Source organism: Azohydromonas caseinilytica, from assembly GCF_012927045.1.
In the GTDB taxonomy this organism is placed as follows: Bacteria; Pseudomonadota; Gammaproteobacteria; order Burkholderiales; family Burkholderiaceae_C; genus Azohydromonas; species Azohydromonas caseinilytica.
This window is the reverse complement of record NZ_JABBFW010000015.1, coordinates 1-57,069: the sequence shown is the minus strand read 5'-3', so window position 1 is coordinate 57,069 and position 57,069 is coordinate 1. Positions and strand designations below refer to the sequence as shown.

Annotated in this window: 44 protein-coding genes, 2 tRNA genes, 1 rRNA gene, 1 pseudogene and 1 riboswitch (1 of these 49 only partly in view); of the genes and pseudogenes, 24 read left to right on the top strand and 24 right to left on the bottom strand. The window is 71.2% G+C overall.

Going from position 1 to position 57,069, the window contains the following annotated elements; genetic code table 11:
- The 3 genes in view from HHL10_RS19290 to HHL10_RS19280 are tightly spaced (each overlapping or abutting the next) and all read right to left on the bottom strand, a layout consistent with a single transcriptional unit that may run on beyond the window.
- A protein-coding gene (locus HHL10_RS19290) for a wax ester/triacylglycerol synthase family O-acyltransferase (RefSeq protein ID WP_169162028.1) crosses the window boundary here: on the bottom strand, positions 1-66 show its beginning. 1,299 nt of this gene lie to the left of the window's left edge; only the first 66 of its 1,365 coding nucleotides appear in the window; its start codon is at positions 64-66; the stop codon falls past the left edge of the window.
- Positions 63-1,256 (bottom strand): patatin-like phospholipase family protein, encoded by a 1,194-nt coding sequence (locus HHL10_RS19285; RefSeq protein ID WP_169162027.1) that lies wholly within the window; start codon positions 1,254-1,256, stop codon positions 63-65. The genes HHL10_RS19290 and HHL10_RS19285 overlap by 4 nt, the downstream gene beginning before the upstream one ends.
- Complete coding sequence (locus tag HHL10_RS19280; RefSeq protein ID WP_235971648.1) at positions 1,231-1,629, bottom strand: phasin family protein; 399 nt, start codon at positions 1,627-1,629, stop codon at positions 1,231-1,233. Before HHL10_RS19280 ends, HHL10_RS19285 begins: the two co-directional genes overlap by 26 nt.
- A 125-nt stretch (positions 1,630-1,754) precedes the next feature.
- Here HHL10_RS19280 and HHL10_RS19275 point away from each other — a divergent pair, with 125 nt between their 5' ends.
- Positions 1,755-3,746, top strand: a complete 1,992-nt coding sequence (locus tag HHL10_RS19275; RefSeq protein ID WP_169162025.1) for an SDR family oxidoreductase — start codon at positions 1,755-1,757, stop codon at positions 3,744-3,746.
- 171 nt (positions 3,747-3,917) lie between these two features.
- Here the strand turns inward: HHL10_RS19275 and glgP are convergent, their stop codons facing one another.
- The 3 genes from glgP to HHL10_RS31040 form a co-directional block, all read right to left on the bottom strand.
- On the bottom strand, positions 3,918-5,642 hold the full coding sequence (gene glgP, locus HHL10_RS19270; protein ID WP_205833125.1) for an alpha-glucan family phosphorylase: 1,725 nt from the start codon (positions 5,640-5,642) through the stop codon (positions 3,918-3,920).
- Between the two features lie 180 nt (positions 5,643-5,822).
- A complete protein-coding gene (locus tag HHL10_RS19265; protein WP_169162024.1) occupies positions 5,823-6,302 on the bottom strand; it encodes a YybH family protein in 480 nt (159 codons plus the stop codon).
- Positions 6,303-6,468: 166 nt separating this feature from the next.
- The gene (locus HHL10_RS31040) at positions 6,469-6,891 is read right to left on the bottom strand and encodes a universal stress protein (RefSeq protein WP_169162023.1); all 423 of its coding nucleotides are present in this window, start codon (positions 6,889-6,891) and stop codon (positions 6,469-6,471) included.
- A gap of 217 nt (positions 6,892-7,108) precedes the next feature.
- Between HHL10_RS31040 and HHL10_RS19255 the strand changes: the two genes are divergently transcribed.
- The 3 genes from HHL10_RS19255 to HHL10_RS19245 all read left to right on the top strand — a co-directional run bounded on the left by HHL10_RS19255 (position 7,109) and on the right by HHL10_RS19245 (position 11,998).
- A complete protein-coding gene (locus HHL10_RS19255; RefSeq protein ID WP_310734633.1) occupies positions 7,109-9,685 on the top strand; it encodes a cation-translocating P-type ATPase in 2,577 nt (858 codons plus the stop codon).
- Between the two features lie 329 nt (positions 9,686-10,014).
- Entirely contained in the window at positions 10,015-11,394 is a 1,380-nt protein-coding gene (locus tag HHL10_RS19250; RefSeq protein ID WP_169162021.1) for an MFS transporter, read from the top strand.
- Between the two features lie 181 nt (positions 11,395-11,575).
- On the top strand, positions 11,576-11,998 hold the full coding sequence (locus HHL10_RS19245; RefSeq protein ID WP_169162020.1) for a universal stress protein: 423 nt from the start codon (positions 11,576-11,578) through the stop codon (positions 11,996-11,998).
- A gap of 98 nt (positions 11,999-12,096) precedes the next feature.
- On the opposite strand, the gene HHL10_RS19240 is transcribed toward HHL10_RS19245, so the two are convergent.
- From HHL10_RS19240 to HHL10_RS19220, 5 genes are all read right to left on the bottom strand, one after another.
- The gene (locus HHL10_RS19240) at positions 12,097-14,907 is read right to left on the bottom strand and encodes a cation-transporting P-type ATPase (RefSeq protein WP_169162019.1); all 2,811 of its coding nucleotides are present in this window, start codon (positions 14,905-14,907) and stop codon (positions 12,097-12,099) included.
- 194 nt (positions 14,908-15,101) lie between these two features.
- Entirely contained in the window at positions 15,102-15,797 is a 696-nt protein-coding gene (gene ribA / locus HHL10_RS19235; RefSeq protein ID WP_169162018.1) for a GTP cyclohydrolase II, read from the bottom strand.
- Positions 15,798-15,869: 72 nt separating this feature from the next.
- The gene (locus HHL10_RS19230; protein ID WP_169162017.1) at positions 15,870-16,367 is read right to left on the bottom strand and encodes a 6,7-dimethyl-8-ribityllumazine synthase; all 498 of its coding nucleotides are present in this window, start codon (positions 16,365-16,367) and stop codon (positions 15,870-15,872) included.
- An 87-nt stretch (positions 16,368-16,454) separates the two neighbouring features.
- A riboswitch (FMN riboswitch) is annotated at positions 16,455-16,608 on the bottom strand.
- 142 nt (positions 16,609-16,750) lie between these two features.
- On the bottom strand, positions 16,751-18,436 hold the full coding sequence (locus HHL10_RS19225; RefSeq protein ID WP_169162016.1) for a DnaB-like helicase C-terminal domain-containing protein: 1,686 nt from the start codon (positions 18,434-18,436) through the stop codon (positions 16,751-16,753).
- A gap of 92 nt (positions 18,437-18,528) precedes the next feature.
- The gene (locus tag HHL10_RS19220; protein ID WP_169162015.1) at positions 18,529-19,311 is read right to left on the bottom strand and encodes a DUF3750 domain-containing protein; all 783 of its coding nucleotides are present in this window, start codon (positions 19,309-19,311) and stop codon (positions 18,529-18,531) included.
- Positions 19,312-19,529: 218 nt separating this feature from the next.
- On the opposite strand from HHL10_RS19220, the gene HHL10_RS31035 reads away from it, so the two are divergent.
- From HHL10_RS31035 to HHL10_RS19200, 5 genes are all read left to right on the top strand, one after another.
- On the top strand, positions 19,530-19,658 hold the full coding sequence (locus HHL10_RS31035; protein WP_259373266.1) for a hypothetical protein: 129 nt from the start codon (positions 19,530-19,532) through the stop codon (positions 19,656-19,658).
- Between the two features lie 9 nt (positions 19,659-19,667).
- Positions 19,668-20,537 carry a c-type cytochrome gene (locus HHL10_RS19215; RefSeq protein ID WP_169162014.1) on the top strand — a complete coding sequence of 290 codons (870 nt, stop codon included), beginning with the start codon at positions 19,668-19,670 and terminating at the stop codon, positions 20,535-20,537.
- Positions 20,538-20,552: 15 nt separating this feature from the next.
- Positions 20,553-21,947, top strand: coding sequence for a cbb3-type cytochrome c oxidase subunit I (locus tag HHL10_RS19210; protein ID WP_169162013.1), 1,395 nt, complete (start codon positions 20,553-20,555; stop codon positions 21,945-21,947).
- A complete protein-coding gene (locus tag HHL10_RS19205; RefSeq protein WP_169162012.1) occupies positions 21,947-22,726 on the top strand; it encodes a CbbQ/NirQ/NorQ/GpvN family protein in 780 nt (259 codons plus the stop codon). The genes HHL10_RS19210 and HHL10_RS19205 overlap by 1 nt, the downstream gene beginning before the upstream one ends.
- A gap of 340 nt (positions 22,727-23,066) precedes the next feature.
- Positions 23,067-25,040, top strand: a complete 1,974-nt coding sequence (locus HHL10_RS19200) for a hypothetical protein (protein WP_169162011.1) — start codon at positions 23,067-23,069, stop codon at positions 25,038-25,040.
- A 68-nt stretch (positions 25,041-25,108) separates the two neighbouring features.
- Here the strand turns inward: HHL10_RS19200 and HHL10_RS19195 are convergent, their stop codons facing one another.
- The 3 genes from HHL10_RS19195 to HHL10_RS19185 all read right to left on the bottom strand — a co-directional run bounded on the left by HHL10_RS19195 (position 25,109) and on the right by HHL10_RS19185 (position 28,571).
- Positions 25,109-25,588 (bottom strand): hypothetical protein, encoded by a 480-nt coding sequence (locus HHL10_RS19195; RefSeq protein ID WP_169162010.1) that lies wholly within the window; start codon positions 25,586-25,588, stop codon positions 25,109-25,111.
- Between the two features lie 192 nt (positions 25,589-25,780).
- A complete protein-coding gene (locus HHL10_RS19190) occupies positions 25,781-26,584 on the bottom strand; it encodes a glucose 1-dehydrogenase (RefSeq protein ID WP_169162009.1) in 804 nt (267 codons plus the stop codon).
- A 145-nt stretch (positions 26,585-26,729) separates the two neighbouring features.
- Positions 26,730-28,571 (bottom strand): glycoside hydrolase family 15 protein, encoded by a 1,842-nt coding sequence (locus HHL10_RS19185; RefSeq protein ID WP_169162008.1) that lies wholly within the window; start codon positions 28,569-28,571, stop codon positions 26,730-26,732.
- Positions 28,572-28,652: 81 nt separating this feature from the next.
- On the opposite strand from HHL10_RS19185, the gene HHL10_RS19180 reads away from it, so the two are divergent.
- The 7 genes and pseudogenes from HHL10_RS19180 to HHL10_RS19160 all read left to right on the top strand — a co-directional run bounded on the left by HHL10_RS19180 (position 28,653) and on the right by HHL10_RS19160 (position 33,495).
- On the top strand, positions 28,653-29,630 hold the full coding sequence (locus HHL10_RS19180) for an alpha/beta fold hydrolase (protein WP_235971646.1): 978 nt from the start codon (positions 28,653-28,655) through the stop codon (positions 29,628-29,630).
- A 35-nt stretch (positions 29,631-29,665) separates the two neighbouring features.
- Positions 29,666-30,826, top strand: coding sequence for a metallophosphoesterase (locus tag HHL10_RS19175; RefSeq protein ID WP_169162007.1), 1,161 nt, complete (start codon positions 29,666-29,668; stop codon positions 30,824-30,826).
- Positions 30,823-31,248 carry a hypothetical protein gene (locus HHL10_RS30630; protein ID WP_235971644.1) on the top strand — a complete coding sequence of 142 codons (426 nt, stop codon included), beginning with the start codon at positions 30,823-30,825 and terminating at the stop codon, positions 31,246-31,248. The genes HHL10_RS19175 and HHL10_RS30630 overlap by 4 nt, the downstream gene beginning before the upstream one ends.
- Positions 31,167-31,439 (top strand): annotated as a pseudogene (locus HHL10_RS31225) (family 43 glycosylhydrolase); the annotation flags it as partial. The gene HHL10_RS30630 and the pseudogene HHL10_RS31225, both read left to right, overlap by 82 nt.
- Positions 31,440-31,445: 6 nt before the next feature.
- Positions 31,446-32,195, top strand: coding sequence for a family 43 glycosylhydrolase (locus tag HHL10_RS19170; protein WP_310734631.1), 750 nt, complete (start codon positions 31,446-31,448; stop codon positions 32,193-32,195).
- 34 nt (positions 32,196-32,229) lie between these two features.
- Positions 32,230-32,793, top strand: coding sequence for a hypothetical protein (locus HHL10_RS19165; RefSeq protein ID WP_169162006.1), 564 nt, complete (start codon positions 32,230-32,232; stop codon positions 32,791-32,793).
- An 87-nt stretch (positions 32,794-32,880) separates the two neighbouring features.
- Entirely contained in the window at positions 32,881-33,495 is a 615-nt protein-coding gene (locus HHL10_RS19160) for a DsbA family oxidoreductase (protein WP_169162005.1), read from the top strand.
- A 269-nt stretch (positions 33,496-33,764) separates the two neighbouring features.
- On the opposite strand, the gene HHL10_RS19155 is transcribed toward HHL10_RS19160, so the two are convergent.
- Both HHL10_RS19155 and HHL10_RS19150 read right to left on the bottom strand, forming a co-directional pair.
- Positions 33,765-36,491 (bottom strand): PAS domain S-box protein, encoded by a 2,727-nt coding sequence (locus HHL10_RS19155; RefSeq protein WP_169162004.1) that lies wholly within the window; start codon positions 36,489-36,491, stop codon positions 33,765-33,767.
- Positions 36,492-36,693: 202 nt separating this feature from the next.
- Positions 36,694-38,229 carry a sigma 54-interacting transcriptional regulator gene (locus HHL10_RS19150; protein ID WP_169162003.1) on the bottom strand — a complete coding sequence of 512 codons (1,536 nt, stop codon included), beginning with the start codon at positions 38,227-38,229 and terminating at the stop codon, positions 36,694-36,696.
- A gap of 264 nt (positions 38,230-38,493) precedes the next feature.
- Here HHL10_RS19150 and HHL10_RS19145 point away from each other — a divergent pair, with 264 nt between their 5' ends.
- The 3 genes from HHL10_RS19145 (at position 38,494) to alr (ending at position 42,762) form a co-directional block, all read left to right on the top strand.
- Positions 38,494-39,825, top strand: a complete 1,332-nt coding sequence (locus tag HHL10_RS19145) for a D-amino acid dehydrogenase (protein ID WP_169162002.1) — start codon at positions 38,494-38,496, stop codon at positions 39,823-39,825.
- A 331-nt stretch (positions 39,826-40,156) separates the two neighbouring features.
- Entirely contained in the window at positions 40,157-41,545 is a 1,389-nt protein-coding gene (locus HHL10_RS19140) for an alanine/glycine:cation symporter family protein (protein ID WP_169162001.1), read from the top strand.
- Between the two features lie 8 nt (positions 41,546-41,553).
- Positions 41,554-42,762, top strand: a complete 1,209-nt coding sequence (alr, locus tag HHL10_RS19135; RefSeq protein WP_205833123.1) for an alanine racemase — start codon at positions 41,554-41,556, stop codon at positions 42,760-42,762.
- A 76-nt stretch (positions 42,763-42,838) separates the two neighbouring features.
- Here the strand turns inward: alr and HHL10_RS19130 are convergent.
- A tRNA-Val gene (locus tag HHL10_RS19130) sits at positions 42,839-42,913 on the bottom strand.
- Positions 42,914-42,952: 39 nt separating this feature from the next.
- Positions 42,953-43,037 (bottom strand) — tRNA-Leu (locus HHL10_RS19125).
- A 433-nt stretch (positions 43,038-43,470) separates the two neighbouring features.
- Here HHL10_RS19125 and HHL10_RS19120 point away from each other — a divergent pair.
- From HHL10_RS19120 to HHL10_RS19105, 4 genes are all read left to right on the top strand, one after another.
- Positions 43,471-44,427 (top strand): DedA family protein/thiosulfate sulfurtransferase GlpE, encoded by a 957-nt coding sequence (locus HHL10_RS19120; protein WP_169162000.1) that lies wholly within the window; start codon positions 43,471-43,473, stop codon positions 44,425-44,427.
- A gap of 254 nt (positions 44,428-44,681) precedes the next feature.
- On the top strand, positions 44,682-45,899 hold the full coding sequence (locus HHL10_RS19115) for a hypothetical protein (RefSeq protein ID WP_169161999.1): 1,218 nt from the start codon (positions 44,682-44,684) through the stop codon (positions 45,897-45,899).
- Positions 45,900-46,045: 146 nt separating this feature from the next.
- Positions 46,046-46,816, top strand: a complete 771-nt coding sequence (locus tag HHL10_RS19110) for a gamma-glutamyl-gamma-aminobutyrate hydrolase family protein (RefSeq protein WP_169161998.1) — start codon at positions 46,046-46,048, stop codon at positions 46,814-46,816.
- The gene (locus tag HHL10_RS19105; protein WP_169161997.1) at positions 46,813-47,631 is read left to right on the top strand and encodes a gamma-glutamyl-gamma-aminobutyrate hydrolase family protein; all 819 of its coding nucleotides are present in this window, start codon (positions 46,813-46,815) and stop codon (positions 47,629-47,631) included. Before HHL10_RS19110 ends, HHL10_RS19105 begins: the two co-directional genes overlap by 4 nt.
- A 191-nt stretch (positions 47,632-47,822) precedes the next feature.
- Here HHL10_RS19105 and HHL10_RS19100 read toward each other — a convergent pair whose 3' ends face one another.
- From HHL10_RS19100 to HHL10_RS19085, 4 genes are all read right to left on the bottom strand, one after another.
- A complete protein-coding gene (locus HHL10_RS19100) occupies positions 47,823-48,917 on the bottom strand; it encodes a hypothetical protein (RefSeq protein ID WP_169161996.1) in 1,095 nt (364 codons plus the stop codon).
- Between the two features lie 518 nt (positions 48,918-49,435).
- Positions 49,436-50,476 (bottom strand): hypothetical protein, encoded by a 1,041-nt coding sequence (locus HHL10_RS19095; protein ID WP_169161995.1) that lies wholly within the window; start codon positions 50,474-50,476, stop codon positions 49,436-49,438.
- Between the two features lie 382 nt (positions 50,477-50,858).
- Complete coding sequence (locus tag HHL10_RS19090; protein ID WP_169161994.1) at positions 50,859-51,815, bottom strand: hypothetical protein; 957 nt, start codon at positions 51,813-51,815, stop codon at positions 50,859-50,861.
- 184 nt (positions 51,816-51,999) lie between these two features.
- On the bottom strand, positions 52,000-52,467 hold the full coding sequence (locus tag HHL10_RS19085) for an Lrp/AsnC family transcriptional regulator (RefSeq protein WP_169161993.1): 468 nt from the start codon (positions 52,465-52,467) through the stop codon (positions 52,000-52,002).
- A 118-nt stretch (positions 52,468-52,585) separates the two neighbouring features.
- Between HHL10_RS19085 and mdeB the strand changes: the two genes are divergently transcribed.
- On the top strand, positions 52,586-55,294 hold the full coding sequence (gene mdeB, locus HHL10_RS19080) for an alpha-ketoglutarate dehydrogenase (protein ID WP_169161992.1): 2,709 nt from the start codon (positions 52,586-52,588) through the stop codon (positions 55,292-55,294).
- A gap of 3 nt (positions 55,295-55,297) precedes the next feature.
- On the opposite strand, the gene HHL10_RS19075 is transcribed toward mdeB, so the two are convergent.
- Both HHL10_RS19075 and rrf read right to left on the bottom strand, forming a co-directional pair.
- Complete coding sequence (locus HHL10_RS19075; RefSeq protein ID WP_169161991.1) at positions 55,298-56,659, bottom strand: glycosyltransferase family 87 protein; 1,362 nt, start codon at positions 56,657-56,659, stop codon at positions 55,298-55,300.
- 292 nt (positions 56,660-56,951) lie between these two features.
- Positions 56,952-57,064 (bottom strand): 5S ribosomal RNA (gene rrf / locus HHL10_RS19070).
- Positions 57,065-57,069 lie beyond the last annotated feature (5 nt).

Genomic DNA, 57,069 nt, shown 5'->3' with positions numbered 1-57,069 from the left:
CCGTTCCATGCGCAGCCAGGCCGTGTCCACGCCGGACATCCGGGCACGGCGGGTGGCGGCGTTCATCGCGGTCCGATCCAGCGCTCCAGCCGGTCGAGCGTGCCGCCAAGCCGCTGCGCCACGTCCATGCCGGCGGGCCCGTTCGGCGCCGCGGCGGCCGGCCGCCTCGTGGCACGGATGGAGATGCCGTAGGGCGCGAGCCAGGGCGTGAGCTCGCGACGCCGCGCCGCCAGGTCGCGCAGCGTCCAGCGGTAGGTCTGCTCGAACACCCGGCGGCGCGTCGCCTCGTTGAAGACGTTGGTGAACAGCAGGTGCGGGTCGTCGCGCGGCGGCTCGAACAGCAGCACGCGCGCGCCCCGGTAGGTGCCGGGGTAGCCCGCCATGCCCACCTGCATGCGCGAGTGGATCAGCGTGCGGAAGGCCTGCGACAGCACGGTGGGCAGCCCGCCATTGACCAGCCGGCCGCGCCAGGGATGGCCGCGGCGCGCGGCCAGCTGCGCATCGAAGGGCACGATGGGGTTGATGCAGAACAGCAGCCGCGCGCCCTCGCGCAGCGCCACCGAGGCATGCATGGTCTTGCGCAGCACGCCATCGACATGGTCGCGCCCGTTGATGCGCACCGGCGGGTACAGCCCGGGCAGCGCCGAGCTGGCCTGCACGGCCCGCGAGATCGGCACATCGTCATGGCCGGGCGAGCCGAACACCACGGCCTCGCCGCTGTCGAGGTCGGTGGCCACCAGGCGCAGTTTCGTGCGCAACCGGCGGAAGTCGTTGCTGCGGCCCTCGGCGGCGAAGGCCTGCTCCAGGAAGCGGGCCAGCTTGTCGCCGCTGAACAATCCGCTCGGCAGCAGCCGCCCCAGGCCCGCCAGCAGCTCCAGGCGGCTGGCCCAGGGCCCGTGCAGGCAGCGCTGCACCGCCTCCAGCAGCACGCCCGGGAGCATGGCGGCACGCTGCGCCAGCTCGTCCACGGCCGGCGACAGGAAGACGTTGGGGTCGATGGGGTGCTCGGCCGAATCGGCCTCGACCAAGATCCGGCGCAACTGCTGCGGCGTGATGCCGTTGGCCAGCAGCGACGCGACGAAGGCGCCCGCGCTGACGCCCACGTACACGTCCAGCGCGGCGAAGTCGATGCCCGCGAGCCCGTCCTGCAACGCGCACAGCGCGGCGACCTCGTGGACCGCGCCGACCGGCCCGCCGCCGGCCAGCGCCAGCCCGATGCGTGCCGGCGGCTTACGGACGGATCTTGCGCTTGACACGCTTGACACCGCCGCTCGCGCGGCTGCGCCGGGTCAATGCCGACACATGCCGGTCCAGCTCGGCGACGCGGCGGGAGAGCTCGCCGACCTCCTGGGCGCTGGGCACGCCGACCGATTGAAGCGCCCGGGCCACGCGCTTTTCCAGCCCCCGCTGCAGGCCGCCGAGGCCGCCGCCGAGCCGCGCGCGGACCTGCTCGGCACCGCCGCCGGTCAACGCGCTGGTGCAGGCCTTGCCCTCCTCGACCAGCAGCTCGAAGAGCCTGCTGCCCTCCTTGCGCGCGGTGTAGAGCGCCCCCACGCCCGCCAGCCAGATTTCCTGGCCGGAATGGCCGATGGCCTGCACCAGCCTTGCTCCGGATTGCTTCGCTGCCATGACGATGCGGCCTCCTGTGGTGATGCCCGGGACGCAAGCGGGACACGACGATGCCACGCCCGCAGGCCGCAAACTTGACGTGGCGCAAGTCCGCGACGGCGCGGCGGAAGAGCATGTCCGGCACCATGGCACACGCATCGTTCGTCACCGGTGCCACCGGCTTCATCGGCAAGCGGCTTGTCGAGCGGCTGCTCGCGCGCGACGAAGGCCCGGTCTACTTCCTGGTCCACCCGCGCAGCCTGGCCAGGCTCGACGCGCTGTATGCGCGCTGGGGCGTGGACCGCTCGCGCGCGGTGCCCGTGCCCGGGGACCTGACGCAGCCGGGCCTGGGCCTGAGCGTCGAGGACGCGGCGATGCTGCGCGGCCGCGTGCGCCATTTCTTCCACCTGGCCGCGCTGTACGACCTGGGCGCCAGCGCCGAGGCCCTGGTGGCGGCCAACGTGCAGGGCACGCGGCATGCGGTGGCCCTGGCGCAGGCGATCGGGGCCGGCGGCTTCCACCACATGAGCTCCATCGCCGCGGCCGGCCTGTACCGCGGCACGTTCAGCGAGGACATGTTCGAGGAGGCTGAGCAGCTCGATCACCCCTACTTCGGCACCAAGCACGAGGCCGAGCGCATCGTGCGCACCGAATGCCCGCTGCCCTGGCGCATCTATCGCCCGGGCATCGTGGTGGGCCAGTCCGACACCGGCGAGATGGACAAGATCGACGGCCCCTACTACTTCTTCAAGGCCATCCAGCGGCTGCGCCGGCTGCTGCCGCCGTGGTTTCCGGCCATCGGGCTCGAAGGCGGGCGCCTGAACCTCGTCCCCGTCGATTTCGTGGTGAACGCGCTCGACGAGCTGGCGCACCGCGAGGGCCTGGACGGGCGCTGCTTCCACCTCACCGACCCGGAGCCCCGGCGCGTCGGCGAGATCCTGGACATCTTCGCGCGCGCCGGGCATGCGCCCAAGTTCGTGCTGCGCATCAATCCGCGCCTGCGCGAGCTGGTGCCGCAGAGCGTGCGCCAGGGGCTGGCGCTGCTCACGCCGGTGCACCGCCTGCAGGCGGCGCTGCTGCGCGACCTGGGGCTGCCGGCCGAGGCCATGCGCTTCGTGAGCTATCCCACGCGCTTCAGCAACCGCGAGACGCGCAAGCTGCTCGATGCCGCCGGCATCCGCGTGCCGCCGCTGGAGGGCTACGCCTGGAAGCTCTGGGACTACTGGGAGCGCCACCTGGACCCGGAGCTGCGCCTGGACCAGGGCCTGGCCAGCGCGCTGGGCGGCAAGGTGGTGCTGATCACGGGCGCGGCCGACGGCATCGGCAAGGCCACGGCCCGCAAGGCCGCCGCGGCCGGCGCCACGGTGCTGGTGGTGGACCGCGACCAGGACAGGCTCGACCGCATGCAGGCCGAGCTCGCCGCGCAGGGCTGGCGGCTGTGGTTCCACCGCGCCGACCTCACCGACGCGGCGCAGGTGGAGCGCCTGGCGGCGGCGGTGCTGGAAGCCTTCGGCGCGCCGGACGTGCTGGTCAACAACGCCGGGCACTCGATCCGGCGCGCCATCGAGCACTCGTACGACCGCTTCCACGACTTCGAGCGCGTGATGGCCCTCAACTACTTCGGGGCGCTGCGGCTGACGCTGGCGCTGCTGCCCGCGATGCAGCAGCGCCGCAGCGGCCATGTGATCAACATCTCGTCGCTGGGCGTGCTCACCAACGCGCCGCGCTTCTCGGCCTATGTCGCGTCCAAGGCGGCGATGGATGCCTTCGCGCGCTGCGCGGCGGCGGAGTTCGCCGACAGCGGCATCGAGTTCAGCACGGTGTACATGCCGCTGGTGCGCACGGCCATGAGCGCGCCCACCGAGGTCTACCGCTCCGTGCCCATGCTCTCGCCCGACGATGCCGCCGCGCTCGTGGCGCAGGCCATGGTCCAGCGCCCCGCGCACCTGGCCACGCCGCTGGGCGTCTTCGCCCAGGTGCTGCAGCTGCTGTCACCCCACCTGGCCCACGCGGTGATGAACATCTCCTACCGCATGTTCCCGGAGTCGCGGCGCGCCCTCGGCGAGTCCGGCACCCCGGCCGATGCCACGCCGGAGCAGCTGGCGCTGGCCCGGCTCATGAAGGGGATTCATCTCTAGCGCGGGGCCAGACCGCAACCGCGATTCCAGGAGAGTCACATGCGCCGGCCGCCCACGCGCGCGAGGGCGAAGCCATGGCGCCGGGCCGCATCTGCGTGGCTCCGCCCGACCGCCACCTGCTGTTGCGCCAGGACGGCTGGTTGCACCTGTCGCAGGGGTCGCCGCACCCCGTCAGCGCAGATAGGCCTCGGCGGCGTAGCGCCGCATCATGCGCTGGCTGTTGAAGTGGGAGCCGATGTGGGCCGCGGCCTGGCGCATCAGGCGGCGCCAGGCCTCGGGGTCGCCGTGGTAGAGCGGCAGCACGGTGTTTTCGAGCTTGTCGTAGAGATGGCGCGCGACCACGGCATCCGGTTCGTCGTGCCGGTCCTCGCCGATGGCCCAGCCGGTCACGCCCTCGATGCAGGCCTCCACCCACCAGCCATCGAGCACGCTGAGGTTGAGCACGCCGTTGAGCGCCGCCTTCATGCCGCTGGTGCCTGAAGCCTCCAGCGGCGGCCGCGGCGTGTTGAGCCAGATGTCCGATCCGGCCACCATGGCCTGGGCCAGCTCCATGTCGTAGTCAGGCAGGAACACGCAGGCCACGCGGCCGGCGAGCGCGCGGGCGACTTCATGCAGCTGCCGTATGGCCTGCTTGCCCAGCCCGTCGCGGGGATGGGCCTTGCCCGCCATGACGACCTGGAAAGGATGTTTCGCGGCGATGGCCGCGAGCCGGTCGAGGTCCTGGAACAGCAGCAGCGGGCGCTTGTAGCCGGTCATGCGCCGCGCGCAGCCGATGAGCGGCAGCGCGGGGTCCAGCGCCACGCCGGTGCGCTCGGCGATGCGGCGCAGCAGATCGGCCTTGGCGAGCTGGTGGCAGCGCCAGATCTCGTCCTCCGGGATCAGCAGCGCGCGCACGAGCAGCTCGGGCTCGTGCTGCCAGTGCGGCACATGCTGCTGGTACAGGTGCGCGAAGACCGGGTGCGTCCACGTGCCCACATGCACGCCGTTGGTGATGGCGCGGATGACATAGCCGGGAAAGAGATGCTGCGTCGTTTCGGCATGGCGCAGCGCCACGCCGTTGACGTAGCCCGACAGCCGCATGGCCAGCTGGGTCAGGTTGAAGGCGTCCATCCCGGCCAGGTGCCGCAGCTCGCCCAGCGGCACCGGGCTGTCCAGCAGCCGGGACACCAGCTCGTACGGGAAGCGGTCGTGCCCCGCCTCCACCGGCGTGTGCGTGGTGAACACGCACTGCCCGCGCACCTGCCCGATGTCGTACACCGGCCCCACCCCGCTGGCCTGGTCGCGAGGCCCGGCGCCGCGCCGCAACAGCTCCAGCGTCAGCAGCGCGGCATGGCCTTCGTTGAGGTGGTAGGTGTCGAGCTCGAAGCCCAGCGCGCGCAGCAGCCGCACGCCGCCCAGGCCCAGGACGATCTCCTGCTTGAGCCGGTAGGCGTCGTCGCCGCCATAGAGCCAGTGCGTCAGCTCGCGGTCGGCGGGGTCGTTCTCCAGCAGGTCGGTGTCGAGCAGGATGATCGGGACCTCGCCGCCCTCGGGCCCCTTGAGCACATGCAGCCAGGGCCTGATCCACACGTTGCGCTCGCCGATGCGCACGCCGGTCATCGCGTCCAGCGGCGTGCACAGTCCCTCGGGCCGCCACCAGTCCGGCTCCTCCAGCTGCTGCCCGTCCGCGGTGATGCGCTGCTTGAAGTAGCCCGCACGGCTGACCAGCGTCACGAACACCATGGGCAGCTGCAGCTCGGCGCAGGAGCGCGCCGTGTCGCCCGCCAGCACGCCCAGGCCGCCGGCGTAGGTGTGCATCTCCGGGCGGACTGCCATCTCCATGGAGAAGTAGGCGATGCGGGTGCGGGTCAGGAAGCGGTCGAGCTGTTCCATCTGCGGGTCAGTGCGTTGGCGCACGCTGTGCGATGCCGCCACGGCGACGAGCCGGACAGCGAAGCATGGGCCCAACCGATGGCCCTGCCTTGAGCGTTCGCAATTGAGGGAGCGCCCGGGCCAGGGATGGCCGACGCCACAGGGTTCGGCGCCTGCCGCCGGCGCAAGTCCTGCGCCAGGAGGCGACCGGCCTCGGCACGGATTTCACGGTCGGGGCACCGGAGCCGAGGCCGCCGCTGCCGGCGTGGCCGGCTGTACCGACTGGTGGTGGTGCACGATCAACCACCCCTGCGGCTCCCTCCTGTAGACGAAGCTGACCCGGGCCAGCGTCGCAACCTGGCGACCGTCGAGCAACTCCTGGTCGATGCGGATGTCGGCCGAGCGCACGACCACGTCACCGTAGGCCTGCACCAGCTGGTTCGTCGGCGTGATGTTGCGCGACCTGGAGTTGGTTATCGAACGCCGGTAGTAGGCGCGGATGGCGTCGCGGCCCTGCAGGCGCGGCAGCGCCAGCAGCGGAATGAAGGACGCGTCGGGCGCGAACAGCGACGCGATGCGGTCCGCGTCACCGTTGCGGTAGGCCTCGATGTAGAGCTGCGGCAGCTGCTCGACGTCGGCCACCTGCGCTGCGGTGCCCCCCGCGAAGAGCCCGCAGGCAAGAAGCAAGGCGGTAGAGAACTTCATGTGTACTGCCCCAGGGTGTACGTCGCGGCCATCGTCACCCCACCGGCATCCCAGGACTTGATCGGCAGCAAGGCAAGGGCGTCGCAGCCGCCCCACGAAGGCGAGGCCCCCCGCGGGTGAGGCATGGAAGGCGCCGGAGCGCTCCACGGCCGGAAACCGAGCCTCTTCAGCGAAACACCAGCAGGGGCGTCTTGGCCTGCGCCAGCACCTGGGTCACGACCGAGCCCAGCACGGCGTTGCCCAGGCGGCCATGGCCGTGGCTGCCCATGATCACCAGGTCGAAGTGCTGGACGGCCGCCATCCGGGCGATTTCCCGTGCGGGGCGGCAGACCTTGTGCACGAACCTGGCGTCGATGCCGTGCCGATGCAGGAACGTGCGCACCGGGCGCAGCACCGCCTCGGCCTGGCTGTCGTAGAGCGCACGCACGGTGGGCGGTGGAGCCAGGGCGGCTGCGCGATGCGGCAACGGCTCGATGCCGTGGAAGACCGTGTACTGGTGCGAATCACCGCGCCACATGGCCTCACTGACCAGATGCGCCAGCATCCGCTTGGAGCAGGCACTGCCGTCAACAGCGACGAGAATCTTCACGAACGGCCTCCGCTTGGCGGGTGCGACAGCGCCGTGCGCGTCGGCACGGCAAGCCCGCGCAGCCCGTCCCGCGCAGGCTTGCGAGCGTCGAGAATCATTGTGCCGACCCGGGCGGCTGACGTGCGCCTGCCGGCATCCGCAACGGCCGCCACGGAGGGACACCATGCCAGCGTCCGGTCCATCGAATCGCCCTCCCTTGACGCCACCGGACGCCCCCGTGGCGGCGCAAGAGCCGGCGCGCCGCAGCGGTGGGCTGTCCGGCCGGGAGGCCGCGCGCCGGCTGCGCGACGAGGGCCCCAACGCGCTGCCGCAGGCGGCCCGGCGCACCACCTGGCGCATCGCCGCGGAAGTGGCGCGGGAGCCGATGCTGCAACTGCTCGCGGCGGCGGTCGTGGTGTACCTGGTGCTGGGCGACCGGGCCGAGGCCGCGATGCTGCTGGGCTTCGTGGCGCTCATCGTGGCCATCACGCTGATCCAGGAGCGCCGCACCGAACGGGTGCTGGAGGCGCTGCGCGATCTCACCAGCCCCCGCGCCATGGTCCTGCGCGACGGCCGGCACCAGCGCATTGCCGGGCCGGAAGTGGTGCGGGGCGACGTGATCGTGCTGAAGGAAGGCGACCGCGTGCCGGCTGATGCCTGGCTGCTGTCGGCCAACGACCTGAGCATCGACGAATCGCTGCTGACCGGTGAGGCGCTGCCGGTGGCCAGGGTGGCCGCACCGGGCGGCTTGGCGCCCGGCGCGCCGACGCGCCCCGGCGCCAATGCGGCGTCGCAGGTCTTTGCCGGCACCCTGGTCGTCGGCGGCCAGGGCGTCGGCTGCGTGACGGCCACCGGCAGGAACAGCGAGATCGGCCGCATCGGCCTGACGCTGGGCGGGCTCGATCCCGGGCCCACGCCGCTGCATGCCCAGACACGGCGCCTGGTGCGCGTGTTCTCGGCACTGGGCCTGGGCGTGAGCCTGCTGGCGACGCTGCTCTACGCCCTCACGCGCGGCGACTGGCTGGCCGCGGCGCTGGCGGGCATCACGCTGGCGATGTCGATGCTGCCGCAGGAGTTCCTGCTGATCCTGACGGTCTTCATGGCCACGGGCGCCTGGCGCCTGTCGCGGCAACGCGTGCTGACCCGCCGCTCGGCGGCCATCGAAGCCCTGGGCGCCGCCACGGTGCTGTGCACCGACAAGACCGGCACGCTCACGCTCAACCGGATGAGCATTGCCGAGCTGCACGCCTGGCATGCGGGCGCGCTGCGGGGCTGGAGCGCCGCGCAGGACGATCTGCCCGCAGCCTTCCACGAACTGGTCGAGGTCGCGCTGCTGGCCAGCGAGCGGGAGCCCTTCGACGCGATGGAGAAGGCGCTCCACGAGCTCGCCCGCAGCAGGCTGCCCGAGGCCCGCCGGCACCCGGACTGGCGCCTGGTGCACGAGTACCCACTGACGGCGGAGCTGCCGGCCATGACGCATGTCTGGTCGGCCGGCGACGATGCCCATGGCATCGTGGCGACCAAGGGAGCCCCGGAGGCGGTCGGCCGCCTGTGCCGGCTGCCCGCCCAGGAGCTGCAGGCCTTGCGGACGGCGGCACAGACGCTGGCCGAGCGCGGACAGCGCGTGCTGGCGGTGGCCCGGGCGGAATCCGTCGGCACGGCCTGGCCCGAGTCGCCCCTGGGCTTCCAGTGGTCACTGCTCGGCCTGGTGGCTCTGGCGGACCCCCTGCGCCCTGGCGTGGCGCCCGCCGTCCAGGAATGCCGGCAGGCCGGCATCCGGGTGGTGATGATCACCGGCGACCACCCGGGCACCGCGCAAGCCATCGCCAGGCAGGCCGGCATCGACAGCGCACCGGCCGTGATGACGGGAGCGGACATCGCCACGCTGGACGAGGCCGCGCTGCGCCAGTGCGTGGCCCGCACCACCGTGTTCGCCCGCGTCCTGCCGGAACACAAGCTGCGCATCGTCCAGGCCCTGCGGGCCCGGGGCGAGGTGGTGGCCATGACCGGCGACGGCGTCAACGACGCCCCGTCGCTCAAGGCGGCGCATATCGGCATCGCGATGGGCGAACGCGGCACCGACGTGGCGCGCGAGGCCGCGGCACTGGTGCTCCTCGATGACGACTTCGGCTCGATCGTGAAGGCGGTGCGGCTGGGCCGGCGCATCCATGACAACCTGCGCAAGGCCATGTCCTTCGTGCTGGCCGTGCACGTGCCCATCGCGGGCCTGGCGCTGCTGCCCTTGCTGCTGGGCTGGCCGGTGCTGTTCCTGCCCGTGCACATCGCCTTTCTGGAGCTCGTGATCGACCCGGTGTGCTCGATCGTGTTCGAGGCCGAGCCCGAAGAGGAGGACCTGATGCGCCGCCCGCCCAGGCCCGTGGAGGAGCCGCTGTTCTCCCTCGGCGCGATGGCCTGGAGCCTGTTGCAGGGCGGCTGCGTGCTGCTGGCGGTGGCCGGGCTGTACATGGGCCTGCTGCGCACCGGCATCGCCGAGGGCGAAGCCCGGGCGAGCGCCTTCCTGGCGCTCGTGCTGGCGGATTTCGGGTTGATTCTGGCCTGCCGCTCGTTCCGCGCCCGTCTCGGGCCGACGCTGCGCCGGCCCAACCAGGCGCTGTGGCTCATGCTGGGCCTGACCACGGCGCTGCTGGCCGTGGTGCTTGGCTTGCCGGCGATGCGGGGGATGTTCCATTTCGCCGCCCTGCAGCCCGCCTCGCTCGTCACGGCGCTGGCGCTGGGCCTGTCGGTGCTGCTGCTGCTCGATGGGCTCAAGCCGGTGGGAGAGCGCATCCTTGCGCGCCGGCCCGGGAAGGGCTGAGGCACGGGCGCACGGCCACCGACGTGCGCGCCTCCGGGCAACCCTGCCACGGCCCCATCAGGCAGAAGCCGCCGTGGAATGCGATCGGCGAGGGGCTTCAGCCATGAAGCTCGCCGTCTCGCTCCCTTTGAGCTTGCGGGCACGGGAGCTGCCTGATGAGCGGTCAAGCTCAATGCGGTTGACTGGAGTCCCCAAAAGAAGATGAGCCTCGGCCCGCTCCGGCTTTCGCTGTCATGGCGGGCGGTCGTTCCCATCTCGATCCTTCGGGCACGCGCCGATGGAGAAGCGGCCTGCGACTTCGGCACCCACGTTCAAGGACGGGCAGATCCATGTCGCCACCTTCCATCACCCTGGCAACGACCCGCCTGGGATCACGGCCCGACCCGCAGGGCCCGGCCTCGCCGGGCATCACCATCGAACAAGGCATCCGAGCCGCCGGGGTCGGCCGGTTCCAGTACCGGCTCTTCGCCGTTTTCGGCCTGGTCTGGATGGCGGACGCGATGCAGGTGCTCTCGATCGGCTTCACCGCGCCCTCCATCGCCGCGACCTTCGGCATTCCCGTGCCCACGGCGCTGCAGACCGGGACGCTGTTCTTCATCGGCATGCTCGTCGGGGCCTTCGTGTTCGGCCGCCTGGCGGACCGGATCGGCCGCCGCCCCGTGCTGATGATGTCGGTGATCGTCGATGCGGCTTGCGGTGTCGCGTCGGCCTTTGCGCCGGAGTTCCAGTGGCTTCTGATCCTGCGCTTTCTCACCGGCATCGGGGTCGGCGGCACCTTGCCCGTCGACTACACCATGATGGCCGAGTTCCTGCCGTCCGACCGGCGCGGCCGCTGGCTGGTGCTGCTGGAGTCCTTCTGGGCCGTCGGCACGATCCTGCTCGCCGTCCTGGCCCTGGTCGCGGTGTCGCGGGGCGCGGATGCCTGGCGGCTGATCTTCTTCGTGACCGGCATCCCGGCCCTGGTCGGCGTGGTCTGCCGCTTCTTCATCCCGGAGTCCCCGCTCTATCTGCACAAGGCAGGGCGCTCGACGGAGGCGCGCGCCGTGCTTCAGCGCGTGGCGGCCGCCAATCGGGTGCCCGTGGACATTGGCACCCTGACGCCTCAGCGGATGGAGCGCAAATCGGTCTTCGCGCTGTTCGCGGCCGGCTACCGGCGCCGCAGCCTCTGCCTGCTGGCCGCCTGGATGCTGATCTCGATCGCGTACTACGGCGTCTTCGTCTACCTGCCCGTGAAGCTGGCGGGCCAGGGTTTCGGCTTCATGCGGGGCCAGGTGTTTCTGATCCTGCTGGCGCTGGTGCAACTGCCGGGGTTCGCGCTGTCCGCCTACGGCGTCGAGCGCTGGGGCCGCAAGCCCACGCTGATCGGCTTCCTGCTTCTCAGCGCGGTGGGCTGCCTGCTCTACAGCCTGGGCCAGGCTCCGGCCCTGGTGGTCGGCTCCACGCTGCTGATGAGCTTTGCGCTGCTGGGCACCTGGGGCGCGCTCTACGCCTTCACGCCCGAGGTCTATCCGACCGATCTGAGGGCCAGCGGCATGGGCGCCGCCGGTGCGGTGGCACGCTTCGGCGGCCTGTTTGCCCCGGCCCTCATCGCGCCGGTCATGGCGACCCGATTCACGCTTGCACTGTTCCTGCTTTCGTCTTTCCTGGTGGTGGCGGCGGTCGCGATCCGGATGGTGGATATCGAATCGAGGAACCGCGCGCTCGACTGAGAAACCTCCGCGCAAGGCGGTGACGCGCTGCGCCGGCCCGGGCCCTCCGTACGCGCGGGCGGCCGGCGCAGGAACTGGCCCCGGCCGGCGCTGTCGAACCCGGGCCGCCGTCTTGCCCGTCGGGGCCCGCAGGCCCTATCTCGCGGCACGGCGGCCCATCCAACCTGCCATGAGGAGTGACATGAAGATCCTGTTGCCCGTTGACGGAAGCGATTCCACCACCAAGGTGCTGGAGTACCTGGCCACGCACGAGGAGCTGTTCAGCAAGGCCCACCAGTACACCGTGCTCTACGTCACCCCGGCGGTGCCGCCGCAGGTCAAGCGCATGCTGCCCAGGGAAGACATCGAGGGCTACTACCAACAGGAGATCGAGAAAGTCATCGCGCCGATCCGCGCCCAGCTCCAGGAACGGGGCTTCGAGGTGAGCTTCAAGGGCCTGGTGGGCCGCGCGCCCGACGTGATCTCGCAGCTGGCGACCTCGGAGGGCTACGACATGCTGATCATGGGCTCGCACGGCCACAGCGCGCTGGGCAACCTGATCCTGGGCTCGGTGGTCACGAACGTGATGGCCAACACGAGCACGCCGGTGCTGGTGATCCGCTGACGGGCCATTGCTCCATGGCGCCCGCAGCCGCGCCGTGAAGGCCCGGGGCCCGCTGCCGCGGGCCCCGGGCGGCGGGCCTGCGCGCCCGGCGGCCCGGCTCAGTCCAGCGCGCCCAGGCGCCGCAGCAGCGCCTTCTCCAGCTCCAGCGCCACCAGCAGCGCCACGCCCACGGCCACGATGCGCAGGCCCACGGCCGGCGCCAGCGCCTCGGTGTGAAACAGCGCCTGCATGAACGGCGCGTAGGTGAACAGCAGCTGCAGGGCGAACACCCCGGCCACGGCCAGCAGCACCCGCGGCGTGCCGCGCACGCCCTGCAGCGTGAAGGAGCGCGCCTTCAGGTAGCGCACGCTGAACAGGTAGAACACCTCCATGCACACCAGCGTGTTGACGGCCGCGGTGCGGGCCGCCTCCACGTCGGCGCCCTGGCGCACCATCCACTCGTACATGCCGAACACGCCGGCCAGGAACAGCGCCGACACCAGCACGATGCGCCAGACCAGGAAGCGCGACAGCAGCGGCTCGCCGCTGGGGCGCGGCGGGCGGCGCATCACGTCGGCCTCGGTGGGCTCGAAGGCCAGCACCATGGCCAGGGCCACGGAGCTGACCATGTTCACCCACAGCACCTGCGCCGGCAGGATCGGCAGCGCCACGCCCAGCAGCACCGCCAGCAGCAGCGTCAGCGACTCGCCGCCGTTGATGGGCAGCAGGAATGACACCGTCTTCTTGAGGTTGTCGTAGACGGTGCGCCCTTCCTCCACGGCATGGGCGATGGAGGCGAAGTTGTCGTCGGCCAGCACCATCGCGCCGGCCTGCTTGGCCGCCTCGGTGCCCTTCATGCCCATGGCCACGCCCACGTCGGCCTGCTTGAGCGCCGGGGCGTCGTTGACGCCGTCACCGGTCATGGCCACCACCTCGCCGCGGGCCTGCAGCGCGCGCACGAGGCGCAGCTTGTGCTCGGGGCTGGCCCGGGCGAACACCCGCGTGTCGGCCACGACGCGGCGCAGCGCGGCGTCGTCCACGGCCTCGATCTCCGGGCCGGTCACGGCCTGGAGGTTCTCGCCCATGCCGAGCTGGGCCGCGATGGCGCTGGCCGTCACGCCATGGTCGCCGGTGATCATCACCACGCGGATGCCGGCCTCGGCGCAGCGCGCCACGGCGCGCACCGCCTCCTCGCGCGGCGGGTCGATGATGGCCACCAGGCCCAGCAGCGTCAGCCCGGCGGCGATGTCGCCATGGTCGATGTCCCGCCGCGCCTCCGGGAAGGCACGCCAGGCCAGCGCCAGCACGCGCCGCCCGGCGCGGGCCTGGGCCTCGACCTGCGCCTGCCACCAGGCCAGGTCCAGCGGCTCCTCGCGCCCCTGCGGCCCGAGCTGCGCGGCGCACATCGCCAGCACCCGCTCGGGCGCGCCCTTGACGAAGGCCTCGGCCGCCGGCCCGGGGCCGGCGCCCGCATGCAGCGTCGCCATGTAGCGGTACTCGGACTCGAAGGGAATGAGCTCCAGGCGCGGGCGCTCGATGCGCAGCTCCGCCGGATTGAGCCCCGCCTTCATCGCCAAGGTCAGCAGCGCGCCCTCGGTGGGGTCGCCGGCCAGCAGCCAGCGGCCCTCGCTCTCGTGCACGCTGGCGTCGTTGCACAGCGCCGCGGCCACCGCCAGGCGGGCCGCGGCCGGAGCGCGCTCGGCCAGGCCGGCCGGGTCCAGCGCGCTCCCGTCCAGCTTGATGGCGCCCTGGGGCGCATAGCCGGCGCCCTCGACCTCCAGCGTCCGCCCGGCGCAGATGACCTGTTGCACGGTCATCTCGTTGCGCGTGAGGGTGCCCGTCTTGTCCGAGCAGATCACCGTCACCGAGCCCAGCGCCTCCACCGCCGGCAGGCGCCGGATCACGGCATGGCGGCGCGCCATGCGCTGCACGCCGATGGCCAGCGTGATGGTCAGGATCGCGGGCAGGCCCTCGGGAATGGCCGCCACCGCCAGGCCCACGGCGGCCATGAAGGTGTCACTGACCGGCAGCCCGCGCACCAGCGTGCCGAAGGTGAACAGCAGCACCGCCACGCCCAGGATCACGAAGGTGAGCTGCCGGCTGAAGACGGCCATCTTCTGCAGCAGCGGCGTGGTGCCCTCCTCGACGGCGGCGAGCATGCGGCCGATGCGGCCGATCTCGGTGTCGGCGCCGGTGGCCACCACCACCGCACGCGCCTGGCCCTGCGTCAGCAGCGTGCCGGCGTAGCCCATGCACTGGCGGTCGCCGATGGCGGCGTGGTCGGCGACGGCCTCGGGCGCCTTGTCCACCGGCACCGACTCGCCGGTAAGCGCCGACTCGTCGATGCGGCAACCACGCGCCTGCAGCAGCCGCACGTCCGCGGGCAGGCTGTCGCCCGAGGCCAGCAGCACGATGTCGCCGACGACGAGATCGGCCGCGGCGACGTCATGCTGGCGGCCGTCGCGCAGCACCACCGCGTGCGGCGAGAGCAGGTGCCGGATGGCCTGCAGCGCCTTCTCGGCCTTGCCTTCCTGCACGAAGCCGATGACGGCATTGAGCAGCACCACGGCCCCGATGACGGCGCTGTCCACCCAGTGCCCCATCAGGCCCGTGACCAGCGCCGAGGCCATGAGGATCTGCAGCAGCAGGTTGTTGAACTGGCGCGCCAGCCGCAGCAGCAGGCTGGGCGCCTCGGCCTCGGGCATGCGGTTGGGCCCGTTCGCCGCCAGCCGCCGCGCCGCCTCGGCCTGGCTCAGGCCATGCGGGCCCGACTGCAGCGCCGCCAGCACCGCGTCGGCATCGGCCGCGTGCCAGGCCACGCCCTGCGCTCCCGACCCCGACGCGCGCGACGCCCTCCCCGGCTCATGCTCCCGGGCCGGGGGTGGCGCTGAAGATGCGCGGGTAACGGGATCGATCTCGTGCAGGGACATCCATTGCTCCTTTGGCGGCGTGGCGCCGAGCCCCCGGCGCAGGGTGCGCGGCAAGGCTCCATGGCAGGAGTGGAGGCCCTGCCCGCGGCCCGGGTTCCCCGGACCGGCGCAGGCCTTTGATACAGAGCAATTCGGATGGTGAATGAGCGCGCCGGCGGCACCGCGCGGAGCGGCGCACCGGCACACCCGAGCGGTCAGCCGGCCAGCGCTTCGCCCGACAGCGGCAGGGGCGCGGCCTCGGCGGGCGCGGCCGGCATGGCGACGCCGGCCTCCTGCAGCAGGTGCCCCAGGCGCTCGCGCTTGGTGGCGAGGTAGCCCGAGTTCTGCGGATGGGCGCCGGCCTCGTGGCGCTCGCGCTCGACGATGTCGATGCCCTGCTCGCGCAGCGCCAGCAGCTTGAGCGGGTTGTTGCTCATGAGCCGGATCGAGCGCACGCCCAGTTGCTTCAGGATGGCCGCCGCCGCCTCGTAGCGCCGGGCATCGACCGGATGGCCCAGGGCGACGTTGGCATCGACCGTGTCCAGGCCCTGGTCCTGCAGCGCGTAGGCGCGCAGCTTCTGCGCCAGCCCGATGCCGCGGCCCTCGTGGCCGCGCATGTAGACCACCACGCCCTGGCCGGCCTCGGCAATGCGCGCGAGCGCCAGCTGCAGCTGCGGGCCGCAGTCGCAGCGCAGCGAGCCCAGCAGGTCGCCGGTGAGGCATTCCGAGTGCACGCGCGCCAGCACGCCTTGCGCGCCGGCAAGCTCGCCCTTGCGGATGGCCAGGTGCTCCACGCCGGCGCTGCGGTCGAACCAGGTTTCGAGAATGAATTCACCGTGCGGCGTGGGCAGCCGCGCACTCGGGCCGCGCTCGACGCAGGGTTGGAGGCAGTCGGGAGAGTCGGATTTCATGGTCGTCAAGGTAGCGGTCGCCCGGGGCGGCGTGAAGCGTGGCGTAAGCATTGCATCACGCCGCGCGCCGGATCAGCGCGTGAGCGCGTCGAGCTGGCGCAGGCTGCGCAGCGTGGCCAGGCAGGCGGAGGCCACTTCCTCGCCCTTCTTCACGAAGTGGCTGGCGAAGAAGGCGCGATGCTCCTCATGCTCGTGGAAGTCGCGCGGCGTGAGCACCGCCGAGAACACCGGCACGCCGGTATCGAGTTGTACGCGCATCAGGCCGTCGATCACGGCGCTGGTGACGAACTCGTGGCGGTAGATGCCGCCGTTGACGATCAGCCCGCAGGCGATCACGGCATCGAAGCAGCCGGATTCGGCCAGCTTCTTGGCGTGCAGCGGGATTTCGAACGCACCGGGCACGGCGATGTGCGTGAGCGTGGCGGCGGGGTCCACGCCCTGGCGCACCATCTCGGCGGCCAGGCCCTCGTGCGCGCGCTCGACGATGTCGCGGTGCCAGGAGGCGCTCACGACGGCGATGCGCAGCCCGGCTGCGGTGGTTTGGGAGGAAGAAGCAGAAGACTGATTCATGGGTCCGGGAAAGACGTCGGTGGCCAGAATCAGGGCGCATGCACGCGCTCACGCAGCAGCCCGCCATGCGGCCAGCCACCACGGCAAACGCGATCTCTTTCATCCGGACTGTGACCGTCGGCCCTGGCTTCTCACCAGGTCTGCTGACCCCGGTGCCGGGAGGCACCGGGCGCTCGCGGGCTCCCGCGGTCAAGCCGCGGATACCGCCGGTGGGGAATTGCACCCCGCCCTGAGAACGCTTGCCGGCACCGCATTTCCGCGGCACCGGCCTGGACATTTTACGGCTTCGCTATATCCCGGCGCAGCGTCCGGCATTGCACGCCGCGCGGCGCCGCGGGATCAGGCCCTGAGCCTCGTTTCCGGCTCAACCACCGTCGCGTGGCTCAGGTGGCCCCGGGCGGCACGGGCGCCTGCGCGTGGCGGCGGAACACCTCCAGCGCCGCCGCGGCACCCTCCTCGACCGCCACGGCGCCCGGCCGCGGCATTTCCTCCATCGCGTGGCAGGCCGGGTCGTGGCGCAGCGTCACCTCGGCCGAGCCGACACGGTGGCCCGGCAGCCGCAGGCGCAGCGGCCGGGCCTGGCTGGCCGGGTCGCTCGCGTGCTCGGATTCCAGCGCCAGCACGGTGTCGGCGGTCGGAACCACGGCCCGGACCTCGGACAGCGCCCGCGCCGCCTCGGACGGCACGGGGTGGTCCAGCGCGCGCAGCACCAGCACGGCCGCGCCGGTGCCGCGCGCCAGGTCCTTGCAGGCCGCCGCCAGCGCCAAGGGGCGCCGAGCCGGGTCCGGATGCGCGTCGATGGCGGCCACCCCGGTGCTGAGCAGCGGCAGCGGGTCGATCACCACCAGCGGCACGCGCCCGGGCCGCGCGGCCCGGGCGCGGCGCACCCACGCGGCGACCTCGGCCAGCGTGGTGGCGGCGCCGGCCTCCCAGAGTTCCAGGCACTGGCCTTCCCGGGCCAGGTAGTCCTCCAGCGCCGCAGCCACGCGCTGCGCCTCCTCGGCCGTGAGCGAGCGCGCCTCGATGCGCCGCGCGTCCAGGCCCAGCCGGCGCGCCAGGGCAGCCTGGACGAGCTGCTCGCGCGCCATGTCGTAACCCACGTACAGGGCCGGGTGCCCCTGCGCCGCCGCGTGCTCCAGGCAGATCGCGGCCAGCGTCGTCTTGCCGCCCCTGGGCGGCGCCAGCAGCGCCAGCAGCCGCCCGCCACGGAAGCCGCCATGCAGCAGCGCCGTCAGCCCCGGAAAGGGCGTGGGCACCACGGCCGCGCCCGCCGGCCGGGCCAGGGCGTGAAACAGCTCCTGGCGCAGCCCGGCCAGCGGCCCCGGCACCGGGTTGGCCGGCGCCGCGGTGTCGGTCGGAGCCAGGGCCGTCGGCTCAGCGGCCCCCTGCGACGCTTCCATGCCCTGCGCCGGTCGGGTGGGCGCCTCGGCCGGCGGCGCCAGGCGCTGGCGCAGCCGCCCGGCGGCTTCCCTGAAGGCGTCCAGCGGGATCGGTTCCAGCCGCGCCAGCAGTTCGGCCTGCTTGTCGAGGTTGGGCGGGATGTCGATGCCCGCCTCCTCGGTGAAGGACGGCGCCAGCCCCGGCGCGATGAACACCGCCCACAGCCCCGTGCCGCGGTGCAGGCCCGGCGGCAGCGCCACCGTGGGCGCTTCCCCGACGGCTTGTTCACCCTCGGCGGGATGCAGGCCCACCGCCGGCAGATCCTTGAAGTAGCTTTGTTGCAGCAAGGCCAGGAAGGCCTGCGCCTCGCCCACCGGCACCGGCTCGGCCAGCGGCAGCCACAGCTGGAAACCCTCGCGGCCGTTCACGGAGAAGGCCGGTTCGGGCAGGCCCAGCTCCTCCATCAGCGCCTTGCCCAGCTGCAGCAGCGCGGCGCAGTGCGCGCTGCCCTGGCCGCGGCTCACGCCGTCGAAGCCGATCACCATCAGCCGCGTCCGGCCCTGGTCGTCCACGAGCGTTGCGGCGGGTGCGTCCTGGGCGTGGAGCTGGTGTTCGAGCGCGGCCGGGTCGGCGTCGGCGTCGGCGGGCAGGAGGAACAGGCGGCGGAATTCGGCGATCAGGCGTTGCATGCGGAGTGCGGCCGATGGTCAGTGGGAAATGACCTTGAAGGCTGACCGCATTGTCACGGCGCGGGGAGGCGCCGACAGCTCGCCGCGCCCGCTCACATCGCGTCCGGCCCGCCCAGCAGCCCCGGCGCCGCCTGCGCCACACCCGGCGCGGGCTCGGGCCTGTAGCTGCCGATGCGTCCCACCAGCGGCAGCTTCAACCCGTTCGGGCTGAGGCCGAAGTTCAGCCCCAGCAGGTTGAACTCCACGCCGTCCACCAGGCTGGCGGCGACGCCGAACAGCCCGCCCAGCGACAACTGAAAACCGTGCCCGCTGGGCGCGGTGCCCCAGAGGGCGCTGCCCAGGTAGTCCTTGCCGATGGCCGTGGCCGGCAGGTCCAGCTCCAGCTCGGGCACGGCGCGGCTGATCCAGGCGGTGAAGGTGTTGGAGTTCGGCCCGGGCCAGACCCGGTACTCGCCGGCGTAGGGATAGCTGCGCACGGCGGCGTCGATGCGCTGGATGAGCTGGTCCACCCCGGCGCCGCGCTTCTCGGCATAGAGCTCGGGCTCCGAGCCGAACCAGCGCGCGTCGGGCGCGCCCTCGCGCCGGACCACCACGTTGTCGGTCCAGCGCAGCCGCCAGCCCACCACCTCGTACACCGTCCAGGCGGGAGCGGCCGTGGGTTTCACGGCCACCCAGGTGTGCACGCCGAACCAGCCCTTGGTACCCACGGTGCGGGCGCCGTAGACCTGCACCATGGCTTCCCGCACCTGCGCCGGGTCCGGCGCCAGGCCGACCGGCTCGCGGCTGGCGGTGCGCCAGTCGGCGCTGGCGGCGGCCGGCCAGGCGACCAGCACGGCAAGGCTCAGCTTCGACAACAGGGCCAGGCGGCGGGGCATCGATCTCTCCATGCAAGGCAAACCCCGCAGTGTGGTGCAGCGGCCCATCTCCGTCCCGCCAGGGCGGTTACCCCCGGAACGGCAGCGGCGCGGCGCCGGTCCCGCCACCGCAGCGCCCCCAAACGCGGCCCACCCGAATGAACGAGATAGCCCATTTCCGGCATAGGGATTGCCGCCTCGGGCCGCGGCGCTCCGGCCGCGACTCGGGAGGCCTCTCGATGGACACACCGACCAAGGGCCACGGCCCGCTCAAGGCCGCGGCCGCCGTGGTGCTGGCGCTCATGGCGCTGGCCATGGGCTGGGGCGCCTATGTCTCCATGGCCCACTGGGCCGGCATCGGCGTGTAGGGGCGGCCGATGGACAAGCGCGGAGCACGTTTCTTCGCCATTGGTGCCACGGCCCTGTCCGCGCTGGTGTTTGGGGCGTTGACGCTGGACAGCCACCGGCAGTTCGACAAGCTCACCAACGCCCAGAACCTCACGCCGCAGGTCGTGTCCGGCAAGGACGTCTGGCACAAGTACAACTGCATCAACTGCCACACCCTGTTCGGCGAGGGCGCGTACTACGCGCCCGACCTGACCAAGATCACCCAGCACCGCGGCGAGGCCTACCTCACGGCCTACATGCGCGACCCTTCGCGCTTCTACGACGAGCAGCGCCACCGGCGCCTCATGCCGCGGCAGAACCTGTCGGAGCAGGAGATCAAGGACCTGATCGTGTTCCTCGACTGGGTCAGCAAGGTGGACAACCAGGGCTGGCCGCCGCGACCGATCCTGGTCACCGGCGCAACCATCCCCGGTACCGACCTCAGCGCCGAGCAGCGCCGCCAGGGCCCCAGCCCCGGCACGCCGCAGACGCTGCCGCCGGGGGCGCGGCCGGTCACGCCCGAGCAGGACCCGATCGCGCTGGGCCAGGCGCTGTTCCGCTCGGTGCAGCCCGCGTGCAACGCCTGCCACTCGGTGGCCCCGGGCGTGAACCTGGCCGGGCCGTCGCTCTCGGGCCTGGCCACGCGCGCGGCGCAGACCGTGGCCGACCCCGGCTACAAGGGCGGCGCGCGCGACGCCGCGGGCTACATCCGCGAGTCCATCGTGCAGCCCAGCGCGCACCTGGTGCCCGGGGCGATGTACTCGGCCAACGGCCAGTCCTTCATGCCCAACACCTACGGCAGCAGCCTGCAGCCGCAGCAGATCGACCAGCTCGTGGCGTACCTCGCCACGCTCAAGTGAGCACAGGGAGACGCCATGAGATACCGCTCGCAGGCCGTGGCCTATTGGTACTTCGCGGTGGCGATGCTGCTGTTCGGGCTGCAGCTCGTGTTCGGGCTGCTGTCGGCGGCCAAGTACCTGGGGCCCGATCCTCTGCTCTACATCCTGCCCTTCGACGTCACCAAGATGATCCACACCAACCTGCTGGTGGTGTGGGTGCTGACGGGCTTCATGGGCGCGACCTACTGGATGGTGCCCGACGAGAGCCGCACCGAGCTCTACAGCGTCAAGCTGGCCTACGTGCAGCTGGCGCTGTGGGTGGTGATGGGCGTGACGGCCGTCATCGGCTACCTGTTTCGCTTCGGCACGGGCAACAAGCTGCTGGAGCAACCATTGCCGCACAAGCTCGTGATCGTCGTCGTGATGCTGATGTTCCTGTGGAACGTCCTCATGACCATCCGCAAGGGCGGGCGCTTCACGGCCACCGAGGGCGTGCTGCTGCTGGGCCTGGCCGGCGCGGCGGTGCTGTACCTGCCCTCGCTGCTGGACTTCGACAACTACACGGTGAGCATCTTCTACCGCTGGTGGACGATCCATCTTTGGGTCGAAGGCGTGTGGGAGATGATCCAGGGCGGCTTCCTGGCCTACCTGCTCATCCGCCTCTCCGGCGCCGACCGCGAGGTGATGGAGAAGTGGCTCTACGTGATCGTGGGGCTGGTGTTCATCGCCGGCATCCTGGGCACGGCGCACCACTACTACTGGGTGGGCGTGCCGCACTACTGGCTGCCCATCGGCGGGCTGTTCAGCGCGCTGGAGCCGCTGGCGCTGGTGGGCATGGCCATGTACGCCTACGCCGCGCTGCGGCGCTCGGGGCTGGCGCATCCGAACACGCTGGCGCTGCACTGGACGCTGGGCAGCGCGGTGTTCACGCTCTTCGGCGCGGGGCTGCTGGGGCTGGCCCACACCTGGCCCGGCGTCAACCAGTGGACGCACGGCACGCTCGTCACGGCCATGCACGGCCACGCGGCGTTCTACGGCGCCTACGCCATGATCGTGATGGCCATGATCAGCTACGCCCTGCCCGCGTTCGCGCCGGGGCGGCCCGAGCAGGGCACGGCCCTGGGCTACTGGGCCTTCTGGCTGCAGCTCGTGGGCATGTTCGGCATGACGCTGTCCTTCGCCACCGCCGGCATCGCGCAGGTGTACCTGGAGCGCATCATGGGCCTGGGCTACCTGGACGCGCAGCTCAAGATCCAGGTGCACTTCCTGATGCTGATGGCCACGGCTGGGCTGTTCACGGTGGGCGCGGGGCTGTTCATCTGGGACTTTTTCCGCCACGCGCCGCGGCTGCAGGTGCTGGCCGAGGATGAGCCCGCCACCACTGCCGCCGCGGCGGCCGCGCGCGTGGGCGCGCAGCGCCGGCCGGCCTGATGGGCGAGGCGCCCTTCTACCTGGCGCAGGGTGACGAGTGCGCGCTGTTCGAGCGCTGCCACGCGCAGCGCCTGGCCGTGCTGCTCAAGGGCCCCACGGGCTGCGGCAAGACGCGCTTCGTGGAGCACATGGCCTGGCGCCTGGGGCGTCCGCTGGTGACGGTGGCCTGCCACGACGATCTGGCGGCCAGCGACCTCATCGGCCGCTATCTCGTGCACCACGACCGCACCGCCTGGCACGACGGGCCGCTGGCGCGCGCGGTGCGCGAGGGGGCGATCTGCTATCTCGACGAGGTGGTGGAGGCGCGCCAGGACACGGTGGTGGTGCTGCACGCGCTCACCGACCACCGGCGCATCCTGCCCATCGACAAGACCGGCGAGCAGCTCGCGGCGCCGCCGGAGTTCATGCTGGTCCTGTCTTACAACCCGGGCTACCAGCGCCTGGTCAAGGACCTCAAGCCCAGCACGCGGCAGCGCTTCGTGGCGCTGGAGTTCGACTTCCCCGCGCCGGCGCAGGAGGCGCGCGTGGTGCAGCGCGAATCGGGCTGCGCCGACAGCGACGCGGCGGCGCTGGTGCAGCTGGCGCAGCGGCTGCGGCAGCTGCAGGCGCAGGGGCTGGCCGAGGTGCCGGGCACGCGGCTGCTGGTCGCGGCGGCGCGGCTGGTGGCCGCCGGCACCGACCCGCGCACCGCCTGCCGCGTGGCGCTGCTGGCGCCGCTGTCGGACGACCCGGTGCTGCTGCAGGCCATGCAGGAGCTGGTGGATGCGAGCTTCGCGTAGCTGCCGCTCAGAGGGACCAGATGGAACTCCCGAACGCGGACAACCCCATTCGGACTGCATTGCTGTCCGGGACGAGTAGTGGCCTCACCGTGGTCCGGAGGCTGAAACGCCACGCCCTCTGTTCCGTCATTCCCGCGCAGGCGGGAACCCAGGCGGTCCCCGAATCGGCCGCAAGCAGGCCAGTCGGTATCCCAAGGACGCGTTGGCGTCGTGGCGCCTGCATCGCCCCTGATGTGCTGGCGTGGGGCCGCCTGGGTCCCCGCCTGCGCGGGGATGACGATGTAGGAGGCGAAGCGGCCCAGCCACCGACGACGCCCTGAAATCCACATAGTCCGCCCCCATGGCCGAAGCCGAGGACGTCCTTGTCGATGCCGCCCGCCACGCGGTGGACTGGGTGCAGTCGCGCCGGGTGCGCGCACCCGGCGCGGCACTGGGCCTGGCCGAGCTGGCGCCGCGGCTGGACCTGCTGCTGCGCGCGCTGCACGGTAGTTCCTTCCCGCTGCGCATGGCGCAGCCGGGCGCGCCGCCGACGCTGCTGGCGCGCTGGTGGCGCGGCGCCGCACGGCGTCCCGCCCTGCCAGGCACCGACGGCATGCGGCTGTGGCTGCCGCCCGAGCTGCCGAGCGTCGCTGAAAACGACGTCCCCGCGCTCTACCGCGCCATGGCCCTGCAGCAGGCGGCACGGGCCCGGCGCGGCTCGCCGCAGCTGGCCGCGACGCTGGCGCCGGCCGAGCGCGACGCCTTTCTGCTGCTGGAGACGCTGGCGGTGGAAGCCGAGCTGCTGCACGCCCTGCCCGGCCTGCGCGGCGCGTTGCAGGCCCTGCGCGACGCGGCGCTGCGGCGGCGGCCCGAGCCGCGGGCGCTGCCCGCCGCCTTCAGGCGGCTGGAGGACGCCTTGCGCGTGCGCTGGCAGGCGCCGCTGGAGGCCACCGCGGCACCGCCCCCGGCCGAGCTGCTGCCGCAAGCCCGGGTGCTGGTGGCCGGTGAGCCCGGCGCGCGGCTGCACGCGGACTGGTGGAGCGGCGAATGGCGCACGCCCGAAGCGGGCGCCTCGGTCCCGTCGCGACCCGGCGCGGCGGCGCCGGACGAGGCTGACCAGCCCCCCCCGCGCAGCGCCCGGTTGCAGCGCCGCCCGCGCGTGCGCGAAGCACAGGAGGGCGAGGACGACGCGGCGCCCGGCGCCTGGATGGTGCAGACCGCGCAGCCGCACGAGAAGGCCGAGGACCCGGCCGGGCTGCAGCGGCCGGCGGACCGTGACACCGACACGCCGGCGGCCTCGCACGCCGAGTCGCTGGCCGAGCTGGACGCGGCGCGACTGGTGCGCACGCCGCAGCGCGCGCCGGAGGTGCTGCTGTCGGACGACCCGGTAGGGGCCACACCCGAAGGCGGGCGCCGGCCGGCGGCGGCCACGGCCGGGGCGCAGCGCTTCGAGTACCCCGAGTGGGAGCACCGGCGCCAGGCCTACCGCCATCCGGGCGCGACGGTGTGGGTGCATGCGGCCGTGCCCGGCCCAAGCGGCTGGGTGCAGCGCACGCTGCGCGAGCAGCATGCGCTGCTGGAAGGTTTAGTCCGGCGCTTCGAGCTGCTGCGCGCGCGCCGCATCACGCTGCGCGCGCAAGCCGAGGGCGAGGAGGTGGACCTGGACGCGCTGGTGCAGGCGCGCGCCGACTTCCGCGCCGGGCTGCCGCTGAGCGAGCGCGTCTACCGCAGCCAGCGCCTGCTGCGGCGCGACCTGGCCTGCGTGCTGCTGGTGGACGTGAGCGGTTCCACCGACGGCTGGCTGGCGGGCAACCGCCGCGTCATCGACGTGGAGCGCGAGGCGCTGCTGCTGCTGGCGCTGGCGCTGCAGCGCCTGGGCGAGCCGCACGCGCTGCTGGCCTTCAGCGGGCGCGGCGCCCAGGGCGTGGCGCTGTGGGAAATCAAGGGTTTCGAGGAGCCCGCCGGCGAGGCGGTGCTCACGCGCATCGCCGGCCTGGAGCCGCAGCACTGCACGCGCACCGGCGCAGCGCTGCGCCATGCCTCGTGGCTGCTGTCACGACGGCCGGAGCACCACCGGCTGCTGCTGCTGCTGTCCGACGGCAAGCCGCAGGACGACGACGGCTACGAGGGCGCGGCGGCGGTGCAGGATCTGCGCCGCGCCGTACTGGAAGCGCGCGCCCTGGGCCAGCAGCCCTTCGCCCTGACCATCGAGCGCCAAGCCGCGGCCTGGATGCCGCAGGTGTTTCCGCCGGGCCACTGGGCGCTGCTGCAGCAGCCCGAGCGGCTGCCGCTGGTGGTGTTGCAGTGGCTGCGGCGATTGCTGGCGGCGGGGTGAGGCCGATGGCAGCCCTCGTTGGCCGCCGTCCCGAATACTGGGGCCCCTCGAATTCCGCAGCGATCAAACTACGAGTTATCTTCACCGCCCGTCGGATTGGGCGGCAATTTCTCAGTATTGGAAGCAGCCCCTCCCGCCAGCGGGCCGGAAGAATCCGACCAGCCGTCTACACCTTCAAGGTTCACCATATCACTCATGACCTGCTGCACCACCTTGACAATGACTTCGGGGCGCGAATCGTTCTCAGCCAAGTCAAAAATCCACCGACGGAAATCAATGAATTCACTGACAATTCGCCCACTCACCGGAGAATCCGCCGTGCGGGCAAGGTTATGCAGGGCATTATCAAATCTGTAGACCAAACTCTCGAACCCGGAAGCCCAGAACAGCGCCCTGGCTCGCTGATTCCTGGTAAATGCCGGGTCATTCAATTTTTCCTTTTGGCGCAGCGCTTCAACAGCCAAGGCATCGCGCACTGACTGCAATGGCGGCATCAAATCCGCCATCCGCCGCTGTTCATTTGCACCCATTGACATGGAAATTGCCATGATATTGATAACTGCGTTTTGCAGTTCCTTGTTGAACCGCTAACCAAGGTCCGTGCACAGACTTTGCAATCCTTCCTGTCGCCGACTCAATAACGAATAACCCGACTCTGGCCTGGGCTTCACCACTTGCCATCAACAGTGGAAACGGCGGGCAATGGCTCCAACGGCAAGGGTTTGAACCGTGCATCGCCTTCACCCCCCGTCCCTGAACCCCGGATACAGCCCCATCCCGCCGTCGATGACCAGCGTGGCGCCGACCACGTAGTCGGAGGCGTCGCTGGCGAGCCAGACTGCGGCGCGGGCCACGTCCTCCACCTCGCCGACGCGGCCGTAGGGAATGAGGCTCAGCAGCTTCCGGTGCTGGAGCGGGTCCTGCACCACCTCGCTGTTGATGGCCGTGGCGATGGCGCCCGGCGCGATGCCGTTGACGCGGATGCGCTCGGCCGCCACTTCCTGCGCCAGCGACTGCATCAGCAGCTTCACGCCGCCCTTGGAGGCGGCGTAGTTCACGTGGCCGGCCCAGGGAATGAACTCGTGCACCGAGCTCATGTGGATGATCTTGCCCGCCGCGCGCGAGACGTCCGCGCACACGCCCTGGCGCCGGAACTGCCGCACGGCGGCGCGCGCGCACAGGAACTGGCCGGTGAGGTTGGCGTTCAGCACCTCGGTCCACTGCGCCAGCGTCATCTCGCCGAAGGGCGCGTCGCGCTGCAGTCCGGCATTGGCCACCAGGATGTCGAGCCGCCCGAAAGCGTTCAGCGCGGCTTCGAACAGCCGCTCCACCGCGGCCTCCTCGCCCACGTCGGCGCCCACGGCGATGGCCTGCCCGCCGCGCTCGACGATGCGCCGGGCCAGCGCCTCGGCCGGCTCGCGCTGGCTGCGGTAGTTCAGCACCACGGCGGCGCCGGCCTCCGCCAGGGCCTCGGCCACGCCCGCGCCGATGCCCGAGCTCGCGCCTGTCACCAGGGCCACCTGCCGCTGCAAGCCGATGTGCATGGGTTCACTCCCCGTCCGTAGAGGTTTGCTGCTCGCGTTGGACAAATGCCGTTCGGGCTGAGCCTGTCGAAGTGCCTGCATGTCAGCGCCTGCCCTTCGACAAGCTCAGGGCGAACGGGAAATTCCATCTGCCAGCGCACTGAATTCATCCACCGCGGGCCCAGGTGGCCGGGCCTTCCTCGATGACGCGGTTGAGCGCATGCGCGGCGCTGATCAGCGCCAGGTGCGTCAGCGCCTGCGGAAAGTTGCCCAGCTGTGTGCCGCTGGGGCCCAGTTCCTCGGCGTAGAGGCCGAGGTGGTTGGCGTAGGTCAGGATCTTCTCGAACAGCAGCCGCGCCTCGTCCACCCGGCCGGCGCGTGCCAGGCACTCGACGTACCAGAAGGAGCAGGGCGTGAAGGCCCCTTCCTGACCCTGCAGCCCGTCGATGTTGGCCTCGCCGCCGGCGTCGGTGGTCGAGTAGCGCGCCACCAGCCCGTCGATGGTCAGCTCGCGGCGGATGGCCTCCAGCGTGGACAGCCAGCGCGGATCATTGGCGCTGACGAACTTGACCATGGGCATCAGCAGTGCCACCGCGTCCAGCGTCTCGCCGCCGCGGTACTGCACGAAGGCCTGCTTCCGCGGGTTCCAGAACTCGGTGAGGATCTGCGAGGCGATGGCGTCGCGCGTCTGGTACCAGCGCGGCAGCGGCGCCGGGCGCGCGAAGCGGCGCGCCATGCGCAGCGCACGGTCCAGCGCCACCCAGCTCAGCAGCCGGCCGGAAAGGAAGTCGCGGCGCGGGCCGCGGATCTCCCAGATGCCCTCCTCGGGCTGGTCCCAGTGCTCGCACCACCAGTCGATGCGCTGCGACAGCGCCTGCCACACGTCGATGGAGGCCGGCACGCCGTGCATGTCGGCCATGTAGATGGCGTCCACCAGCTCGCCCAGCACGTCCAGCTGCAGCTGACCCGCCGCCGCGTTGCCCACCCGCACCGGGCGCGAGCCGCGGTAGCCCGCGAGGTGCGGCAACTCCATCTCCTGGCCAACATGGCTGCCGTCCACGGCGTAGAGGATCTGCGGCACCGCGCCGCCGTTGTACTCGCCGATGCGGTCATGCGCCCAGCCGATGAAGGCTTCGGCCTCGCCGGTGTAGCCCAGGCGCATGAGCGAGTAGACGGTGAAGGCGGCGTCGCGGAGCCAGCAATACCGGTAGTCCCAGTTGCGCTCGCCGCCCACGTGCTCGGGCAGCCCGAAGGTGGCGGCGCCGATGATGGCGCCGTGGTCCGCCGAGGACAGCAGCTTCAGGATCAGCGCCGAGCGCTGCACGATCTCGCGCCAGCGCCCGCGGTAGCTGGAGCGCTCGCTCCAGCCACGCCAGAAGGCCATCGTCTCCTGGAAGGAGTTCGTGACGAAGGCGCCCAAATCGCCCTCGCTGGGCCGCTCGCGCACGCACTCCATCACGAAGGCGGCCTCGTCGCCGGCACCCAGCTCGATGAGCGCGCGCACGTCGCCGTCCTGCACCGTCAGGTCCACCGTGCTGCGCAGGCGCAGCGGGCCGATGGCCTCCCGGGCGCCGAACACCGCCATGCGAGCGCCCTCCTCCAGCCGCGCCGGCAACCGGGTGCGGGCGTAGTCGAAGCGCGGCGCGCAGGTGACGTGCAGCGCCAGCCGGCCGCGCACGCCGTGGATGCGCCGCACCAGCGCGCTGCGCGGCGCGCCGGTGGCGGACAGCGGCATGTAGTCGGTGACCTCGGCCATGCCGGCCTGCGACATGAAGCGCGTGACCAGCACGTTGGTGTCGGGCAGGTACATCTGGCGCGTGCGCATGTCCTCGCCCGCGGGCGAGATGGAGAAATGACCGCCGTGCTCGGGGTCCAGCAGCGCCAGGAACACGCTGGGCGAGTCGAAGCGCGGGAAGCAGAAGAAATCGACGCTGCCGTCGATGCCCACCAGCGCCGCCGTGCGCAGGTTGCCGATGACGCCGTGGGATTCGATGTCCGGGTAGTTCACGGGGAGTACCGGGCAAAACCCGTTCCGTGGCTGGAACCGCGCTTGCTGCAGCCGCGCCGTCCGCCCTTTCCGGAGGCCGCCATGCGTCCTGTGCCGAAGCTCGTCGTCGCCACCGCTACCCTGGCCGCCCTGTACGCCGCGCTGTCCAGCCGCGGCGCCGGGCGCCTGGTGGCGCGGGCACAGGACTTCGTCGGCATGGCCGGGCTGCCGCCAGCTGGCCCCCGCCCCGCCTATGGCGCGAACAGCGTGCCCGCGCCGGTCCTGGAGGTGGACGGCATCCCGGTCCACGTCGAGGGCCAGGGCGACGAGGTGCTGCTGATGCTGCACGGCTGGCCCGACACCTGCCGGCTGTGGGACGCGCAGGTGGCCGGACTGCGGGAGCAGGTCCGCTGCGTGCGCTTCACGCTGCCGGGCTTCGACCCCGCGCGCGGGCCACGCCCCATGTCGCTGGCGCAGACGCTGGACCTGATCGACCGCGTGGCCGAGGCCGTGTCGCCACACCGGCCGCTGACGCTGCTGCTGCACGACTGGGGCTGTGTCTTCGGCTACGAATACGCGCTGACGCATCCGGCGCGGGTGCGAGGGCTCATCGGCGTGGACATCGGCGACGCGGGCTCGCGCGCGCATGCCCGCTCGCTGACGCTCGCCGACAAGCTCATGGTCGCCTCCTACCAGCTCTGGCTGGCCGCGGCCTGGCGCATCGGCGGCGCGGCCGGCGATGCCATGTCGCGGTACTTCGCACGCATCGCCCGCGCGCCCGCAGACCCGGACGCTGTCAGCTGCGCCATGAGCTATCCCTACTACCTGGCGTGGACCGGCGCCTATGCCGACATCGCCCGGCGCATGCGACGCGGCTTCGAGCCGCCCTGCCCGATGCTCTACCTCTACGGCCGGCGCAAGCCGCTGATGTTCCATTCGCCGTCCTGGGCGGCGGCGCTGGCGCAGCGGCCCGGCCACCGGGTGGTCGCCCTGGACGCCGGGCACTGGCTCATGCTGGAGCGGCCGGCCGAGTTCAACCGGGCGGTGCGGGACTGGCTCGCCACGGACCACGGCCGATGAGCCGGCCATCGCGCGCGCCGCGCTAGCGTCCGGGCATGAGACGCTTCTTCACCCCGTTCTTCATGACGCTGACCGCCATCGTCGTGCTTGGCTACGCCTACCTCGCGTGGCGGTTGGCCGAGACGGCGGCGGGCCGGCTGCTGCTGCTGGTGCCCGCGCTGCTGGTCTGGTCGGTGCCCATCATCTACTGGGCCGGCGGGCGCGAGAGCCGCGGCCGGGCCGACGAGCTGATCCATGCCGCCGCCTATGTGTGCGCGGGCTGGCTCAATTTCCTGCTGCTGTGCGCGCTGGTGCGCGAGCTGCTGCTGGGCCTCACCTGGTTGGTCGGTGCGCAGGCGCTGCACGCGCGCATCCAGACCGAGGGCGTGCCGGTGGTCTTCGGCGCCTCGCTCGCGGCGCTGGCGCTGGGGATGCTGGTCGCGCTGCGCGGGCCGAAGCTGCGGCGCGTGGCCGTCCCCATCGCCGGGCTGGACCCGGCGCTGGAGGGTTTCACCGTCGCGCAGATCAGCGACCTGCACGTGGGCCCGACCATCGGCGAGCGCTACGTGCGCCACGTGGTGGAGCGCTGCAACGCGCTGCGGCCGGACCTGATCGTGCTCACCGGCGACATCGTCGATGGCTCGCCGCAGCGGCTGGGGCGCCACGTGGCGCCGCTGGGCGCGCTGCGGGCGCGGCACGGCGTGCTCTTCATCCTCGGCAACCACGACTGCTATTCCGGCGCGGGCCGCTGGATCGCGCATTTCCGCTCGCTGGGCCTGCGCGTGCTACTCAACGAGGCGGCGCTGATCCGCCATGGCGGGGCGCCGCTCGTGGTCGGCGGCGTGGTCGATCCGGCGCTGCAGCTGTCCGACCCGGGGATACGGCCACGCCCGGACCTGGCCGCCGCGCCGGAGCTGGGCCCGGGGCTGCGCGTCCTGCTGGCGCACAACCCGGCGCTGGCCGAGCTGGGGCGCCAGGCCGGCTTCGACCTGCAGCTCTCGGGCCACACCCACGCCGGCCAGTTCTTTCCGTGGACGCTGGCCGTGCGCATGGTCCATGCGCCGCACGTGGTCGGGCTGTCGCGGGCGGGGGACATGTGGGTCTACGTCAACCCCGGCACCGGCAGCTGGGGCCCGCCGGTGCGCTTCGGCTCCACGACGGAATTGACCTTGCTCACGCTCACGCGCGCTGCCACGCGCACGGGCGCTGCGACATGACGCGTATGGACGCCTACCGCATCGAGGTCAGCACCGAAAGCAACGCACGCCGCTTCCTCGTGACCGGACCCGACGGCACCTGCCGCGACTACCGGCTCCCCGAAGCCTCCCACCCGGCCTACCTCGACTGGCACGCCGCCCTGGCCCGGGACTTCGGCACCCGGCTGCCGCTGAACCGCCGCCCGGCCGCGCCGCCCACGGGGAGCGCCCGCTTCCAGGCCCTGATCGTTGACAACCTCTCGCCGCGCATCCTCTACGGCTATGGCGACCCGGCGGTGCTGAAGGTGGAGACGGCTATTGGGCCGTCGTCACCTCCAACGACGCGCCCGACGCCTTCCCCATCCTGCGCGCCCGGCAGCTGGAGCACTGGGAGCCGGCGGGCTTCGTCTTCCCGCGCGGACACGCGCCCGCCTGGGCGCTGAGCGGCGCGGAAGGTGGCGATTTCTGGGCGCCGGAGCTGCACCGCTTCCCCGATGAATCCCGCGTCTGCTTCTGCGCCCGCCAGCGCGCCGGCGGCGACTTCGCCATCGGCCTGGCCCGCGCCGCCGCGCCGGACGGCCCTTTCACGCCCGACCCGGCGCCGCTGCTCACGGGCAACGTCATCGACCCGCACCTGCTGGTGTGCTCGGCCGACGAGGCCTACCTGTTCTGGAAGGAGGACGCCAACGACCACTGGCCGCGCCGCCTGGCGGCGCTGCTGCGGGCCGAGCCTGAGCGGGTAAATGAACTGTTCCTCACCGAGGAGGACCGCCGCACCGCCCGCCTCGCCGCCGCGCTGCAGCCCTGGGCCGAGGCCTGCGCGCCCATGGAGCGCTTCTTCACACTGCAGACGCTGATCGAGGCCGTCACCGCCGACTGGGCCGGTTTCAGGCGGCGGCTGGCGCAGGCCCGGGACGCGGTCGAAGCGGCCACGGCAGGGGCCATCGACGACATCCTGGGCGCCATGAGCACCCCCATCTTCGGCCAGCGCCTGTCGCCCGACGGGCATGCACTGGTGGGCGAGCGGCGGGTGGTGCTGCGCAACGACCAGGACTGGGAGGCGCACCTGGTCGAAGGCGTGTGGGTCAGCGAGCACGCGGGGCGCTTCTACCTGTTCCATGGCGGCAACGACTTCTCGACCGCCGACTACGGCATCGGCGTGGCCGTGGCCGACGCGCCGCTGGGCCCGTACCGCAAGCAGCCCGGGCCGCTGCTGACCTCGACGCCGGACTGGGCCGGCCCCGGCCACCCCTCGGTGGCGCCGGGCCCGGACGGGCAGCCGCTGCTGTTCCTGCACGCCTTCTTTCCCGGCGCGGCGGGCTACAAGCGCTTCAGGGCGTTGCTGGCCCTGCCCATCGCCTTCGAGCCGGACGGCGTGCGGCTGCGCTGAGGGCCCCCGATGAGCGCCACGTATGCTTCGCCGCATGCGCATCAACAGCGAAGCTCACCTGAAAAGCCCGGTGCGGCCGTCCATGGACCCGCGCCCGCACCGTCTCCGCCGAGCCCATGTCGGCCTGCTGCTGGCCGTGGCCCTGGTTGCCGGTTGCGCCAGCCGTCCCGCGCCGAAGCTGCCCATCGAGCAGCTTGAAGCCGTGGGTTGGCACATCACGGAACGCCCCTGCGAGACGCCGCTGCGCGTGGAGCGCCAGCGGCAGCCCAATGCCCACGACCCCAAGGTCATGGACGAGGTGATCGAGACGCACTGTCCCGGCTGGGTGGCGACCGTGTACGAGGCCAGGACCACGCAGCCGCCCAAGCTGCTGCCGGTGGGCGTGCGCATGACGGGCCCGCATCCGGCGCTGCCCGCGGGGCTGCAGGTGGGCGCTTCCGAAGCCGAGGTGCTGAAGCGGCTGGGCCCGCCCACGCTGCGCGACCCGGCCGCGCTGGCTTACCGCCTGGGGCCGGACCGCCCGGACAGCGACCAGCTGCGCTTCATCGTGCGCCAGGGCAAGGTCACGGCCATCGAGTGGGCCTGGTACATCGACTGAAGCCCGCCTCCCGCCCGGCCTGAGTGGGCGCCCGCCTTGCCCCAAAGCTGCCACGGGCACGGTGGCCCACAGCAGGAGGCATCGGGCATGGGCGTGGAAGTCAAGGTCTGGTCGGACTTCGTCTGTCCGTTCTGCATGATCGCGGAGCAGCCGCTGCTGGAGGCGGTGCGCGAGTCCGGCCTGGACGTGCACATCGACTGGATGCCTTTCGAGTTGCGCCCCTGGCCGACGCCGACGCTGCGGCCCGAGGAGGGCTACCTGCAGCGGGTGTGGCCGCAGTCGGTGTACCCGCTGGCCGAGCGCCACGGCGTGAAGCTGCGGCTGCCCAGCGTCTCGCCCCAGCCCTACACCGCGCTGGCCTGGGAGGGCTACCAGTTCGCGCGCGAGCAGGGCAAGGGCTCCGAGTACAACGACCGCGTGCTGCGCGCCTTCTTCCAGGAGGACCAGGACATCGGCCAGCCCGAGGTGCTGGCCCGGCTCGCCGGCGAGGTGGGGTTGGATGAAGCCGCGTTCGGCGAGGCGCTGGCGCAGCGCCGCTACCGTGAGGCGCATGCGCGCGCGCTGGCCCAGGCGCGCGCCATGGGCGTGACGGCCGTGCCCACCTTCATGATCGGTCGGCGCCTGTACCCGGGCGCGCAGAACAAGGAGGTGTTGGCGCGGGCGCTGCGGGCGGCAGCGGGAGAGGCGGACCCGGCGTTCTAGGAGGAGTGGGCTCGTCCCACGCAGCCGGCTTGGCCGCCCATTCCGCCTATCCCGCCTATCCCGCTTGCTTCCGCACGCCGCGCCGCCGGTTTCCGCTCGCCCGCAGCGCGGGAGAGGGGCAGGGGTGAGGGTTGCAGCCTCAAGACCGCGAAGCCACGCGCCAGCGTCAGGCCCTCATCCCTGCCCCTCTGCCACTTCATGGGCCGAGGAGTTGGAGACGCCCGTACTTCGGCGCAACGCCTCAAATCCGCCTGGGCCTGCCTGTGCCTCTACGACGCCGGCGCCGCGCTGGGCCGCCCCGTTCCATCGGCCGCCTCCCGGCGCGCCCGCTGCCGCAGCAGCGCGCCGATCTGCGCCGCGCTGGCCGGCTTGACCAGGTGCGCGTCGAAGCCGGCGGCCTTGACGCGCCCGCGGTCCTCGCGCCCGCCGAAGCCGGTCAGCGCCACCAGCAGAACCTGCCGCAGCTCGGGCACCGCGCGCAGCCGCCGCGCCACCTCGTAGCCGTCCAGCCCCGGCATGGCGATGTCCAGGAAGACCACGTCCGGCCGGTGCCGGCACGCGGCCGCCACGGCCACGTGCGGGTCGTGCACGACGGCCACCCGGTGGCCGTCCAGGCGCAGCTCCTCGCCCAGCAGCTCGGCGGCATCGCGGTTGTCATCGACCAGCAGCACGGCCAGCGGCTGCAGCCGGGCCTCGACGCCTTCACCCGCTGACGCCGGCTCGCCGGACGGCAGCAGGGGCAGCTCCACGTAGAACGAGGCACCGTGGCCCAGCCCCTCGCTGTGCGCCCAGGCGCGCCCGCCATGCATCTCCACCAGGCTGCGCACCACCGACAGCCCGATGCCCAGGCCCGGCTGGAGCCGCTGCAGCTCGCGGTTGAGCGTGCTGAAGCGCTCGAAGGCCGTCTCGATGCGCTCCCGCGGCAGGCCCAGGCCGCTGTCGCGCACCTCCACCAGCGCCGTGGCCGCGCCCCGCACGCTCAGCGACACCTCGATGGCGCTGCCCGGCGGCGAGTACTTGCTGGCATTGCCCAGCAGGTTGCCGATGGCCTGGCCCAGCCGCGTCGCGTCGCCGCGCACCGGCACGGCCTCGGGCGGCAGTACCACGCCCAAGCGCTGCCCGGCGGCCTCGACCTGGCCCTGGTGCGCCTCGACGGCATCGCCCACGATGCGGCGCAGGTCCAGCGGCACGGGCTGCAGGGCCAGCCGCCCCTGCGTGATGCGGGCCACGTCCATCAGGTCGTCGATCAGCCGCACGATGTGCGTGAGCTGACGCTGCATCATCGGCAGCGCCCGCTGCGCCGCGGCGCTGTCGGGGGCGCGGCGCAGGATCTCCAGGCCGGTGCGCAGCGGTGCCAGCGGGTTGCGCAGCTCGTGCGCCAGCGTGGCCAGGAAATCGTCCTTGCGCCGGTCGGCTTCCTGCAGCGCGGCATTGAGCCGCGAGTTCTCCATCTCGGCCTGCTTGCGCTCGGTGATGTCCACCACGCTGCCGACGTAGCCGAGGAAGCGGCCCTGCGGGTCCAGGCGCGGCACGCCCAGGTCGATGCACCAGCGCCAGCCGCCGTCGGCGGTGCGCACGCGGTAGTCCAGCTCGAAGGGTTCCCGGCGTGCCAGCGCGTCCTTGAAGCGGGCTTCGACGGCGACCTGGTCCTCGGGATGCACGGCACGCACCCAGCCCAGGCCGAGCACGGCCTCGGCCGGCTGGCCGGTGAGCTCGCGCCAGCGGCGCGACAGGAAGGTGCACAGGCCCTGGGCATCGGTGACCCACAGGATCGCGGGTGCGGCATCCGCCACCTCGCGGAACCACTCCTCGCTGGCGCGCAGCGCCTCCTCGGCGCGCTTCATGTCGGTGACGTCGAAGGACGAGCCCACGTAGCCGCCGAAGCGCCCGTCGCGCTCGGCCTGCGGCAGCCCCACGGTCTTGAGCCAGCGGTACTCGCCGTCCTGCCGACGCAGCCGGAACTGCGCCTCGAAGCGGGCGCGCCGCTCGTAGGCTGCCTGGTAGGCGGCCAGGTAGGCCGCCGCGTCGCCCGGGTGGATCGCCTCGGCCCAGCCCATGCCCAGCAGCCGCGCCGCGGGCTTGCCAACGAAGCGCGCGTACTCCTCGTTCACGAAGACCGTGCTGTTGGCATCGGCCTGCCAGATCAGCACCGGCGCGCTGTCGGCAATGGCCCGGAAGCGCGCCTCGACCTGCAGCCGCACGAAGTACTTGAGCAGCAGCACCAGCAGCACCAGTGAGCTCAGCGCATGCTCGATGCGCCCCAGGTACCAGCCGGCGGTGTAGCGCTGGCCGGCCACGACCTGCAGGCCCAGGCCGATGGCGTTGCCCCACAGCACCACGCACAGCCCCAGGTACAGCGGGTCGGACAGCAGCCGCCCGCGCAGGATCAGCCCGACGGCCAGCAGGGCCGCCCCGATGGCGGCCAGGCTCAGGGCCAGGCCCGCCGCCGGAAACACGCCGGGCGCGCCGGAGAAGTAGCTGGGCATCCCCGGCAGGTGCGCCAGCGTCAGCAGGCCCAGCACGGCGGCCGCCACGCCCGCCTCACCCAGGCCGCGCCGGCCCTGGCCCGGCGCGGCGCGCTGCTGCGTCCGCACGCCCCACAGCAGCAGCGCCATGAAGCCGAGCTGCCAGGCCTGGTACAGCCAGCCGACGGCGCCATCCACGCTGCCCAGCACCGGCCGGCCGGGCAGCACCGCGCCGGGAAAGTGCAGCAGGTGCAGCAGCGCCATCAGCCCGCCGTACAGGTAGGCCAGCGCCAGCACGCGCACAGCCCGCGACTCGCGCGCCTCGTGGCGCAGCAGCGCATAGGTCAGGAAGTCCGCGATGGCCACCGCGACGGCGTAGAGGCCCGACAAGTGCGGCAAGGGCGTCCACGGCGTTGCGATCCGGGGCAGCAGCGCCAGGCCGCCGAACAGCAGCGCGGCGCACAGGCCCAGGACCAGCCGCTGGTCCCGGGCGCTGGTTTCGCCCTCGTGGGCAATGAAGGTGTGGAACAAGAAGATCCCCCGGCTGATTGCGTTTTCTGCTGCTCAGCGAGGACTCCGTTCGCCCTGAGGTATCGAAGGGTGAACGGCCGCTGCTGTACGGCCGCCATCGCAGCCTGCCCTGAGGTATCGAAGGGTCAGGGCGAACGGATCATTTCGCGACCGCAGTGGAGTCGGAATGACGCTTGTGCAGACGAAGATTCGCTGCCCAAGCCTAACCCGCCCCGATGCCGTACCTGCGCAGCCGCTGCGCGATGGCCGAGTGCGAGGCCTTCAGCCGCTCGGCCAGCTTGCGCGTGGACGGGAACTGCGGATAGAGGCGTTGCAGCAGTGCCTTCTCGAAAGCCCCCACCGCCTGCTCCAGGCTGTCCACCTCCTCCAGCGCCGGCGCGCCCGGGGCGGCCTCGGCCCCGGCCAGCTCCAGGTCGCCCACGTCGATCACCGCCGCCTCGCTCATGGTCACGGCGCGGAAGATCACGTTCTGCAGCTGGCGCAGGTTGCCGGGCCAGGGATTGGCCAGCAGCGCGGCGCGGGCCGCGGCGCTCAGCCGCGCCGTGGGCCGCCCGGTCTGGGCACAGGCTCGCGCGAGGAACACCTCGGCCAGCGGCACGATGTCCTCGACGCGCTCGCGCAACGGCGGCACCTGCAGGTGCAGCACGTCCAGACGAAAGAGCAGGTCTTGCCGGAAGCTGCCGGCCGCGGCCATCTGCTCCAGCGCGCGGTGCGTGGCGCTGATGATGCGCACGTCGGCCTTGAGCTCGCGGTCGCCACCCACGCGGCGGAAGCTGCCGTCGTTGAGGAAGCGCAGCAGCTTGGCCTGCAGGTAGGGCGACATCTCGCCCACCTCGTCCAGGAACACCGTGCCGCCGTCGGCCAGCTCCAGCAACCCGGGCTTGCCGCCGCGCAGCGCGCCGGTGAACGCACCCGGCGCATAGCCGAACAGCTCGCTCTCGGCCAGGTTCTCCGGCAGCGCCGCGCAGTTGAGCGCGAAGAAGGGTTCGCCACGGCGCCGGCTGCTGGCGTGGCAGGCATGGGCCAGCAGCTCCTTGCCGGTGCCGGTTTCGCCGTGGATGAGCAGCGGCGCATCCACCTGCGCCATGCGCGCCGCGCGCTGCTTGAGCTGCCGGATGGCCGGCGACTGACCCAGGATGGTCTCGAAGCCACCGGCGCTGTAGTTCTGCAGCGCGCTCAACCGCTCGCCGATGCGGTGCGGCGCATGCAGCGTCAGCACCGCGCCGGCCACCATGCCGCCGGGCTCGCGCAGCGCCACGCTGTCCAGCATGAAGGGCTCGCCGGCGATGTGCACCTCGCGGGCCGGCAGCCGGTCGCCACCGGAGCGCAGCGCGTCCACCAGCGCCGCGTCGCCCAACAGCGCCTTGAGCGACAGCCCGATCAGCCGCTGCTCCGGCAGTCCGCTGGCCGCCACGGCCGCGGCGTTCGCCACGACGATGACGCCCTCGGCATCCACGGCCAGCACCGGGTCCTGCTGCGACGCCAGCAGCGCGTCCAGGTACAGGCGCCGCCGCACGCCGGGCAACATGGCCAGCACGTCCACCGACTCCACGCCCGCCACCTCCAGCAGCTCGCGCCGCAGCTGCTCCAGCCCGGCCGCGTCCAGCGCCGGGGCCTCGATGTAGACATGCGGCGGCTCCACCTCCACCGCCGACACGTTGAGCGCGCGCCGTGCCAGCTTGGCGAGGATCTCCTGGGCGATGCCGACCCGGTCGGCAATGGCGACATCGATGCGCATGGCGTGGGCCGTATTGAATCTAATACAGCGTATTGGAACCGATACACCGTCACCAAGTGCTTGTCGATCAATCCTTTTTGCCGTCCAGCACACCCTTGCTCCCCCGCCGGTGTATCGATTCGCGTACACCCACTACCGCACCCCAGCTGGAGAATTGCGCTAAGTCATTGATTTATTTGGACTTTCATTTCTGGCACGGCCATTGCGAAGGGAGGCGTGACGCGTCCCCCTCGGGGCGCCCTTCTTCTCTACAGGACGACGGACATGCGGGTATTGGTGCTGGGCAGCGGTGTGATCGGGACCTCGGTGGCGTATTACCTCGCCCGTTCCGGCCATGAGGTGACGGTGGTGGACCGGCAGCCCGGTCCGGCGCTGGAGACGAGCTTTGCCAATGCCGGCGAGGTCTCGCCCGGCTACTCCTCGCCCTGGGCCGGCCCGGGCGTGCCGCTCAAGGCCATCAAGTGGCTGCTGATGCACCACCGGCCGCTGGTGATCAAGCCCTCGCTTGATCCGGCACTGTGGCGCTGGATGCTGGCGATGCTGCGCAACTGCACCGAGGACGCCTACCGCCTCAACAAGAGCCGCATGGTGCGCCTGGCCGAGTACAGCCGTGACTGCCTGCGCGCGCTGCGCGAGGAGACGGGTATCCGCTACGACGAGCGCGCGCAGGGCACGCTGCAGCTGTTCCGCACCCAGAAGCAGCTCGACGCCACCGCCTCGGACATCGAGATCCTGAAGCAGTACGGCGTGCCCTTCGAGCTGCTGGACCGCGCCGGCTTCGTGCAGGCCGAGCCCGGCCTGGCCGACACGCAGCACAAGTTCGTGGGCGCGCTGCGCCTGCCCGGCGACGAGACCGGCGACTGCTTCAAGTTCACGCAGGCGCTGGCGCGCATGGCCGAGGGCCACGGCGCGCAGTTCCGCTTCGGCGTGGGCATTCGCGGCCTGGAGCGCATCGGCCGCCGCATCACCGGCGTGCACACCGACGCCGGCGTGCTGCGCGCCGACCGCTACGTGGTGGCGCTGGGCAGCTACTCGCCGGCGCTGCTGGCGCCGCTGGGCCTTGACATCCCGGTGTATCCGGTCAAGGGCTACTCCATCACCGTGCCCATCACCGACGCCGGCGGCGCGCCGGAATCGACGGTGATGGACGAGACGCACAAGGTGGCGGTGACGCGGCTGGGTGAGCGCATCCGTGTCGGCGGCACGGCGCAGCTCTCGGGCTTCGACCTGGGCCTGGCCGAGGCGCGGCGGCGCACGCTGGAGTTCGTGGTCAGCGACCTGTTCCCGCGCGGCGGCGACGTGGCGCGCGCCGAGTTCTGGACCGGCCTGCGGCCGATGACGCCGGACGGCACGCCCATCGTCGGCGGCACCGACATCGACAACCTGTTCCTGAGCACCGGCCACGGCACGCTGGGCTGGACCATGGCCGCCGGCACCGGCCGCGTCATGGCCGACCTCATCAGCGAACGCGAGCCCGAGATCAGCATGGACGGCCTGAGCGTCGCGCGCTATGGGCGCGGCCGGAAGCAAATGCACGTGCCGGCGGCGCAGCCGGCGCTGGCGCGGGCGGGCACGGCGGCGGGGCACGAGCGCTGACTACGCGGCAGCCCGAAGGCCGACACGCAACGTTCACCACTTCGTCATCCCCGCGCAGGCGGGGACCCAGGCGGTCCCACGTCCGAGCGGAAGAGCGGCTGCAGGCGTTGCGTCATCGCGATGCCTGGCACGCCGACTGATCCGCTGGCCGTCAGCTTGGGGACCGCCTGGGTTCCCGCCTTCGCGGCAATGACGAAGTAGAGATCGTTGTTTCTCCAGCTTCGGCCGCCGTCTCGTCGGCGTCCGCCCGGACAGCCGTGCGCCTACGCCGGCGTGGCGGCTTTCATTCCTTCCCACCGGTTCCAACACACATACACAACGGAGACATCCCATGGAACAACTCACCGCCGTGGTCACGGCGATCAACGATTTCGTCTGGGGCCCGCCCATGCTGGTGCTGATCCTGGGCACCGGCCTGTTCCTGCAGTTGCGGCTGAAACTGATGCCGATCCGCCGCATCGGCACGGGCTTTCGCATGGTCTGGCGCGGGCGCCGCGCCGCCGACGGCGCCGCCGGCGAGATCAGCCCCTACGCCGCGCTGATGACGGCGCTGGCCGCCACGGTGGGCATCGGCAACATCGCCGGCGTGGCCACGGCCATTGCCATCGGCGGCCCCGGCGCGATGTTCTGGATGTGGATGACGGCGCTGGTGGGCATGGCCACCAAGTACGCCGAGGTGCTGCTGGCGGTGCATTTCCGCGAGACGGATGACCACGGCGAGCAGGTCGGCGGGCCGATGTACGCCATCAAGAACGGCCTGGGCCGGCACTGGCGCTGGCTGGGCGCGGCCTTCGCCATCTTCGGTGGCCTGGCCGGTTTCGGCATCGGCAACATGGTGCAGTCCAACAGCATCGCCGAGGTGATGCAGTCGAGCTTCGGCGTCTCGCGCTGGGCCTCGGGCCTGGTCATGACCGTGCTCACCGGCTTCGTGCTGCTGGGCGGCGTCAAGCGCATCGGCGCGGTGGCCGAGAAGCTGGTGCCGTTCATGTGCGTGGGCTACGTCGTGGTGGCGCTGACGGTGCTGGGCCTGTATGCCGAGCAGATCCCGGCGGCCTTCGCGCTGATCTTCCACCATGCCTTCAACCCGACCGCCGCGACCGGCGGCTTCGCCGGCGCGGCGGTGATGATGGCCATGCGCTACGGCGTGGCGCGGGGCATCTTCTCCAACGAGGCGGGCCTGGGCACGGCCGGCATCGCGCAGGCCGCGGGCCGCTCGCGCCATGCGGCCGAGTCGGGCCTCATCGGCATGATGGGCACCTTCATCGACACGCTCATCGTCTGCACGATGACGGGGCTGGTGCTCATCGTCACCGGCGCCTGGAGCAGCGGCCTCAAGGGCGCGGTGCTGAGCTCCAGCGCCTTCGAGACTGCCCTGCCCGGCTTCGGCGCGAGCTTCCTGGCGGTGGCCATCGTCGTCTTCGCCTACACCACCATCCTGGGCTGGGCCTACTACGGCGAAAAATGCTGGGAGTACCTGGTCGGCACCTCGGTGGAGAAGCCGTACCGGCTGGTGTGGACCGGCTTCGTGCTGGTGGGCGCGGTGACGCAGCTGGACTTCGTGTGGCTGGTGGCGGACACGCTCAATGCGTTCATGGCCTTCCCCAACCTGGTGTCGCTGGTGCTGCTGTCGCCGGTGGTCAAGCGGGTGACGCAGGACTACTTCGAGCGCCAGGGCGTGCCCGCGCGCTTCGTGGGCGGCACGGCGGGGATCACGCGATGAGCCACCCCATGAGCCATGCCTTCTGGCAGGACACGGCCGGTGCGCTGCTCACCATCGACCTCGGCGCGATCCGCGACAACTGGCGCCAGCTGCGCGCCCGCGTGGGCCGCGCGCGCTGCGCCGCGGTGGTGAAGGCCGATGCCTACGGGCTGGGCGCGGTGCGCGTCGCGCCGGCGCTGGCCGACGCCGGCTGCCGCGACTTCTTCGTCGCGCACCTGGACGAGGCGCTGGCGCTGAAGCCGCTGCTGCCGGCCGCCGCGACGCTGCACGTGCTGCATGGCCCGACGCCGGGTGCGGAGGCCGAGTTCGCGGCACAGGGCATCGTGCCGGTGCTCAACAGCCCGGCTCAGCTCGCAGCCTGGCGCGCGCTGGCGCAGCGGCTGGACCGCGAGCTGCCCGCCTTCGTGCAGGTGGACACCGGCATGGCGCGGCTGGGCCTCGCGCCCGCGGAGCTGCGCGCCGTCGCCGCCGATGCGCAGGCGCTGGTGGGCGTGCGCGTCATCGGCGTGATGAGCCACCTCGCTTGTGCCGAGGACCAGGCGCATCCCGCCAACCGGGAACAGCTGGAGCGCTTTCGCGCGGCGCGGCGCCTGCTGCCCGCGGCGCCGGCGAGCTTCGCCAACTCGTCGGGCGTTTTCCTCGGCGAGGACTACCACTTCGACCTGGTGCGCCCCGGCGCGGCGCTGTACGGCGTGGCGCCGGTCATGGGCATGCCCAATCCGATGCGGCCGGTGGTGAAGCTGCAGGGCAAGGTGATCCAGGTGCGCGGCATTGAGGCCGGCACGCCCGTCGGCTATGGCCACGGCTGGCGCAGCGGGCGGCCCGCGCGCATCGCCACCGTGTCGGTGGGCTATGCCGACGGCTGGCTGCGCTCCTTGAGCAACCGCGGCTGCGCCTGGGCAGGCGACGTGGCGCTGCCGCTGGTGGGCAAGGTGTCGATGGACACGGTCACGCTGGATGCCAGCGCGCTGCCGGACGGCGTGCTGCAGCCGGGCGCCCTGGTGGAGCTGATCAACGAGCGCCAAGGCGTCGATGCCGTGGCCGCGCAGGCGGGCACCATCGGCTACGAGATCCTCACCAGCCTGGGCCAGCGCTACGCGCGCCGCTACCTCGACGAAATCGAGCCGGCCCGAGAAAAAGCAGCAATCAAGGGAGAAAAATGGCCGGACGTTGCCGGCTCAACCGCCGGCGCGTTCAGGCAAAGACGCAGGCCATGACCAAGGATGCCGCGCGCCGCAGCGCGTGGTGTCTCAGTCAGCCTGGAGGGGAAACGAGAGAGATGGTGGCTTTTCCTGGTGGGCGGTGCAGGGTTCGAACCTGCGACCCCTGCCGTGTGAAGGCAGTGCTCTACCGCTGAGCTAACCGCCCGGGAAATGCCCGCTTCCCATCATAGGAAGCTTTCAGACTTGGTGCCCAGGAGAGGACTCGAACCTCCACGGAGTTACCCGCTAGTACCTGAAACTAGTGCGTCTACCAATTCCGCCACCTGGGCAATCAGGCGTCTGAAGGATTCGAACTATAGCAGCACTTCCAGTCCTTTCATAGTCCATTTCAAGAAAATTTCAAGAAAGTTTCAGCCTCAACCTTCATCCTGCCTGCCGCCGGCGTTCCGGCACGGGCTCATGAGCTGAGCCAGCGCGAGGTGGCGAGCCGTGGCCAGATAAGCCTGTCGGGCAGCCGCGCGGGACAAGAGCCGGGCTGAGCCGCGGGTGCCGCGAAGGGCGGCCTGCGTTGCCCACTGCGCCCGCGAACGATTGCGCCTGCAACCACAAGCGCTGCGCTCTCTGCGGGCTTGAGCGCAACGACGAGTGCCGTGCACTTGCTTCGCTCCCGGGCAGCCGCCACGGCCCTGGCCGCCCGGGGGCGTCGCGAGGAAAACCCCCTGCCCGGCAGTCCCGGGCCGCCCGGCCTACGCTGCGGGCTCCATGCAAGCGCTTGTCGATCTGCTGCTGCGCCACGGGGTGCTGCTCGTGTTCGCGGTCACGCTGGCCGCGCGCATCGGCGCGCCGGTGCCGGCGGCGCCGCTGCTGGTGGTGGCCGGCGGACTGGCCGCGGGCGGGCAGTTCTCGCTGGCCGCGGCCTTTGCCGTGGCGGTGCTGGCCAACGTGCTCGGCGACGCGGTGTGGTTCGTCGGCGGGCGGCGCCAGGGGCATCGCGTCATGCGGCTGCTGTGCCGGGTGTCGCTGTCGCCCGACTCCTGCGTGCGGCGCAGCGAGAACCTGATCGGCCGCTGGGGCGGCAGCTCGCTGATCGCCGCCAAGTTCGTGCCCGGCGTGTCGCTGGTGGCGGCGCCGATGGCCGGCGCGCTGGCCATGCCCTGGCGCACTTTCCTGCTCTTCGAAGTCATCGGCGGCGCGCTCTGGAGTTTGGCCTTCCTGGTGCTGGGCATGGTGTTCAGCCGCGAGATCCAGCGCGTGCTCGATGTCATGGCCAGCGCGGGCACCTCGGCGCTGATCGGGCTGGGACTGCTGCTGGCGGCCCTGCTGGTGTTGCGCTGGTGGCGCCGGCGCCGCCAGGCGCTCGACATGGCGATGCCGCGCATCGGCGTCGAGGAGCTGCGTGCGCTGCTGCAGGGCGAGGCGCCGCCCGTGGTGGTGGACGTGCGCGCCGCCTCCAGCCTGGACATCGACGCGCGCCGCATCCCGGGCGCGCGGCAGGTCGAGCTCGCCCGCATCGCGGCCCTGGCCGGACAGCTCCATCCGGAACAGGAAATCGTCGTCTACTGCAACTGCCCCAACGACGTCTCCGCGGCCCAGGCGGCGCGCGTGCTGCAGTCGCACGGCTTCAGGCGCGTGCGCCCGCTGGCCGGCGGCTTGGACGCCTGGTTCGCCGAGGACACCCTTGGGCAAACCTCGGCAGCACACTCGCCGACGGCCCACTGAGCGGCGGCCCGGCCAGCGCGGCGCCATGCCAACGGCGGGTTAACCGCCTATTGGTCACAAGGTTTGCCGCCGCGCTTAATCTGACGTCGCGGATTTTCGGACAAGAAATCTCGGGAGTTTCCCGGGCGTGGATGCAGGTCGAGCGACCCGTCAGCATCACGCCCTGGCAATCACCCGCGTGGCCCCTTCGGCAGCCGGCATTCACCGGCTCCGCAGGCAGGGTGTGTTTTTCATGAATCGGCTCGGGGGTGAAAATGAAGGCCTCCCTTCGGCGCTTGTCCATGGATTTAGCGATGGTCCTTGCCCTGGTATCGGGCGGATGCGGCGGCGGCGATTCGCAAGCGCTGCGGGCCAGCCTGGATACTGCTCAAACCGGCGCGCGAGAAACCGCTGCCGTCTCAGGCTCCAAAACGGCGCAGAATTTTCAGCCGTCCGCGGCGCTGGCCGCGCCCGGCAATATGAAATGGAATCCCGGCCATTACGTCGTGTTCCAGGCGGACGAAGGTGACCACGCGGTGGACAGCGGCCTGAAGGAAGTCGAGCACCTGCCCTTCGTGAAAGGCATCGTGGTGCGCGCGTACTGGCAGCAGATCGAGAAGGACAAGGACGTCTACAGCTTCTGGCGCATCGAGCGTTTCCTGAACAAGGCGGCGGCGCGGCAGAAGCGCTTCTTCCTGCTGCTGAGCCTGCGCTCCTTTCGCTCGGACCGCGTGGCACCGGCCTACCTGCACACGCCCTACTACGACGGCGGCGTCTTCCACATCCAGACCCACAAGGACAGCCAGGGCGAAGTCATCACGCTGTGGAACGAGCACACGCGCCACCGCGTGACCAAGCTGATCCGCACCCTGGCCGCGCGCTACAACAGTCATCCCTATTTCGAAGGCCTGATACTGACGGAGACGGCTTTTGGCCGCCCCGTGGAGCCGGTCACTGCTGAGCAGAAAACCGCCTACTACGTGAATTTCATCCGGCTGGATACCGCGGCCCGGGCTGCGTTTGCCAACACGGTGGTGATCCAGTTCGTGAATTTTCCAAAGGAATTTACGCCGGCCATCGTCAGCAATTTGCAGGCGCAGGGCCTGGGCTACGGCTCGCCGGACGTCTTCATGGCCGACGATGACCACGAGAAATACGTCTACCCCTTCAATGACCAGGTGCGCGGGCAGATTCCCATCGGCATGCAGGTGGAGTCCGATTCCTATTACTCGCCTTATGGCGGCGGCCCCTTCGATCCGCCGGACGTGTGGGACCTTTATGAATTCTCCAGGGACCGCCTGTACAGCAACTACGTGTTCTGGGAACGCGACCTGCGCCCGCCCCTCGTGGCCTGGAAAAAGGTGTTGAAGATGTTCAATTCGCCCGAGTTTCCCGCCACGCCCACCGGCGGGCTGGAGGCCGCTTGCCCGAGCAGGTACACGCGCTGCGTCGGCCAGGACGAAGCCGCCCGCGCCTCGGGCACGGCGCGTTGAACACCCCGGGAACGCAGTCGCGGCGCCAGCGGCCGGCCCTGCGGCGGCGCCGGCAGGCCCCCGAATTGCCCTGTCGGCTTCATTGCCTACATCCCGTCGCGCGACGGGCGTCGCCCCTGGCGGCGCCGCGGACGCACCCTCGACACATGCCTGCACACAAGCCGCTCGTCTGGTTGCCGGCCTGCCACCGCAACCTCGATCTGTCCGACCCCGGCGGGTACACGGTCCTGGCCGACCGCTATGCGGCGGCCGTGTGCCAGCTCGGCCTGCAGCCGGTGCTGTTCCCGCTGGCCGGCGCCGCCGACGTGCCGGCGCTGCTGCCGCTGATTGATGGCGTGCTGCTCACCGGCTCGCCCTCCAACGTCGAGGCCAGCCACTTCGGCGCCTCGGCGCTGGAGACGGACCTGCTCGACCCGCGCCGCGACCGCCTCACCATGGCGCTGGTGCCCGCCGCGCTGGAGGCCGGCACGCCGCTGTTCGGCGTGTGCCGCGGCCTGCAGGAGATGAACGTGGCGCTGGGCGGCAGCCTGTACCAGCAGGTGCATGCCGAGCCCGAGCACCTGGACCACCGCGAGCCGCAGGACGCGGACCTGGAGGTGCAGTTCGCCGAGCGGCATGAAGTGATCCTGCAGCCCGGCAGCGCCTTCGCGCAGTGGGCGGGCGGCGAGCGCGCGCTGGTGAACTCGCTGCATGGCCAGGGCATCAAGCGGCTGGGCCAAGGCCTGGTGGCCGAGGCGCTGGCACCGGACGGCCTCGTCGAAGGCGTGCGCTCGACGCAAAGCAAGGCCTTCGCCTACGGCGTGCAGTGGCACCCGGAATGGCGCCATGACCGCATTCCCTTCTACCAGCGCACGCTGCAGGCCTTTGCCGAGGCCTGCCGCGAGCATTGCCGGCTGCGCCAGGGGCCTTGCGCATGATGGACGACCCGCTGCTTCTGGAAGCCGGACGCGTGCCTTGCGTCTGGGTCGCGGCCAGCCATCGCGAGCTGGGCAACGAGCATGGCCATCCGCAGATGTACACGGTGATGGACGAGGTGGGCGTGCGCACGCTGCTCAACCTGGGCCTGCAGCCGGTGTGCTACCCGCGCGTGCCCGCCGGCCGGCTGCCGCTGATGCTGGACCAGGTGCAGGGCGTGCTGCTAGGCGGCTCGGCCACCAACGTGCACCCGCGCCACTACGGGGAGGAGCCGCTGCAGGAAGACATGCCCTTCGACGAGGCGCGCGACGCCGTGACGCTGCCGCTGATCCGGCTGTGCATCGAGCGCGGTGTGCCCCTCATTTCCTTCTGCCGGGGCTCGCACGAGTTCAACGTCGCCATGGGCGGCAGCATGCACCAGAGCCTGCAGGTGCTGGGCGGGCCGGTGGTGCACTGGGAGAGCCCGGAGGAGTCACTGGACGAGCAGTACGCCGAGCGGCACGAGGTTGCCCTGCTGAATGGCGGCGAGCTGGAGCGCATCACCGGCTGCACGCGCTTCGCGGTGAGCTCGCTGCACTCGCAGGGCGTCAAGCGCCTGGCGCCGGGCCTGGTGGCCGAAGCGCTGGCCGACGACGGGCTGGTGGAGGCCTTCCGCTGGCACGACCCGCGGCAGTTCGCCTGGGGTTTCCAGTTCCATCCCGAGTGGGGCCACCAGGCGCATCCGCGCTACGCCAAGATCATGGGCGCCTTCGTGGAGGCCTGCTGGGCGCGGCTGCGCGGCGAAATTCAGCCCTTGGGAATGGGCGTCCCGGCCTGAATGCCGGGCCGGCCGGGCACGCCGAGAATTCCTTCAGGTTTCTGGGCCCTGCTTGAACCCGGATATTCGCCGAGTGTCCTGCGGCAAGGCTTGATTCGGCTTATTGATCAAAGCCGAAGTATTTCCCTGGCACATCTGGCGTGCCGAAATAAACAAGCCCCGGACTGGCCGGGGCTGGGGAATATCTCTTTTTATTTTCTCGGTATGAGCATGCACGCCTCGGTGCGCCAGACCAGATCGCTGTAGCGGTAGCGCCCATAGCCGACGATCACGCCGGCGTCATTGATGCCGGCCACGTCCCCGAGCCGGTACCAGCCCGGCTGATTGGGGTCGTAGGGCGGGATCAGCCGTATCCGGGTCTGCCCTTCATCGATCCACATGGCGCCGCCGTTGCGCGGGTCGGCGTTGCCGTCGAAGACGAAGCCGACCATGTCCCTGCGGTTGTTGACGCCCAGTGCCACGGTGGGCTGGCCGTTGAGCATCGGGGTCAGCTTGTATTCGCCTTCAGCGGTGTAAATGAAGCCTTGCCGCGTCCACAGCAGATCGGTGGTGTGCACGTAGCCGGCGATGTCGCCCTTGTTGTTGATGGCGGTAGGCACCACGTTGGTGAAGCCCGGGGGCGTGGGCATCAGTTGCGGGCTCTTGCCGCGCATCAGCCGCACGCCTTGGCGCACCCCCACGCCGTTGAGCACCACCTCGCGGAAGCCGACGATGTCGCCACGTTCGTTGATGGCCGTGGCCTGCGCGGCGTAGCCGCCCCAGGTGCCCAGGTCGACCATCTGCTGTTCCCACCAGTACATCGCGTGCGAGGCGCCGGGCGCGGCCTCGGACCAGCCCACGATTTCCGAGCGGTTGTTGATGCCCGCGGCGTGGCTGTGCCCCCCGCCCAGCGCGGCCAGCGTCTGCAGGGTGTCGTTGCGGTAGCGGAAGGCCTGGGTAAAGCTGCCCTGCCGGAACCAGCCCACGACCTCGATACGGGCGTTGATGCCGCGCGCCTCGCCGGGGCCGTCGGTGTAGATCGGCTTCGGTACCTCGCCGGGAAAGAACAGCGCCGGCCGGTAGCCACCCTGGATGTCGAAACTCACGTAGCCGGCGGCCTTGCGGTTGGAACTCACCGCGAAAGCCGCGCTCCTGCCGCCCTGGAAGGTGCCCAGCGAAAATATGTCGTAATTGGGAATGACCGCTGCCCGCGGCTGGGCTTGGCCGCCCTGGTCAAGGCCGGCGGCATAGGCGCCCGGCACCAGACCGGACGCCACCACGGAAATCGTGAAATTCCTTCGTTTCATGACGCCTCCGTCATATAAAAAGGCAAGCTACCTGTGAACAGCGGACGATCGAAGTCCGCTTCAAGTTCTCGAAAATTTCGGGCCAGGTGAATGATTCGGCGCCGACCCGCATTTGAGCTCGGCTATGTAAGGCAAGTGGCCGGCGCGCGCGATCGGCACCGCGCCGGCCAATGCCATGGAAAACGCTAACTCCCTACGCTTCATCGGTCCCTCCTTTGAAAAGCATGCGATATAGGCATGCCGGGCCCAGCGTAACTGGCACGTTACTTACTCATCATCCCCAAGGCGGGCCATTGATTTTCCCGAATAACCATGGCCGCAAATTCAAGCACCCGCTCAATCCTGAAAAAACGGTGCGGGACAAAGACCGCGATATCACACAAGACGGAATTGGTTCCATGGAATTCGCGCAGTAAAAACCCTGTGTCGGACCGGCGGCTCGCGGTACTGCAAGGAATAAAAACACCATGCAGATAATCCCCGGCCCATGGTCCGGCCCGGGGATTTGAAGCCGGCGCTCAATACCGCGGGATGAGCATGTAAGCCTCCGAGCTTCTGCGCCCGGGCGGCACGCGGTACTGGCCGTCACCGACGATCACGCCGACGTCGTTGATGGCATTGGCGCCACCCAGTGCGTACCAGCCGGCCTGCAGGGCTTCCGGCAGCGCCACCAGGCCGACGCTCTGCTTGCCGCCATCGAGCCAGGCGATGCCGCGGTCGCGCGGATCGGCGTTGCCGTCGAAGATGTACCCGACCAGATCCCTGTGGACGTTGAGGGACGTGCCGACGGAAGGGTTGCCGCTCTGGGTGGGGAACAGCTTGTACTTGCCGTCGGCGTAGATGAACGCGACCCGGCCGAACAGGTAGTTGTTTGCCGGGTACATGTAGCCGCCGATGTCGCCGCGGTTGTTGATGCTGGCGGGCACCACGCTTTCGTAACCCGGCAGGGTGGGCAACAGCTGGGGCCGCCGGCCGCGCATCAGGCGCACGCCCTGGCGCACCCCCACGCCATCGACCAGCACCTCCCGGAAGCCGACGATGTCGCCGCGCTCGTTGAGCGCCGTGGCCTGCGCGGCATAGCCGCCCCAGGTGCCCAGGTCGATGAGGCGCTCGCCCCACCAGTAAACCGCGTGCGCGGCCCCGGGCGCCGCCTCCGACCAGCCCACGATTTCCGAGCGGTTGTTGATCGCGGCGGCATGGCTGCTGCCCCCGCCCAAGGACGACAGCGTGGCGAGCTGCTCGCGCCACCAGCGGAAGGCCTGGGTGAAGCTGCCCTGCCGGAACCAGCCCACGATCTCGGTGCGGATGTTGATTCCGGTGGCCTCGCCGGGTCCGTCGGTGTAGAGCGGCTGGGGTGGCCGGCCGGGGATGAACAGCGCCGGCCGGTAGCCCCCTTCGATGTCCAGCCCCACCGCGCCGGCGGCCTTGCCCAAGGCGCTCACGGCCAGGGCGCTGCTCCAGCTGCCATTGATCGTGCCCAGGCGCAGCACCGCGTAGCTTCGCGGCTTGGCACGCCGCTCCGGCGCCGCCGTGTCATCGGCGGCATAAGCCGTCTTCATGAAACCGGCCGTAGCCAGTGAAATATTGAACAACCTCCGCTTCATGGCACCTCCACCCATAAAAAAGCACGCGCTATCGCGCATGCCGGGGCCAGCGTAGCGGCGCACTCATTTCTTCCCACCCCCGAAGCGAGCCCTTGTTTCGTGGATTTGATAAATCGCAACACCGTGGTTGACCACACCGCAGCGATGTCGTTCTGGATATGTCGCCGAGACAATATCCCGTCGTCCGATATTGGTGGGCCGGATATTCCAGGGCCCGGGCCAGGCGACGCCTGGCTCGCGCGATTCAATTCCCTGAACGCAATAGGTCAATCGGCCGGCTGAAAAAGAAACGGCAGGCCAGGTCTGCCGTCCGAAGCCTTGAAGGCCAGCGGCCCGCTCAGACGGTGTCGAGTTCGAACACCGGCACCTGCCCTCGCACCTGGGCGCAAGGCTGGGCCGCCTGCCGGACGCCGCGCAGCCGGTCTTCGGCCGGTTGTGCCGCGTCCACCACCAGCACCCGCACCGGATGCCGGAACTCCGCGCAATGCTGCTCCAGCATGCGCAACGCCTGCGACAGCAGCCGGGGATGCAGGCCGTCGGCCACGATCAGCGTGGCCCGGCGCGGGCGGAACGCGTGCAGGTGCGCCAAGTCCGTCGCCCGGGCCGGCAGGTAGCCGGCGTCCCAGGGCGTGTCCGGCGGCAGGGGGCGCCACCACAGGCATTCGTCCAGCTTGATGCGCAGCCGCCAAGCGATGCGCCGCAGCTTGCCCTCCAGGGCCCGCAGCCGCACGGTGCCGTCGATGTGGCGCGAGAAGGCCAGCGCCAGCTGCGACCGCTCGGCGACGCTGCCGCCGGTGAGCACGGCCACCTTCAGCGGCTGCGCCAACTCGGCTGCGGCCAGCGGCTGCCAGAAGGGTGCGCTCGCCGCCGGGCCGGCGGCCTGGCACCAGCGCTCCAGCCCGGCCCAGGCCGCCTGTTGCGCCGGGCTGCGCGGGCCGGTCCAGGCCGAGGCCGGGGCCGGGGCGGCGGGCGGGTCCACGCGCAGCGCCGCAGCGTCGTAGCGCGCCAGCAGCGTGGGCCCGATGCGGCGCGCGGGCAGCAGGCACAGCGGGAAGGCCGCGGCCGTCAGCAGCGCCAGCTCGCGCAGCAGCGCTCCCGGCAGCGGCTGGCCCAGCAGCAGCGTATCGAGCCAGCCGCGATGGGCGCCGGCCTGGCCGGCCAAGGCGCCCAGCAGCAGCGCCACGCCCTCGGTGCCCAGCGCCAGGGCGATGGCCCCGGCGCCCGCGACGGCAAAGGTCGCCGCCGCCTCCTTCCCCCTGCCGACCCCGTGCCGGCCCTGGATGCGCGTGTCCATGTTCTTGTCTCCCGGTCCCTCACCAGCGGCCGCCATGCTAGGGGCTGGCGGCCCTCGTTCCTTTGCTCCGGCGCAGGCTCCGTGTCGCCCTTCACGGCCGCGGGCTCCAGGCTGACCCGGATGGTGGAACCGGCCGGCCCAAGGCAACGCGCATTTGGCCCCGCCCGACATGCCCGGCGTCGGCCTACCCCTTCCCCAGCGGCAGCGCCGTCTTGTAGCGCACCTGCTTGAGCGCGAAGGAGGAGCGGATCTTGTCCACCTCTTCCATCGGCGAGAGCTGTTCGAGGATGAAGCGCTCCAGCGCCGGGATGTCGGGCACCGCCACGCGCAGCAGGTAGTCCTCCTGGCACGACATCAGGTAGCACTCCATCACTTCCTCCCGGGCGCAGACCTGGGCCTCGAAGGCCGCCAGCGCCGCGCGCGTCTGGTGCTTGAGGCTGACCGAGATGAACACGTTCAGGTCCAGGCCCAGCTGCTTGGCATCGAGCAGCGCCACGTACTGCCGGATCACGCCCCGCGCCTGCAGCGCCTTGACCCGCGCCAGGCAGGGCGAGGGCGACAGGTGCACGCGCTGCGCCAAGGCCACGTTGGACAGGCCGGCATCACGCTGCAGCTCGTGAAGTATCCGCAGATCGGTGGCATCAAGGTCCATTCCACTCCTCCATATCCTATTTCGCAGCATTTTGTGCTGCCATGAGCTTGCTCAGCGGTGAACTGCGGTCACTCGTGCCGCGGGTCCATTCCTAAACTGCCCGCACCAGGAGAGCCCCATGAGCGACTTGAAGATCCAGCAGCACCTCGCCGCCCTGCCCGTGGCGGACCCCGATCCGCAAGAAAGTGCCGAGTGGCGCGACGCGCTGGCCTCGCTGCTGCAGGCGGCCGGGCCGGCGCGGGTGCGCCAGATCATGGACATGCTCGCCGCTGCGGCGCGCGATCCGGCCGTGGGCTGGCAGCCCGAGCGCGGCACGCCCTACGTCAACAGCATTCCCGCCGCGCAGCAGCCGCCCTTCCCGGGCGACCTGGCCATCGAGGAGCGGCTGGCCTCGCTGATGCGCTGGAACGCGCTGGCCATGGTGGTGCGCGCCAACCAGGCTTATGGTGAGCTGGGTGGTCACATCGCCAGCTACGCCAGCGCGGCGGACCTGTTCGAGGTCGGCTTCAACCATTTTTTCCGTGCCGGCGGCGAGCAGGGCGGCGGCGACCTGGTCTTCTTCCAGCCGCATTCCGCGCCGGGCGTGTACGCGCGCGCCTTCCTGGAGGGGCGGCTGAGCGAGGCCGACCTGGCGCATTACCGGCAGGAGATCGGCGCGGCCCGCGCCGGCGTGCGCGGACTCTCCAGCTATCCGCATCCCTGGCTGATGCCGGACTTCTGGCAGTTCCCCACCGGCTCCATGGGCCTGGGGCCGATCAGCTCCATCTACCAGGCGCGCTTCATGCGCTACCTCGCGCACCGCGGGCTGCTGGACACGACGGGCCGCAAGGTGTGGGGGGTGTTCGGCGACGGCGAGATGGACGAGCCCGAGAGCATGAGCGCGCTGACGCTGGCGGCGCGCGAGAAGCTGGACAACCTGATCTGGGTCGTGAACTGCAACCTGCAGCGCCTGGACGGCCCGGTGCGCGGCAACGGCCGCATCATCGACGAGCTCGAAGCCCTGTTCGCCGGCGCCGGCTGGCGCGTCATCAAGCTGGTCTGGGGCTCCGACTGGGACGGCCTGTTCGCCCGCGACACCGAGGGCGCGCTGGTGCAGACCTTCTCGCGCACGGTGGACGGGCAGCTGCAGACCTTCGCCGCCAAGGACGGGCGCTACAACCGCGAGCATTTCTTTGGCCAGAACCCGCAGCTGGCGGCGCTGGCGCAGGGGCTGACCGACGAGCAGATCGACCGCCTCAAGCGCGGCGGCCACGACCTGGTGAAGATTTACGCCGCCTACCACGCCGCGGCGCGCAGCACGGGGCAGCCGACCGTGATCCTGGCCCAGACCAAGAAGGGCTACGGCATGGGCGAGGCCGGCCAGGGCCGCATGACCACGCACCAGCAGAAGAAGCTGGAACGCGAGGACCTGATTGCCTTCCGCAACCGTTTCGACCTGCCGCTGAGCGACGAGGCGGCGGCCAGCCTCAGCTACGTGAAGCCGGCCGCGGACAGCCCGGAGCTGCGCTACCTGCACGCGCGCCGCGCGGCGCTGGGCGGCACGCTGCCCAGCCGCCGCACCCAGGCCGAGCCGGTGCCCGTGCCGGCGCTGGAGCGTTACGGCAGCTTCGCGCTGCAGGCCGAGGGCAAGGAGATGAGCACCACCATGGCCTTCGTGCGCATGCTGGGCGGCCTGCTCAAGGACGCCGCGCTGGGCCCGCGCGTGGTACCCATCGTCGCAGACGAGGCGCGTACCTTCGGCATGGCGAACCTGTTCAAGCAGGTCGGCATCTACGCCTTCAATGGCCAGAGCTACGAGCCCGAGGACATCGGCTCGCTGATGAGCTACCGCGAGGCGCGCGACGGGCAGATCCTGGAGGAAGGCATCAGCGAGGCCGGCGCCGTCAGCAGCTGGACCGCGGCGGCCACGAGCTACTCGGTGCACGGCCAGCCGATGCTGCCCTTCTACATCTACTACTCGATGTTCGGCTTCCAGCGCATCGGCGACCAGATCTGGGCCGCCGCCGACCAGCGCGCCCGCGGCTTCCTCCTCGGCGCCACGGCCGGGCGCACCACGCTGGGCGGCGAGGGCCTGCAGCACCAGGACGGCCACAGCCTGCTGCAGGCGGCGCAGATCCCGAACTGCCGCGCCTACGACCCCTGCTTCGCCGGTGAATTCGCCGTGATCCTGGACCACGGCATGCGCCGCATGCTCGAAGCGCAGGAGGACGTCTTCTATTACGTCACTTTGATGAACGAGAGCTACGCCCAGCCGACGCTGCCGCAGGACGTGGCCGCCGACGTCATCCGCGGCCTGTACCGCTACGGCGAGCAGCGGCCGTCGGGCGCGGCGTGCGGCCGGGTGCGGCTGGTGGGCTCCGGGACGATCCTGCGCGAGGCCATTGCCGCGGCCGAGCTGCTGGCGCGGGACTGGGGTGTGGCAGGGGAAGTGTGGAGCGCCACCAGCTTCAGCGAGCTGGCGCGCGAGGCGCGCGAGGTGGAGCGCTGGAACCGGCTGCATCCCCAGGCCGCGCCGCGCACCAGCCATGTGCGGCACTGCCTGGACGGCGAGCCGCCGGTGGTGGCCGCCAGCGACTACGTGCGCGCCTGGCCGCAGCTGGCGCTGGCCTATGTGGATGCGCCCGTCACGGTGCTGGGCACGGACGGTTTCGGGCGCAGCGACACGCGCGCGGCGCTGCGCGGCTTCTTCGAGGTGGACCGCCACCAGATCGTGCTGGCCGCGCTCACTGCGCTGCGCAACGAAGGCCGCGTGAACGCCGCCGCCTGCGCCGAGGCGATCGCGCGCTACGGCATCGCCACGGAACAGCCGGCGCCCTGGGAGCGCTGAGGCTCAGCGCAGGGCCGGGCTGCCCTGCCCGGTCGGGTCGGCCGCACGTTCGGCGGTGACCGCCTCGGTACCGAGCCGGCCCGCGGCGCGGTCGCGCATCCGGTACAGCAGCCACAACACCACCAGGCTGGCCAGGAACAGGTAGGACTGCGCCACGTTGGCCCAGCTCAGCGCCAGCTCCTGCGCCGAAGGCCAGAAGCGCGAGCAGAACAAAAAGGCCAGAACCAGCAGCCCCCAGGACGCCGGGCGCGACGCCGGCGTCTCGTCGTCCCACAGCAGCGCGGCCAGCACCGGGAAGGCCGGCGACATGACGCCGTAGTGGTGCTCCCAGGCAATGGGCGAGGCCATCGTGAAGCTCAGGGCGGCGATGAGCAGGTCCACCACGCTGAACCGGGGCGCGCGGCGCCGGAACCACAGCGCCGGCAGCAGCAGCGCCACCGAGGAGATCAGCGTGGCGGCATGGACCACGGGGTGGTAAGGCGCCAGCTCATGCTCCGGCCAATGGAAGCTGTCGCCATTGCCCAGCAGGCGGTGGAACAGGCCGTTGACGGACTGGTTGGGGTAGTAGGCCTCGCCATGGCGGCTCATGTGCGAGACCACGGACAGGTAGTCCAGGTTGTCCCGCAGCCCGAACAGGCCGATGGACCAGGCGGCGCCGGCCAGCACCACGAGCCCCCAGCCGGCGGCGAAGTGCCATTGCCGGCGCAGCAGCGCCCAGGGCAGGAACAGGGCGAACTGCGGCTTGAACAGGCAGACCAGGCCGATGAGCGCGCCGGCGATGGAGAGCTGGCCGCGCATCCACGCCAGGCAGGCCAGGGCGAACCAGGCGTTGAGCCAGGTCTGCACCTGTCCGAGGCTGTAGGCCTTGAGGACGGGGTAGAAGCTCAGGCTCATCAAGGCGCCCGCGACCCAGGCCGCGTACAGCGTGCGCCGCGGGGTCCGGGGCGTGGCCCGGGCCTTGAAGGCCTCGTACGCGATCTGGGCCACCACCAGGGCTTCCAGCAGCAATACCACCCGGCTCACGGCATTCAGGCGTCCGCTGCCGAGCCGGATGCCCCATTGATCGGCCAAGTACGGCGGCAGCAGGCTGGTCAGCGGGTACTGGAACTTGACGCCGTCCTGGAAGAACAGGAGCTGGTACAGCGGCTCCTGGTGCGGGCTGCGCACGGCCTCGTAGGCCTGCTGCATGTGGCGCCAGGAGTCGTCCGTGGCGCGGCCCCTGAGCCAGTCGTGGAGCGGCGTGAACGAGGACTGGGCATAGAGCAGCTGGTGAATGCCGTCGATGCACAGGATGCCCAGCACCAGCCAGAGCCATGGACTCGCCCTGAAACCCAGGCAAGCGGGCGGCAAGCGGCGTTCAGTCATGCGGGCCTCCAGGCGGACATGCCGGGGCGCTGAACGGCTCGACAGGACTTGTCCAGTCCGCACCCCACCGGCGAGCCGCATTGCACGACCGCCTGAGGCAGCCCAGGCGCATCCCGGGGTAACGGTTGTACCCAGGGCTTTTCAGACCCCGCAGTCGTGCTGTTGCGCCATCCTCCTCGCGGGGGAGCCGCCCTGGCATGCGCGCCGGGCCAAGGATATTTGCGACGAGATTCGAAAGCGCAAAGCAAAACGCCCCGACCATATTCTGGTCGGGGCGTTTGGCGGGATATTAGCCTGACGATGTCCTACTTTCACACGGGAATCCGCACTATCATCGGCGCTGAGGTGTTTCACGGTCCTGTTCGGGATGGGAAGGGGTGGGACCACCTCGCTATGGTCATCAGGCTTGA

Coding starts and splice junctions, on each gene's coding strand:
- HHL10_RS19280 (WP_235971648.1), bottom strand. CDS start 1,629: ATGGCAGCGAAGCAATCCGGAGCAAGGCTGGTGCAGGCCATCGGCCAT.
- HHL10_RS19275 (WP_169162025.1), top strand. CDS start 1,755: ATGGCACACGCATCGTTCGTCACCGGTGCCACCGGCTTCATCGGCAAG.
- HHL10_RS19265 (WP_169162024.1), bottom strand. CDS start 6,302: ATGAAGTTCTCTACCGCCTTGCTTCTTGCCTGCGGGCTCTTCGCGGGG.
- HHL10_RS19250 (WP_169162021.1), top strand. CDS start 10,015: ATGTCGCCACCTTCCATCACCCTGGCAACGACCCGCCTGGGATCACGG.
- HHL10_RS19245 (WP_169162020.1), top strand. CDS start 11,576: ATGAAGATCCTGTTGCCCGTTGACGGAAGCGATTCCACCACCAAGGTG.
- HHL10_RS19240 (WP_169162019.1), bottom strand. CDS start 14,907: ATGTCCCTGCACGAGATCGATCCCGTTACCCGCGCATCTTCAGCGCCA.
- ribA (WP_169162018.1), bottom strand. CDS start 15,797: ATGAAATCCGACTCTCCCGACTGCCTCCAACCCTGCGTCGAGCGCGGC.
- HHL10_RS19230 (WP_169162017.1), bottom strand. CDS start 16,367: ATGAATCAGTCTTCTGCTTCTTCCTCCCAAACCACCGCAGCCGGGCTG.
- HHL10_RS19225 (WP_169162016.1), bottom strand. CDS start 18,436: ATGCAACGCCTGATCGCCGAATTCCGCCGCCTGTTCCTCCTGCCCGCC.
- HHL10_RS19220 (WP_169162015.1), bottom strand. CDS start 19,311: ATGCCCCGCCGCCTGGCCCTGTTGTCGAAGCTGAGCCTTGCCGTGCTG.
- HHL10_RS31035 (WP_259373266.1), top strand. CDS start 19,530: ATGGACACACCGACCAAGGGCCACGGCCCGCTCAAGGCCGCGGCCGCC.
- HHL10_RS19215 (WP_169162014.1), top strand. CDS start 19,668: ATGGACAAGCGCGGAGCACGTTTCTTCGCCATTGGTGCCACGGCCCTG.
- HHL10_RS19210 (WP_169162013.1), top strand. CDS start 20,553: ATGAGATACCGCTCGCAGGCCGTGGCCTATTGGTACTTCGCGGTGGCG.
- HHL10_RS19205 (WP_169162012.1), top strand. CDS start 21,947: ATGGGCGAGGCGCCCTTCTACCTGGCGCAGGGTGACGAGTGCGCGCTG.
- HHL10_RS19200 (WP_169162011.1), top strand. CDS start 23,067: ATGGCCGAAGCCGAGGACGTCCTTGTCGATGCCGCCCGCCACGCGGTG.
- HHL10_RS19195 (WP_169162010.1), bottom strand. CDS start 25,588: ATGGCAATTTCCATGTCAATGGGTGCAAATGAACAGCGGCGGATGGCG.
- HHL10_RS19190 (WP_169162009.1), bottom strand. CDS start 26,584: ATGCACATCGGCTTGCAGCGGCAGGTGGCCCTGGTGACAGGCGCGAGC.
- HHL10_RS19180 (WP_235971646.1), top strand. CDS start 28,653: ATGCGTCCTGTGCCGAAGCTCGTCGTCGCCACCGCTACCCTGGCCGCC.
- HHL10_RS19175 (WP_169162007.1), top strand. CDS start 29,666: ATGAGACGCTTCTTCACCCCGTTCTTCATGACGCTGACCGCCATCGTC.
- HHL10_RS30630 (WP_235971644.1), top strand. CDS start 30,823: ATGACGCGTATGGACGCCTACCGCATCGAGGTCAGCACCGAAAGCAAC.
- HHL10_RS19165 (WP_169162006.1), top strand. CDS start 32,230: ATGCGCATCAACAGCGAAGCTCACCTGAAAAGCCCGGTGCGGCCGTCC.
- HHL10_RS19160 (WP_169162005.1), top strand. CDS start 32,881: ATGGGCGTGGAAGTCAAGGTCTGGTCGGACTTCGTCTGTCCGTTCTGC.
- HHL10_RS19150 (WP_169162003.1), bottom strand. CDS start 38,229: ATGCGCATCGATGTCGCCATTGCCGACCGGGTCGGCATCGCCCAGGAG.
- HHL10_RS19145 (WP_169162002.1), top strand. CDS start 38,494: ATGCGGGTATTGGTGCTGGGCAGCGGTGTGATCGGGACCTCGGTGGCG.
- HHL10_RS19140 (WP_169162001.1), top strand. CDS start 40,157: ATGGAACAACTCACCGCCGTGGTCACGGCGATCAACGATTTCGTCTGG.
- alr (WP_205833123.1), top strand. CDS start 41,554: ATGAGCCATGCCTTCTGGCAGGACACGGCCGGTGCGCTGCTCACCATC.
- HHL10_RS19120 (WP_169162000.1), top strand. CDS start 43,471: ATGCAAGCGCTTGTCGATCTGCTGCTGCGCCACGGGGTGCTGCTCGTG.
- HHL10_RS19115 (WP_169161999.1), top strand. CDS start 44,682: ATGAAGGCCTCCCTTCGGCGCTTGTCCATGGATTTAGCGATGGTCCTT.
- HHL10_RS19110 (WP_169161998.1), top strand. CDS start 46,046: ATGCCTGCACACAAGCCGCTCGTCTGGTTGCCGGCCTGCCACCGCAAC.
- HHL10_RS19105 (WP_169161997.1), top strand. CDS start 46,813: ATGATGGACGACCCGCTGCTTCTGGAAGCCGGACGCGTGCCTTGCGTC.
- HHL10_RS19100 (WP_169161996.1), bottom strand. CDS start 48,917: ATGAAACGAAGGAATTTCACGATTTCCGTGGTGGCGTCCGGTCTGGTG.
- HHL10_RS19095 (WP_169161995.1), bottom strand. CDS start 50,476: ATGAAGACGGCTTATGCCGCCGATGACACGGCGGCGCCGGAGCGGCGT.
- HHL10_RS19090 (WP_169161994.1), bottom strand. CDS start 51,815: ATGGACACGCGCATCCAGGGCCGGCACGGGGTCGGCAGGGGGAAGGAG.
- HHL10_RS19085 (WP_169161993.1), bottom strand. CDS start 52,467: ATGGACCTTGATGCCACCGATCTGCGGATACTTCACGAGCTGCAGCGT.
- mdeB (WP_169161992.1), top strand. CDS start 52,586: ATGAGCGACTTGAAGATCCAGCAGCACCTCGCCGCCCTGCCCGTGGCG.
- HHL10_RS19075 (WP_169161991.1), bottom strand. CDS start 56,659: ATGACTGAACGCCGCTTGCCGCCCGCTTGCCTGGGTTTCAGGGCGAGT.